48 protein-coding genes and 2 tRNA genes (2 of these 50 running past the window's edge) are annotated in these 57,261 nt (G+C 65.7%); 18 read left to right on the top strand and 32 right to left on the bottom strand.

Translation table 11 applies throughout. The features are described 5' to 3' along the window. Both WHH00_RS06290 and WHH00_RS06285 read right to left on the bottom strand, forming a co-directional pair. Positions 1 to 328: the 5' portion of a CpaE family protein gene (locus tag WHH00_RS06290; RefSeq protein ID WP_406637412.1), read on the bottom strand. The gene continues 980 nt to the left of window position 1, outside the view; the window shows 328 of its 1,308 coding nt (coding positions 1-328); the start codon lies at positions 326 to 328; its stop codon lies off the left edge, out of view. Continuing rightward, positions 325 to 969 carry a hypothetical protein gene (locus WHH00_RS06285; RefSeq protein WP_406637411.1) on the bottom strand — a complete coding sequence of 215 codons (645 nt, stop codon included), beginning with the start codon at positions 967 to 969 and terminating at the stop codon, positions 325 to 327. Before WHH00_RS06285 ends, WHH00_RS06290 begins: the two co-directional genes overlap by 4 nt. A 148-nt stretch (positions 970 to 1,117) precedes the next feature. Between WHH00_RS06285 and WHH00_RS06280 the strand changes: the two genes are divergently transcribed. Beyond that, a complete protein-coding gene (locus tag WHH00_RS06280) occupies positions 1,118 to 1,333 on the top strand; it encodes a helix-turn-helix domain-containing protein (protein WP_231455677.1) in 216 nt (71 codons plus the stop codon). A gap of 34 nt (positions 1,334 to 1,367) precedes the next feature. Here WHH00_RS06280 and WHH00_RS06275 read toward each other — a convergent pair whose 3' ends face one another. Next, positions 1,368 to 1,940, bottom strand: coding sequence for a hypothetical protein (locus WHH00_RS06275; protein WP_406637409.1), 573 nt, complete (start codon positions 1,938 to 1,940; stop codon positions 1,368 to 1,370). A 109-nt stretch (positions 1,941 to 2,049) separates the two neighbouring features. Here WHH00_RS06275 and WHH00_RS06270 point away from each other — a divergent pair, with 109 nt between their 5' ends. Both WHH00_RS06270 and WHH00_RS06265 read left to right on the top strand, forming a co-directional pair. Next, positions 2,050 to 2,982 (top strand): LysM peptidoglycan-binding domain-containing protein, encoded by a 933-nt coding sequence (locus WHH00_RS06270; RefSeq protein ID WP_406637407.1) that lies wholly within the window; start codon positions 2,050 to 2,052, stop codon positions 2,980 to 2,982. Between the two features lie 188 nt (positions 2,983 to 3,170). Continuing rightward, positions 3,171 to 3,518, top strand: a complete 348-nt coding sequence (locus tag WHH00_RS06265; RefSeq protein ID WP_406637405.1) for an Rv3235 family protein — start codon at positions 3,171 to 3,173, stop codon at positions 3,516 to 3,518. An 89-nt stretch (positions 3,519 to 3,607) separates the two neighbouring features. Here the strand turns inward: WHH00_RS06265 and secA are convergent, their stop codons facing one another. The 7 genes from secA to mtrA form a co-directional block, all read right to left on the bottom strand. After that, the gene (gene secA, locus WHH00_RS06260; RefSeq protein ID WP_406637403.1) at positions 3,608 to 6,346 is read right to left on the bottom strand and encodes a preprotein translocase subunit SecA; all 2,739 of its coding nucleotides are present in this window, start codon (positions 6,344 to 6,346) and stop codon (positions 3,608 to 3,610) included. A gap of 46 nt (positions 6,347 to 6,392) precedes the next feature. Continuing rightward, a complete protein-coding gene (locus WHH00_RS06255) occupies positions 6,393 to 7,658 on the bottom strand; it encodes a winged helix-turn-helix domain-containing protein (protein ID WP_406637401.1) in 1,266 nt (421 codons plus the stop codon). A 32-nt stretch (positions 7,659 to 7,690) separates the two neighbouring features. Continuing rightward, positions 7,691 to 8,416: a ribosome hibernation-promoting factor, HPF/YfiA family gene (gene hpf, locus WHH00_RS06250; RefSeq protein ID WP_231455689.1), complete on the bottom strand. Its 726-nt coding sequence runs from the start codon at positions 8,414 to 8,416 to the stop codon at positions 7,691 to 7,693. Between the two features lie 144 nt (positions 8,417 to 8,560). Continuing rightward, entirely contained in the window at positions 8,561 to 9,484 is a 924-nt protein-coding gene (locus tag WHH00_RS06245; protein ID WP_406637399.1) for a ComF family protein, read from the bottom strand. A gap of 105 nt (positions 9,485 to 9,589) precedes the next feature. Next, on the bottom strand, positions 9,590 to 11,308 hold the full coding sequence (locus WHH00_RS06240; protein WP_406637397.1) for an LpqB family beta-propeller domain-containing protein: 1,719 nt from the start codon (positions 11,306 to 11,308) through the stop codon (positions 9,590 to 9,592). Then, positions 11,305 to 13,218: an MtrAB system histidine kinase MtrB gene (gene mtrB / locus WHH00_RS06235; RefSeq protein WP_406637395.1), complete on the bottom strand. Its 1,914-nt coding sequence runs from the start codon at positions 13,216 to 13,218 to the stop codon at positions 11,305 to 11,307. The genes WHH00_RS06240 and mtrB overlap by 4 nt, the downstream gene beginning before the upstream one ends. Beyond that, positions 13,190 to 13,864, bottom strand: coding sequence for an MtrAB system response regulator MtrA (mtrA, locus tag WHH00_RS06230; protein ID WP_350001790.1), 675 nt, complete (start codon positions 13,862 to 13,864; stop codon positions 13,190 to 13,192). The genes mtrB and mtrA overlap by 29 nt, the downstream gene beginning before the upstream one ends. A gap of 520 nt (positions 13,865 to 14,384) precedes the next feature. Between mtrA and WHH00_RS06225 the strand changes: the two genes are divergently transcribed. The 6 genes from WHH00_RS06225 to WHH00_RS06200 are packed head-to-tail and all read left to right on the top strand — an operon-like array spanning position 14,385 to position 20,349. Then, positions 14,385 to 15,452, top strand: a complete 1,068-nt coding sequence (locus WHH00_RS06225) for a hypothetical protein (RefSeq protein ID WP_406637392.1) — start codon at positions 14,385 to 14,387, stop codon at positions 15,450 to 15,452. Continuing rightward, positions 15,442 to 16,119, top strand: a complete 678-nt coding sequence (locus WHH00_RS06220; protein WP_406637391.1) for a DUF4129 domain-containing protein — start codon at positions 15,442 to 15,444, stop codon at positions 16,117 to 16,119. Before WHH00_RS06225 ends, WHH00_RS06220 begins: the two co-directional genes overlap by 11 nt. Beyond that, positions 16,116 to 17,306, top strand: a complete 1,191-nt coding sequence (locus WHH00_RS06215; protein WP_406637389.1) for a DUF4350 domain-containing protein — start codon at positions 16,116 to 16,118, stop codon at positions 17,304 to 17,306. The genes WHH00_RS06220 and WHH00_RS06215 overlap by 4 nt, the downstream gene beginning before the upstream one ends. Next, the gene (locus WHH00_RS06210) at positions 17,303 to 18,298 is read left to right on the top strand and encodes an AAA family ATPase (RefSeq protein ID WP_406637387.1); all 996 of its coding nucleotides are present in this window, start codon (positions 17,303 to 17,305) and stop codon (positions 18,296 to 18,298) included. The genes WHH00_RS06215 and WHH00_RS06210 overlap by 4 nt, the downstream gene beginning before the upstream one ends. Further along, on the top strand, positions 18,298 to 19,590 hold the full coding sequence (locus tag WHH00_RS06205; protein WP_406637385.1) for a DUF58 domain-containing protein: 1,293 nt from the start codon (positions 18,298 to 18,300) through the stop codon (positions 19,588 to 19,590). Before WHH00_RS06210 ends, WHH00_RS06205 begins: the two co-directional genes overlap by 1 nt. 45 nt (positions 19,591 to 19,635) lie before the next feature. Continuing rightward, entirely contained in the window at positions 19,636 to 20,349 is a 714-nt protein-coding gene (locus tag WHH00_RS06200; RefSeq protein ID WP_231455702.1) for a DUF4166 domain-containing protein, read from the top strand. 24 nt (positions 20,350 to 20,373) lie between these two features. On the opposite strand, the gene WHH00_RS06195 is transcribed toward WHH00_RS06200, so the two are convergent. The 9 genes from WHH00_RS06195 to WHH00_RS06155 all read right to left on the bottom strand — a co-directional run bounded on the left by WHH00_RS06195 (position 20,374) and on the right by WHH00_RS06155 (position 31,051). Beyond that, on the bottom strand, positions 20,374 to 21,441 hold the full coding sequence (locus tag WHH00_RS06195; protein ID WP_406638513.1) for a hypothetical protein: 1,068 nt from the start codon (positions 21,439 to 21,441) through the stop codon (positions 20,374 to 20,376). Between the two features lie 2 nt (positions 21,442 to 21,443). Further along, complete coding sequence (locus tag WHH00_RS06190) at positions 21,444 to 21,851, bottom strand: chorismate mutase (RefSeq protein WP_231455704.1); 408 nt, start codon at positions 21,849 to 21,851, stop codon at positions 21,444 to 21,446. A 105-nt stretch (positions 21,852 to 21,956) separates the two neighbouring features. After that, complete coding sequence (locus WHH00_RS06185) at positions 21,957 to 23,681, bottom strand: ABC transporter ATP-binding protein (RefSeq protein ID WP_406637382.1); 1,725 nt, start codon at positions 23,679 to 23,681, stop codon at positions 21,957 to 21,959. Beyond that, positions 23,678 to 24,691 (bottom strand): ABC transporter permease, encoded by a 1,014-nt coding sequence (locus tag WHH00_RS06180; protein ID WP_406637380.1) that lies wholly within the window; start codon positions 24,689 to 24,691, stop codon positions 23,678 to 23,680. The genes WHH00_RS06185 and WHH00_RS06180 overlap by 4 nt, the downstream gene beginning before the upstream one ends. Positions 24,692 to 24,693: 2 nt before the next feature. Then, positions 24,694 to 25,785, bottom strand: coding sequence for an ABC transporter permease (locus WHH00_RS06175; RefSeq protein WP_190609954.1), 1,092 nt, complete (start codon positions 25,783 to 25,785; stop codon positions 24,694 to 24,696). A 142-nt stretch (positions 25,786 to 25,927) separates the two neighbouring features. Then, the gene (locus tag WHH00_RS06170) at positions 25,928 to 27,562 is read right to left on the bottom strand and encodes an ABC transporter substrate-binding protein (RefSeq protein ID WP_406637378.1); all 1,635 of its coding nucleotides are present in this window, start codon (positions 27,560 to 27,562) and stop codon (positions 25,928 to 25,930) included. A gap of 237 nt (positions 27,563 to 27,799) precedes the next feature. Next, positions 27,800 to 28,936: a tRNA 2-thiouridine(34) synthase MnmA gene (gene mnmA, locus WHH00_RS06165; protein ID WP_406637376.1), complete on the bottom strand. Its 1,137-nt coding sequence runs from the start codon at positions 28,934 to 28,936 to the stop codon at positions 27,800 to 27,802. Positions 28,937 to 29,075: 139 nt separating this feature from the next. Continuing rightward, positions 29,076 to 30,305, bottom strand: a complete 1,230-nt coding sequence (locus tag WHH00_RS06160) for a cysteine desulfurase family protein (protein ID WP_406637374.1) — start codon at positions 30,303 to 30,305, stop codon at positions 29,076 to 29,078. Between the two features lie 47 nt (positions 30,306 to 30,352). Continuing rightward, positions 30,353 to 31,051, bottom strand: coding sequence for a hypothetical protein (locus tag WHH00_RS06155; protein ID WP_406637373.1), 699 nt, complete (start codon positions 31,049 to 31,051; stop codon positions 30,353 to 30,355). Positions 31,052 to 31,250: 199 nt separating this feature from the next. On the opposite strand from WHH00_RS06155, the gene WHH00_RS06150 reads away from it, so the two are divergent. The 4 genes from WHH00_RS06150 to WHH00_RS06135 all read left to right on the top strand — a co-directional run bounded on the left by WHH00_RS06150 (position 31,251) and on the right by WHH00_RS06135 (position 34,393). Next, a complete protein-coding gene (locus WHH00_RS06150; protein ID WP_406637371.1) occupies positions 31,251 to 32,201 on the top strand; it encodes a J domain-containing protein in 951 nt (316 codons plus the stop codon). Positions 32,202 to 32,223: 22 nt separating this feature from the next. Next, complete coding sequence (locus WHH00_RS06145) at positions 32,224 to 32,691, top strand: tRNA (cytidine(34)-2'-O)-methyltransferase (RefSeq protein ID WP_406637369.1); 468 nt, start codon at positions 32,224 to 32,226, stop codon at positions 32,689 to 32,691. Between the two features lie 195 nt (positions 32,692 to 32,886). Beyond that, positions 32,887 to 33,495 (top strand): sigma-70 family RNA polymerase sigma factor, encoded by a 609-nt coding sequence (locus WHH00_RS06140; RefSeq protein WP_400514053.1) that lies wholly within the window; start codon positions 32,887 to 32,889, stop codon positions 33,493 to 33,495. A 1-nt stretch (position 33,496) separates the two neighbouring features. Continuing rightward, on the top strand, positions 33,497 to 34,393 hold the full coding sequence (locus WHH00_RS06135; protein WP_406637367.1) for an anti-sigma factor domain-containing protein: 897 nt from the start codon (positions 33,497 to 33,499) through the stop codon (positions 34,391 to 34,393). Positions 34,394 to 34,469: 76 nt separating this feature from the next. Here the strand turns inward: WHH00_RS06135 and WHH00_RS06130 are convergent, their stop codons facing one another. The 4 genes from WHH00_RS06130 to WHH00_RS06115 all read right to left on the bottom strand — a co-directional run bounded on the left by WHH00_RS06130 (position 34,470) and on the right by WHH00_RS06115 (position 38,902). Next, positions 34,470 to 35,249: a PIG-L deacetylase family protein gene (locus WHH00_RS06130; protein WP_406637364.1), complete on the bottom strand. Its 780-nt coding sequence runs from the start codon at positions 35,247 to 35,249 to the stop codon at positions 34,470 to 34,472. A 4-nt stretch (positions 35,250 to 35,253) separates the two neighbouring features. Further along, positions 35,254 to 36,201, bottom strand: a complete 948-nt coding sequence (locus WHH00_RS06125; protein WP_406637362.1) for an electron transfer flavoprotein subunit alpha/FixB family protein — start codon at positions 36,199 to 36,201, stop codon at positions 35,254 to 35,256. Between the two features lie 14 nt (positions 36,202 to 36,215). Then, entirely contained in the window at positions 36,216 to 37,016 is an 801-nt protein-coding gene (locus WHH00_RS06120; RefSeq protein ID WP_406638511.1) for an electron transfer flavoprotein subunit beta/FixA family protein, read from the bottom strand. 236 nt (positions 37,017 to 37,252) lie between these two features. After that, positions 37,253 to 38,902, bottom strand: a complete 1,650-nt coding sequence (locus tag WHH00_RS06115) for a trypsin-like peptidase domain-containing protein (RefSeq protein WP_406637360.1) — start codon at positions 38,900 to 38,902, stop codon at positions 37,253 to 37,255. A gap of 286 nt (positions 38,903 to 39,188) precedes the next feature. Between WHH00_RS06115 and WHH00_RS06110 the strand changes: the two genes are divergently transcribed. From WHH00_RS06110 to WHH00_RS06100, 3 genes are all read left to right on the top strand, one after another. Then, on the top strand, positions 39,189 to 41,237 hold the full coding sequence (locus WHH00_RS06110; protein ID WP_406637358.1) for a TPM domain-containing protein: 2,049 nt from the start codon (positions 39,189 to 39,191) through the stop codon (positions 41,235 to 41,237). Between the two features lie 110 nt (positions 41,238 to 41,347). Continuing rightward, complete coding sequence (locus WHH00_RS06105) at positions 41,348 to 42,139, top strand: PspA/IM30 family protein (protein WP_231457986.1); 792 nt, start codon at positions 41,348 to 41,350, stop codon at positions 42,137 to 42,139. Positions 42,140 to 42,240: 101 nt separating this feature from the next. Beyond that, the gene (locus WHH00_RS06100; protein ID WP_406637356.1) at positions 42,241 to 43,674 is read left to right on the top strand and encodes a cryptochrome/photolyase family protein; all 1,434 of its coding nucleotides are present in this window, start codon (positions 42,241 to 42,243) and stop codon (positions 43,672 to 43,674) included. A 38-nt stretch (positions 43,675 to 43,712) separates the two neighbouring features. Here the strand turns inward: WHH00_RS06100 and WHH00_RS06095 are convergent, their stop codons facing one another. The 5 genes from WHH00_RS06095 to WHH00_RS06075 form a co-directional block, all read right to left on the bottom strand. Beyond that, the gene (locus tag WHH00_RS06095) at positions 43,713 to 44,645 is read right to left on the bottom strand and encodes a cytochrome b/b6 domain-containing protein (RefSeq protein ID WP_406637354.1); all 933 of its coding nucleotides are present in this window, start codon (positions 44,643 to 44,645) and stop codon (positions 43,713 to 43,715) included. A 142-nt stretch (positions 44,646 to 44,787) separates the two neighbouring features. Then, positions 44,788 to 44,861, bottom strand: a tRNA-Met gene (locus tag WHH00_RS06090). Positions 44,862 to 44,995: 134 nt separating this feature from the next. Continuing rightward, positions 44,996 to 45,069 (bottom strand) — tRNA-Met (locus tag WHH00_RS06085). 121 nt (positions 45,070 to 45,190) lie between these two features. Then, complete coding sequence (locus WHH00_RS06080; RefSeq protein ID WP_406638509.1) at positions 45,191 to 48,175, bottom strand: UPF0182 family protein; 2,985 nt, start codon at positions 48,173 to 48,175, stop codon at positions 45,191 to 45,193. A gap of 167 nt (positions 48,176 to 48,342) precedes the next feature. Continuing rightward, positions 48,343 to 49,497, bottom strand: a complete 1,155-nt coding sequence (locus WHH00_RS06075) for a PDZ domain-containing protein (RefSeq protein ID WP_406638507.1) — start codon at positions 49,495 to 49,497, stop codon at positions 48,343 to 48,345. A 195-nt stretch (positions 49,498 to 49,692) separates the two neighbouring features. Here WHH00_RS06075 and WHH00_RS06070 point away from each other — a divergent pair, with 195 nt between their 5' ends. Then, complete coding sequence (locus WHH00_RS06070) at positions 49,693 to 51,171, top strand: zinc-dependent metalloprotease (RefSeq protein WP_406637352.1); 1,479 nt, start codon at positions 49,693 to 49,695, stop codon at positions 51,169 to 51,171. Positions 51,172 to 51,207: 36 nt separating this feature from the next. Here the strand turns inward: WHH00_RS06070 and WHH00_RS06065 are convergent, their stop codons facing one another. From WHH00_RS06065 to nudC, 3 genes are read right to left on the bottom strand one after another with little or no spacing between them, the layout of a single operon-like run. After that, entirely contained in the window at positions 51,208 to 51,762 is a 555-nt protein-coding gene (locus tag WHH00_RS06065) for a M48 family metallopeptidase (RefSeq protein WP_406637350.1), read from the bottom strand. Positions 51,763 to 51,806: 44 nt separating this feature from the next. Then, positions 51,807 to 53,942, bottom strand: a complete 2,136-nt coding sequence (locus tag WHH00_RS06060; protein WP_406637348.1) for an ATP-dependent DNA helicase UvrD2 — start codon at positions 53,940 to 53,942, stop codon at positions 51,807 to 51,809. 57 nt (positions 53,943 to 53,999) lie between these two features. Next, positions 54,000 to 55,022, bottom strand: coding sequence for an NAD(+) diphosphatase (gene nudC / locus WHH00_RS06055; RefSeq protein WP_406637346.1), 1,023 nt, complete (start codon positions 55,020 to 55,022; stop codon positions 54,000 to 54,002). Positions 55,023 to 55,161: 139 nt separating this feature from the next. Here nudC and WHH00_RS06050 point away from each other — a divergent pair, with 139 nt between their 5' ends. Then, positions 55,162 to 56,457 (top strand): macrolide 2'-phosphotransferase, encoded by a 1,296-nt coding sequence (locus WHH00_RS06050; protein ID WP_406637344.1) that lies wholly within the window; start codon positions 55,162 to 55,164, stop codon positions 56,455 to 56,457. A 43-nt stretch (positions 56,458 to 56,500) separates the two neighbouring features. On the opposite strand, the gene WHH00_RS06045 is transcribed toward WHH00_RS06050, so the two are convergent. Beyond that, positions 56,501 to 57,261, bottom strand: partial view of an ATP-dependent helicase gene (locus tag WHH00_RS06045; RefSeq protein WP_406638505.1) — the final stretch only. It continues 2,884 nt past the right edge of the window; the window shows 761 of its 3,645 coding nt (coding positions 2,885-3,645); its start codon lies beyond the right edge, outside the window; its stop codon occupies positions 56,501 to 56,503.

The following is a 57,261-nucleotide window of genomic DNA, read 5'->3' as shown; positions in this document are numbered from 1 at the left end:
CGGCAATCCTGTCCGACAATGCAGCGGACTCCACCCCGGTCAGGGCCGACGCTACCCCTATCGTCCGGAGCCTGGCAGCTTCATCAGCGTTGTCTGTCAGGGCAACAATAGCCACCCCCACCGCTGAAAGCCGGTCCACCAGCGAGGAGGTCAGCCCTTCGGACCCTTCCGCCACGACGGCGGCCCGCGCCAGTCCGCTTTGGCATGCGGCGAGGAGTTCGGGAAGTTCCGCACACCTCCGGACCACCGTTACCGGCCCGTGCAGCCGCTCCAACCCACCGACCAGATCCTCCCGGCTCTGGCCGACGGTGACCACGGGAATGCTCATTTGGTGCCGCCACCCGGGTTCCAGACCACCGAGATCTTTGCTCCGTTGGCTTGGGCTCCCAGCAAGGCAGGCATGTGGCTGTCCTCCACCAGCACCATCAGGACGGTTTTCTTCGATGACCCCAACGCCGTGGAGCCGGCCGCCACCTCGGCGATCTCAGCGCCGGGAAGAAGGAGCTTCGGCTCACTGAACCCATTGCGTGCATCCGGCTGCCCAACCCAGACGTCCACCCTGGCTCCGGCTACGACCTGTGCCGGGAGCGTCTCCTCAATGGTGATAGCCACCGGCTTTCGGTCAAGTTCGTCCGCCGCGCCAAGGCTGGCCCGAGGAACCAGCTGGTTCTCTCCAATGCGCTGAAGTGCCACGACGCCTTCAGGGAGCCCGGACTCTGCCGTGATGTACTGGCTCTCGGTATCCCCCAGGCGCACCCTCGCACGGACCACGTTGTCCTGGGTCAGCCTCTCCCCTACAGCGATACCATCCCGCGCCGCGAACACTTCTGTTGTCCGGTCCGCGCTGCCGACAAGGAAAACGACTCCCGCCACCGAGACCAGGACCAGGAGGATACCCACCAGGAGCCGGGGATCCTTCCAGGATGGCCGCTTCAGCCGTGCCGCTGTGGCAGATACTTCAGGCACCATTGATTCTTCTCCCCCTATAAGCCGGCCCTGCTCGCCGTATCACCCTCATTGTTACCGCCGGGGCGCCGGAACAGAAGTCATATCTGCCAACAAGGCCAATCTGTGGATAACAGCAGCACTTGAAGCCATTCGATGGCAAAATGGAACTATGCCCAGGTTCCTCACGCTCGCAGATGTTGCCGAACAGCTCCAGATCAATTCTCCGGCCGCTTACGCACTGGTCCGCAGCGGAGAACTGAAAGCCATCCAGGTTGGCGGCCGGGGGCAGTGGCGCGTGGAAGAGAAGATGCTGGAGCAGTACATCGAGGAGCGTTACGCCGAGGCCAGCCGGATGATCCAGGAGTCGAAGGCCAAATCCGTCTGAAATCCGCGCTGGTCACCCCCGGGGGGCCAGGCCGCTAGAATTCTGCGGACCTTCGGGACCTGATGGCTCCCAACGCCGCGAAGGGGATGACTGCCACCTGCTTGACCTGGTTGCTGCGTCGCACCTCCCCGGGAGTGAAGACGGCCAGGTCCAGATGATCCTTGCCCACCCTGTCGATGACTCCAACCAGCCTGACAGGGCCGGAACCACACCCCTTCACCGTCACTGACAGTTCCGCGCGGTCCCTTGCCAGGCCCCGCAGGGAGTGGGCAAGTCCAAGACCCTTGCGCACCCGTGACGGCTCTGCCACGGCTGCGCGGCCCAGCCCTTCGTACCACATGACGGCCGTGTATGGCATGAGAACCTGATGCTGCTCCTCGTCCACCAGCAAGGCATCCGCGCCCGCATGGCTCAACGCGCCCCGGACAACATCCCCACAGTCGAGATGGGCCGCAATCCGGCAGCCAACCGCCGCCCGCAGCCGATCCGCAAGTTCTGTGGACACCATCTCAGCCCTGGCGCGTTCATTGATCTCAGAGTCAATCGCCAGCCGCTCTGATTCAGCGAATTGGCTTTCCATGTCATCGAAAAGGGCATCCCAGCGCATTCCGTCAGCGTAGGGCCCTGCGCGAGACACGGTCAATCGGAAGAAACATCTCTCCAGTGTCTGGACAAATCGTGACAGTCGCCCGCAAACTGTGTCTATGCACATCAAAATGCATCAAACCGCATCAAAAGCAATTACCGCCCCTCGGTCCGGAGCCTCCCGACAGTCGGGTGACATCCTGACAGCGCTTGCTCTGCTGCTCCTGGGACTGGCTCTTTGCCTTATCGGTCTGGGCCTTGTGGGTGAGCTGAAGGACGCCTTTGGGCGGCACCAGGAGACCCGCGTCGATGAACTTCTGGGTGTGGGGGCAGCCGCCGCCGGGGCAGGCCTTGTGGCCTGGTGGATCTTGTCGCTGGTATGTGCTGCCGTGACCGCCCTCCTGGACCGGACCGGCCGTACCCGCGCCGCGGCAGCGACCCGAAGACTTTCACCGGCGTTCATGCAGAGACTGGTTCTGGGCGCACTGTCAGTCCACCTTCTGGCCGGGCCCGTAGCGCATGCCGCAGTCACCGTTCCGGGGCCGGAATGGGCTCCCACGCAAGGACAGTTCTCCTCGGCTCCCGCCATCCCCGCCAACGAGAAGCCCGCTAAAGGGGAAACGGGGGCAGCCGCGACAGACCCGGTGAAGGACCAGACCCCGCAGGCCAGCGCCGGGACGGCGGCCACCGTACCGGAGCCGTCCAGTGCACCTCAACAGGTCCCTTCGCGGGAGCCAGCTGGAGCAGTAGAGGCCGCTCCTCCATCTACCTTCAACCCCGGCTGGCGGCCTGCCCCACCCGTCACAGATCCTGGAATGCTCGCAGCTCCGGCCACCCGTGCCGCTGCAGGAGAAGGCGGCCTGCCGGACGAAGGTGTCACCGTCCAGGCCGGAGACACGCTCTGGGACATAGCGGCCCGCCATTTGGGACCCGGCGTTTCCGATCTGGACATCGCACTTCAATGGCCCCGCTGGTACGAGGCCAACCGGGGCGTCATCGGCCAGGATCCTGATGCATTGCTCCCGGGGCAAATTCTTCAGCCACCGCTGGCCGGACGGAAATAGCCCGGCCCGATCAGTCAAACAACGTAAGGGGAAGACCGATGACTGCAGCAAAACCATTACACGCCGTTCGGGAGAGGACTGCTCCCGGAGCAGCAGAACCCGCCCAGCCACCCCATGGGCCGGCTGCAACAGCCCCCGTAGTGCCTTTACGCGACGGAACCTCGGCACCTCTGCGTCCTGTGGATCCCATGGCGGAAGTCCGCGCAATCACCCGCAGCACAGTCCAGGCGGCAATGGAAGTCCTTGCCGGAATCAGGCCGATCCATCAGCTCGCCAGGCGCCTTGACCCCCGCTGCCTTGCCGCACTGCAGCACCGCGCTGCCCTGATCAGGCGGGAAATCACCAGGACCGGCAATCCGGCGCTCGCCCGGCTCCACCGAAATTCCGCGGTCCGCTCCGTCCGTGTCTGCGAAATCTCCGACGGCATCTACGAAGCCAGCGCGGTTGTGGTGGACGACGTGCGCGCACGTGCCGTGGCCGTCCGGCTTGAACGGAGCAAACAGGTGTGGCGGGTGACGGAACTTGTCATCGGCTGAAGGGGACGGAACACGGCAGGGCCGGGAACACTGTTCCCGGCCCTGCCAAAACAACATGAGCCCCAGCGTGGCCGCAGCTCAATCCTCCGTCAGCGGCGCTTCTTCTTCGCCGGACGTTTGGCCGCATCCTGTGCTGCCGCCTTGGCCGGGTTGCCTGACCTGCCCGAGGAGCGTGTCTCCACACGGGTCTGCGTTCCACCGCTTTCGCTGGGGGCGGTGTACTGCAGCTGGGCTGGTTTCTCCGGCGCTTCAAGCCCGGCAGCGTGGACCTGCGGCTGCACGTGCTCGGTGTGCTCGCCGGCGTCGTCCGCGACCACGACGTCCTGTGCGGGGGTGACCTCAACTTCGAGGTTGAACAGGAATCCGACGCTTTCTTCCCGGATGGCTTCCATCATGCCCTGGAAGAGAATGAAGCCTTCACGCTGGTATTCCACCAGCGGGTCACGCTGGGCCATGGCGCGCAGGCCGATTCCTTCCTTGAGGTAGTCCATCTCATAGAGGTGTTCCTGCCACTTTCGGCCAATGACCGAGAGCACCACGCGGCGCTCAAGTTCGCGCATGCTCTCGGAACCAAGGGCCTCCTCCCGCGCCTGGTACACCAGCCGCGCGTCGGACAGCAGTTCCTCCTTCAGGAATTCCACCGTCAGCCTGGACTTGCCGCCGGCTTCCTCGATGATCTCTTCCGGGGTGACGCTCACGGGATACAGGGTCTTGAGGTTGGTCCAGAGCTGGTTGAAGTCCCAGTCGTCGCCGTTGCCTTCTGCCGTTGCAGCGTCAATGAGGGCAGTGACGGTGTCTTCGACGAAGAACTGGACCTTCTCGTGCAGGTCGTCGCCTTCGAGGATCCGCCGCCGGTCACTGTAGATTGCCTCACGCTGGCGGTTGAGGACGTCGTCGTATTTCAGGACGTTCTTGCGCTGTTCGGCGTTGCGGCCCTCAACCTGGCCCTGCGCGGAGGCGATGGCGCGGGACACGAGCTTCGATTCCAGTGCGACGTCGTCCGGCACGGAGCTGTTCATGAGCCGTTCCGCAGCGCCCGAATTGAAGAGCCGCATGAGGTCATCGGTCAGCGACAGGTAGAAGCGGGACTCGCCAGGGTCACCCTGACGGCCGGAGCGTCCGCGGAGCTGATTGTCGATGCGGCGCGATTCGTGGCGCTCTGTTCCAAGGACGTAGAGTCCGCCGAGGTTCAGGACTTCCTCGTGCTCGTCCTTGACCGACTGCTTGGCAGCTTCGAGCGCTGCCGGCCAGGCGGACTCGTACTCCTCGGAGTTCTCCTCCGGATCCAGCCCGCGCTTTGCCAGCTCGGCCACGGCGGTGAATTCAGCGTTGCCGCCAAGCATGATGTCCGTACCGCGGCCGGCCATGTTGGTTGCCACTGTGACGGCGCCCTTGCGCCCGGCCTGGGCGACGATGGCAGCCTCGCGTGCATGGTTCTTCGCGTTGAGGACCTCGTGCCGGATGCCTTCCTTGGCAAGGAGCCGGGAAAGATATTCGCTTTTCTCCACGCTTGTGGTGCCCACCAGGACCGGCTGGCCCTTTTCATGCCGTTCGGCAATGTCCCGGACTACGGCGTCGAACTTTACCGTTTCGTTCTTGAAGACCAGGTCCGGCTGGTCGATGCGCTGCATGTCGCGGTTGGTGGGAATGGCCACCACGCCCAGCTTGTAGGTGCTCATGAATTCCGCTGCCTCGGTTTCGGCAGTACCGGTCATGCCTGAGAGCTTCTGGTACATGCGGAAGTAGTTCTGCAGCGTCACTGTGGCCAGGGTCTGGTTCTCGGCCTTGATCTCGACGCCTTCCTTGGCCTCGATCGCCTGGTGCATGCCCTCGTTGTAGCGGCGGCCGGCAAGGATGCGGCCGGTGTGCTCATCGACAATCAGGACTTCCCCGTCCAGGATGACGTAGTCCTTGTCCCGCTTGAAAAGTTCCTTGGCCTTGATGGCGTTGTTGAGGAATCCGATGAGGGGTGTGTTGGCGGACTCGTACAGGTTCTGGATACCGAGGTAGTCCTCCACCTTCTCGATGCCGCTCTCCAGCACGCCGACGGTGCGCTTTTTCTCGTCGACCTCGTAGTCCTTGTCAGGCTGGAGCCGGAGGACCACCTTGGCGAATTCGCTGTACCACCGGTTGGTGTCCCCCTGCGCCGGGCCGGAGATGATGAGCGGCGTGCGGGCCTCGTCAATGAGGATGGAGTCCACTTCGTCAACGATGGCGAAGTGGTGCCCGCGCTGGACCAGCTCGTTCTTGTCCCAGGCCATGTTGTCGCGGAGGTAGTCGAACCCGAACTCGTTGTTCGTGCCGTATGTAATGTCAGCCGCGTACTGCTGGCGCCGGACGGTGGGATCCTGGTTGGAAAGGATACAACCGCTGCTCAGGCCGAGGAAACGGTAGACACGTCCCATCAGGTCCGACTGGTATTCAGCGAGGTAGTCGTTCACGGTGATCACGTGGACGCCCTTGCCGGTGAGCGCGTTCAGGTAGGCGGGAGCGGTCGCCACCAGGGTCTTGCCTTCACCGGTCTTCATTTCTGCAATGTTGCCCAGGTGCAAGGCGGCGCCGCCCATCATCTGGACATCGAAGTGGCGCATCCCCAGGGTACGCGAGGAAGCTTCCCGGACGGCGGCAAACGCTTCCGGAAGCAGGTCATCCAGCTTCTCTCCGTCCTGGTGCCGCTCCCTCAGCCGGTCGGTTTCCTCCCGGAGTTCGGCGTCCGTGAAAGTCTTGAACGAATCTTCCAGGGCATTGATGGAGTCGGCATAGTTCCGCAGTTGCCGGAGGGTTTTTTTGTCACCGGTGCGGAGAAGTTTTTCTATAAGTGATGCCACGTGAAGATGCTCCCAGTCTTTGCCGCCGAATTCTGGCGTTTTTAGTCTACGGGAGAGACACCGCCGAGGTGCCCGCTTGTTCCCTCAGAGCGGAGTCCGCTCCAATGACTACAGCGTGGGCGAGGCTGGCTGCAAGGTCGCCAGCGGGGAAAACCTCCACATCAGGCAGGCCCAGCCAGCCAGCCATGAGCCAAAGCTCCGCAGCAAGTTCGGCGGCGGTGTCCGGCGGGGCGCCGGGTTCCGCGAAGGAAGACCTCACCAGCAGCTTCCCTTCTTTCCGGTCAGCCTTGAGGTCCACCCGCGCCACGATGTTTTCCCGGAGGAGGAACGGCAGGACGTAGTAGCCGAAGCGTCTTTTGTGCTCAGGTGTGTAGATTTCGATCCTGTAGTGAAAGCCGAACAGTTCCTCGAGCCGCCGGCGTTCGAAGACCAGTGAATCGAAGGGGCTCAGCAGCGCACGGCCTGTGGCCCGTCGCGGCATTTTCGCGTCGACGTGGCGGAAGACGGCACGGTCCCAGCCGGCCACGGTGACCGGCTCCAGCCTTCCCCGCTCCACAAGATGTCCGACGGCGGCCGCAGCCGCTTTGACAGGCGTGCGGAAGTAGTCCGCGAAGCAGCGTACGGTTCCGATGCCGTGGGCCTGCGCGGCGGCGTCGATCAGGCGGTGCATCGCCTCGGCGGCCGCATCGGCGCCTGTTCCCTGGATGGGAAGCTGCGGCAACACTTTGGAAGCCAGCGTGTACCTGCGCTCGAACTGCTCCGTCCGCGATGCAGCTGACACCAGGCCCTCCTCAAAAAGGTGCTCCAGGACCCTCTTCACGGCATTCCAGTTCCAGCCCCAGTTCGCCGTCTGCGTTTCCTCAACGTGCCCTATCCGGGTGGTCAGCTCGGCAGCGGTCAGGGGGCGGGAACGGGCGAGGGTGTCGAGGATACGCCCGGAGATGTCGGCACGTAGTCCGGGGTCCATGCGGGACGCACCCACCCAGGACCGCTTCTGCCACAAAAGGAGGTCCGCATAGTGTTCCGGCCGGATGTAGCTGGCTTCGTGTGCCCAGTACTCCACCATGCGCCGCGGATGAACGGCGGACATCCGCTGGAGGATCGTGCGGTCGTAATTGCCGAGCCGGGAAAAGAACGGAAGGAAGTGGCTCCGGGCTACAACATTGACGGAATCGATCTGGACGAGCTGGATCCGGGCAAAGGTGCGGCCCACCGTCCGTGATGTCACGGGGCCGGCGGGCCGTCCTTTATCGAGTCCCTGAGCTGCCAAAGCGATCCGCCGTGCCTGGTCCAGGCTCAGCGTTGCCGGCACATCAGTCCTCTCTGTTGATGGTTTTCACCAACCTAGGCGTTGGCCGGGGTGTCGTCCGAACGGTAGGCAAGGACTTTTTCCTCCACCACGGTGTCACCGGGTTCGCATTCGTGGTCCAGGGTGATCACCCCGTAGGTCCAGCCGCGGCGGCGGTAGACGACGGATGGCGTGTTAGTGGCCTTATCCACGAAAAGGTAGAAATCGTGGCCAACGAGTTCCATGTTGTCCACGGCATCGTCGAGGGAAAGGGAAGCGGCGGGGAAGACTTTCCGCCGGATCAGGACCGGGGAATTGCCGGCCGGGATGTCGTTTTCGACATCGTAGGGAGACTTGTCGTCGGGGGCAGCCGCAGCCTCGTTCCGGTGGCTTGCCTCGACGTAGAGGGGCTCGTTCGGGCTGGCCGGTTCGAGGGAGGCGGTGGCTTCGCGGACAGCTTTGGGTGTGTGCCGTCCATGGTGGACCTTCTTGCGGTCCTTGGCGCGCCGGAGGCGTTCAAGCAGCTTGTTATAGGCGAGATCGAATGCTGCGAACTTGTCAGCGGCGCTGGCCTCAGCGCGGATCACGGGCCCCCTGCCCAGGACTGTCACCTCAACGGTCAGCTGATCGCCGGTCTGCCGGGCATTGGTCTCCTTGGAGACTTTCGCATCGACCCGCTGGACCTTGTCCCCAAGCGATTCGATTTTCGAGATCTTTTCCCCGGCGTATTCGCGGAACCGGTCTGAAACTGTCAGATTTCGTCCGCTGATCATAAACTCCATGGTGCCCTCCAAATGACTTCGGTGACACGACGGCGGCGCTTCCCTGGGCCGATCTGCCTGACAGTCGAGCCCCTCTCCGAGCCGCCATCGAAAGGTACATTCTGTTCTTGGTACCCACCACCGACGTTAGTTCATAGGCACCCGTTATTCATCCTTTCCCGGTTTATTTTTTTCTAAGTCATGGCGGGTTCCGCGGGTCTGTGCGGTCGCTGCGGCGTAGCCATCGGCGTCCGGCGGGCGTGTCGCCGCGAGGACGACGGCGCCCGCCACCTGCGCGCCGGCCGCATGAAGGGCCCGGGCTGCTTCAGCCAGCGTGGCTCCGGTGGTCAGGACGTCGTCGACGATGACGCAGGGGTATCCGGCGACCTTGTTCCGGGCCCACCGGCGGACCCGCATGGAACCGCGCACCCGCTTTGCCCGGGCACCACGGCCAAGGCCTTTCTGCCCGCCGGGCAACTGCAGGCCCGGCCCGCGTCCTTTCGTGAGGACATCTGCAATACCCAGCCCGGGCAGCCGTCCTGGCGCGCCGCCGAGGAGCAAATGAACGGGGCTGAACCCCCGGTTCAGGTACGCTCCGGTGCTGGTGGGTACGGGGACCAGGAAGTATTCTCCTGCCCCTTCCGTAGCGGCACGGACCGCGCCGCCCAACGCGCGTCCAAGGCTTCCCTTGAGCTGGTGCTGGCCATGCCTTTTGAAGGAGAGCAGCGCCTGGGCAAGTTCTTCCCGGTATACGCCGGCGGCAACCACAGGAAGCAGCACCGTCCCCGCCACGTCCATAAGCGCCGGGGCAGCGCTCTCCGCTCGGAACGGGGCCGCGGTGAGCCGCCGGATGTGGCGGTCGCACCGGATGCAGAGCGCCCGGTCTTCCGCGCCGCAGCACACGCAGTCCACAGGAACTGCCAGGGAAAGCAGGTCAGCCGACGCGCCCGCGAGCTGGTCCAGCACGCGCAGGACCCTGCTGCCGTGGTCCGCACGGTGCCTGGCGCTGTATCCGGGCGGCGGGGTCAGGTCAGGGTCCAGCTGCAACAATGTCCGGGCGCTGTCACGCAGTCCTGTTCTGGTGGCCATTCCTTGACTGTCCACCCGGGCGGCGGCCCCGGGACAGCACCCACCTGCCTTATGTGGACAGAGCCCGGTCCCGCCGGGCCCCGCGCCGCTTCCCGGACATGGTGGTCAGCCGGGAAAGGATGGATCCGTAGGCCCCTTGATCTGCGGAGACCAGCCGTTGCCCAGGCGCTGGAAGATGCCCTCAGCGGACTGGGCATAAATGTCCTCAGGCCCATTCCCGGCGCTCATGGCGACGAGGCCCGGCCACGGCGCCAGCTGCTGCGGCTGCCCGGAGGCGAGTGACAGCAACACCGGCGTCACGTTTGATGCCGCCGACCCCTTCATGACCGCGATTGTTGTGTCGGAGACCCACGCGCCCTGGTCGGGCTCGCTGCCGGTTGCCAAAGTAACGGGTGGTGTCAGCTCACGGGGCGTCCCGTCGCCGCCGCGGATTATGCCGGTCACCTGCACGCGGGTCTTTCCGTTCTGCTCCGAAATCACCAGGGCACGGACCCCTTCCCTGGAGATCCTGAACTCCTTGACTGTCCGCCCGGCCAGCCAGGCCGGAGTCAGGGTAACGGCGGGCACGGTGGCGCCCTCGGCAATACCTTCCGGGCGGTAAGCCACCACTTCGGTGCCCCCCGTTGCTCCCGGCCCAGCCGACCAGACCCATTCATTAAGCCCGAAGGATGGCCGGGTCAGGGTGCTTCTCGTGGTGAGCGCCCTGGCCGGTTGGCCGGGACTGATGCTGTACAGGGTGGTGCGGCTGTCATTGAGGAAGGCCGCAGTCTGGGACACCGGAGATTCCGCGGGAAGCCTGGGATTGAGGGAGGAGACGGGCTGCATGTCGGGCAGCGGCGAAACCCTGTTGTTTTCGTACCGCACCAGCTCATTGCCGCTGATGGCTATCTGGCGGGAGGGCACGTTCTTGTCCTGCACCGGCGGAAGCACTGATCCGTCGTCTTCCACCCGCACGAGGTCCTGGTTTGCGCGCAGTTCGACGTTGACGACGTCGGGCTGGCTGCGGAAAGTCAACGTCAGCTGCATCTGCATCCGCAGCCTGTCCTCAGGCGACGTTTCCATCAGCTCTTTTGCCGTGAGATCCACCTGCGCCGCGCCGGAAACGACCGGGACCGACTCACGGGCCAGCTTGATGCCGGAAGGAAAGGCGCTTGCGACGGCGCCGCGCAAGTAGGGTGCCGGGCCCGCCAGCAGTGCACTGGTCATCGCTTTGACGGTCTTGTTCTTAATGAACCATCGGACGTCCGGGACGGCGAACGTAAAGGAGGGATCGTAGAAATAAATTGGGTAGGCACCGTAGATGACCTTAAAGGTTTCCTCCGCGATGGCAGTGCCGTCCGGAATGGCGGAGATCCTCCATTCGCCTTCCACCTGCGTGACGGTCACCGGGATGTTTTCAATCGTTCCCTCCGGCGACTGAAGGGCAATGCCGTCTGCGTCCACCGTGTAGGCGACGTCCAGCTCGTAGTTGTAGACGTTCTCGGTGGCGGTTGCCACCACCCGCGCCTCCCGGTACACGAGGGCGCGCTGGTCCGGCTTCCAGGACACGGAGGAGGCCTGTGTCAGGTACTGGCGGGCCACGGCGTAATCGTCTTCGTAGCCGCTTCCGGCCCGGTAGAAGTAATCGATGATGGTCTCCGGCGAAGCGCCCGGCTGCGGCGCCGCCGGCAGGAATACCGGCGCGCTGAGGTTGCCCGCGCTGCCCTCACTGCTTTTGCCCACCGGCCCGGACGTGGGAATCCTGGCGCAGCCCGCCATCAGGACGAGCAGGAGGACCAGCAGGGAAGCAGACAGTTTCGCCTGTCGGCCGGCACAGCCTGTCATGTTCTCTCCTCCTGGGCAGGTCCCGTTCCGGCCGGGGCGCCTGATCCCAGGACCAGCATGTTGCTGTTCCCCGGTTCTCCCGGCATAACGATGTCCTCCGGCTCGAGCTGGACCGGCGATTTGTCGATTTCTTCCCCCTGGCGCAGGGGCAGCGTCAGCCGGAAGTTGGCACCGCTGCCTTTCTTCCCCCATGCCTGGAGCCAGCCGTTGTGCAGCTTGGTGTCCTCCATGGCGATGGACAGGCCCAGGCCGCTTCCGCCGGTAGTGCGGGCACGTGCGGGGTCGGCCCGCCAGAAACGGTCGAAGACGCGCGCCGCTTCTGCGGGCGCCATTCCGATCCCATGGTCCCGGACGGCAATTCCGACGGCGGTCTGGCTGGCTCCGACGGTGACAGTGACCGGCTTCCCTTCGCCGTGCTCCACCGCATTAAGGATCAGGTTCCGCATGATCCTGTCGATACGCCGGGCGTCCATCTCCACGATGACGGCACCCTGCGGCGCCCTGAGGACGATCTCCGAACCGTATTCCGCAGCTACCGGGGCCGCGCCCTCGATGGCATGTGTGATCACCTGCAGGATGTCCTCCGCTTCGGCGTCGAGCACTGCCACGCCGGCATCGAAGCGGGAGATTTCGAGCAGGTCCGACAAGAGTGACTGGAAGCGTTCAACCTGGTTGTAAAGCAGCTCGGCGGAGCGCTTATTAATGGGATCGAAGTCGTGGCGTGCGTCGTACAGGACTTCCGCCGCCATCCTCACCGTGGTCAACGGTGTGCGCAGTTCGTGGGAAACGTCGGAAACGAATCTCTGCTGCATCTGCGACAGGGTTGCCAGCTGGGTGATCTGCTCCTGGAGGCTGGCTGCCATGTGGTTGAAGGATGCACCCAGGCGCGCAACTTCGTCTTCGCCCCGGACCACCATCCGTTCCTGCAGCTGGCCGGCGGCGAGTTTCTCCGACACCATGGCGGCATGGCTGACCGGGCTAACCACGTTGCGGGTGACGTACCAGGCGACGGCGCCGACCAGCAGGACAAGCACCGCACCGCCGGCCCACAGGACGCTCTGGATCTCATCCAGGGTCTGCTGTGCGGAGTTCAGGTCATAGATGAGGTAGAGCTCATAGACGGTGCCGTTAAAGGTCACCTTGTTCCCCACTGCAATGCCGGGGCGGTCTTCGGTGCCCACCGGAATGACGGTGGAGGCCCAGTACTGGTCCTTACCCGACTCCTGCACGGCCTTCCGCAGTTCAGGCGGGATGACGCTCACAGTCAGCTGGTCAGAGGCCCGGGATTCGACCCAGCGGTTCCTGGGCTTTGTCTGCTCCGGCATGGCCTCAAAAACGTACCTGCGCTGGATGACCGAGCCGCGCCCTTCCACCGCGTTCAGGGTGTCGTACACCAGGGTGATGACACTGGCCTGGTCGGTGACCTGCGCGCCGTCGAACGTGTCCTGAACCTGCTTGACGTGGTAGCTGGTCTCCGACTCAGCCTGCGCCAGACGCTCCTGGAAGAGGTTGTTGGCGATCTGGTTGGACAGGTAGGCCCCCACAACCGCGAAGGAGGTGACGACAAGGAGGAGCGTGGTGAGGACTGTCCGGAACTGCAGTGACCGGCGCCACCGCCGGTGAAGGGACCGGCCGATGAACCGCAGCGCCGGCAGGAATCGCCGGAATCCGGTCCTGACCAGCCGTGCGACCCGCAGGCTGACGATCAGGGCACGCCGCTGCCACAGGTGGGAGCGGAACGTCAGGCGCCGGAGGCGGGCAGTGACGGCGTCGGTGTGTTCGGGCCCGGGAGGCAGACCCGCCCAGCCGTCATGCCCGGAAGCGGAACTCCCAGCGGGAGCGGGCGCGCCCGTATCCGGTGCACCGTCCTGCGCCGCGGGTTCAGGCCCCTGCTTTGTAGCCGACACCACGCACCGTCAATACGACTTCCGGAGCTTCCGGATCCTGTTCGATCTTGGACCGGAGGCGCTGGACATGGACGTTCACGAGGCGTGTGTCGGCAGCATGGCGGTAGCCCCAGACCTGCTCGAGCAGCAGTTCGCGGGTGAACACCTGCCATGGTTTCCGGGCCAGGGCCACCAGGAGGTCGAATTCCAGGGGCGTCAGCGAAATCCGGTCGTTGCCCCGGCTCACGGTGTGCCCGGCAACGTCGATGGTGATGTCGGCAATGCGCAGGGTTTCCGGAGCCTTCTGGTCGCCGGGGCGGAGCCGGGCGCGGACGCGTGCCACCAGTTCCGCAGGCTTGAAAGGCTTGGGCACGTAGTCGTCTGCACCGGATTCAAGTCCCCGGACGACGTCGGACGTGTCCGATTTGGCGGTGAGCATAACGATGGGCACATCCGACTCTCCCCGGATCTGCCGGCAGACCTCGATGCCGTCCACGCCCGGAAGCATGAGGTCCAGCAAAACAAGGTCCGGCCGCGATGACCGGAAAACGTCGAGCGCCTGGGCGCCGTCCGCGCAAAAGACCGGCTCGAAGCCGTCGTTGCGAAGGACAATTCCAATCATTTCGGCCAGCGCTTCATCATCATCTACCACCAGAATGCGTGCCTTCATAGTTATATATTCCCTTATCAGGATGGCTTTGTCCTGTTCAGCGCCTTCCGGCATGGCGGGCGCTAGGATGCCCGACGCCGGAACTATAGGCTGGTGCCACGCCGGACGTTTCGAGCGCCACGCGGGAGTTGCGGAGCCGCGCCAGGCCGACGGCGGACTGGATGGGGGAAGGAACATGGTGTCACCAAAGGATTCGGACGCGGAGGAGCCCGGGGACCCTGGCCTGCCTGCATGGCGGCAGACTCCGGAGCAGCACCCGCCTTCGGGAGGGCAGCAACCCGAGCAGCAACCCTGGGGTCCACCGCCGGATAGGCAGCAATCCTGGGGCGCGCCAGCGGATCAGCACCCTTGGGGGCCGCCGCCAAATCAGCAGCACCCCTGGGGTCCGCCGCCAAATCAGCAGCAGCCGTGGGGCCAGCCCGGTCCGGCATACCCGGGCCCGCCGCGGGCGCAACCTCCCAACGCCGGCTATCCCGCCGGCTATCCCCATGGGGGCTCCCCCTACGGCCAGCCACGATATGTGGCTCCGCCCAAGCCGGGCATCGTCCCCCTGCGCCCCCTGATGTTCGGCGAGATCATGGACGGTTCCTTCCAAACGATCAGGCGGAATGCAAAGGCCATGCTGGGTGCTTCCCTCCTGGCCCAGTCCCTTGCCGCCATCCTGACGGCTGTCCTTACGGCTGCCACAGCCACATCGATGGGTTCCATCGAGGCCTGGGCGGAAAGCGCCAGCCCCTCCGACCTCACATCGCTCGGCCTGGGCTTCGTTGCTGCCATCATGCTGGTTGCTGTCCTGACCATCTTCCTGGCCTCAGTCCTGCAGGGCGCCATGGTGGTGCCGGTGGCGCGGTCCATCCTGAACCGTCCCACCGGTTTCCGCCAGATGTGGGCCCTGGCCAGGCCGCGGGTGGGAGCACTGATGCGGCTGGCGGCACTGCTGATGGTTGGCGGCCTGCTCGCCGTTCTCGTCCCGGCAGCGGCAACCGTCGCACTGATAGCCAGCATGGAGGGGATAGGCATCCTGCTGCTCATCCCCATGTTCCTCGGCTTTGTTGCCCTGTTCGTTTGGATCTACATCAAACTCATGGTGGCCCCGGCCGCCGTCGTCATTGAAGAACTGGGCGCGCTGGCCGCCCTGCGCAGGTCCTGGGAACTGACCCGGGCCAACTGGTGGCGGATCCTTGGAATCACCCTGGTGGTGGGCATCATGGTGGGCGTCATCAGCCAGGTGGTCATGATCCCGGTAAGCCTTGTGCCTCCGCTGATGGCAGGCTTCCTGTCACCCCACGGGGGTGCCGGGCAGGACGTAGCCATCGCCGTCGCCGTCGGCATCATCACCGCGGTCCTCGGCGCACTTGCAGGAGCGTTGGGTTATGCCTTCCAGACGTCCGTCATGGCGCTGATCTACATGGACCTCCGGATGCGGAAGGACGGACTCGATATCTCGCTGCTCCGCATGATGGAGTCCGGCGCGGATCCGGACGGCATCCCCGGCCGCGGCCAGGGAGCCGCCCGGCCCGGAGGGTACGCCGGTGGCTGGAACCCCGGCACCGGTCCTGCGGCGGGGGCATGGCCGGATGGCCGCTGAACCGCCGGTGCTGCCCGGCGCGGAGGAAGCCCGCCGCTGGGCAGCAGAGGAGCTTTCACAACCTGAATACCGCGACGCCGCCCCGCCCTGGGTGGAGACGCTTTGGGAGGACTTCCTGGAGTGGCTTTCGTCCCTGGACGGGTCCCCGGATCCGGCCAGCACGGTGCCAAGCCCCGTCATTGGACTCGTGATCGCCGTGATCATCGCTGCCGCAGTGATCATCGCCAAGCCCCGGCTGAACCCCAAGGCGCGAAAGGCCAGGGAGGTGTTTGAGCCCGAGGGCGTGCTGGCGGCCGGCGACTACCGGCGGCGCGCTGAAACTTCCGCGGAGGCTGGAAGGTGGGCAGACGCCGCCGTGGACCGTTTCCGGGCCCTGGTCCGCTCTGCCGAAGACCGCACCATCCTGGACCCCCAGCCGGGGCGGACGGCCGATGAGGTAGCGCGGGACCTGGCGCTTCCCTTCAGCACCGAAGCACAGCGCCTGGGCCGGGCGGCGGGGACCTTCGATGCAATCCGCTATGGAAACAGGGCGGCGGACGAGGGAGACTACCGGGCGATGGCCGGCCTGGACGACGCGCTCGAAGCCCTCAAGCCCGTCCGCAGCACGGACCATCAGGACGGAAGCCACGAGGACCTCGGAGTATCGCATCCGGCGGCCCTGCCATGACGGGGACCACGCCGGCTTCCACACTTCATGAAACCCCCGCGGAGCGGGCTCCCCTCCGCAGGACAGGGTGGCTCCGGCGGCACCGTGCAATTGCGGCTTTCAGCGCCGTGGTGGCTGCCGCGCTGGGACTGGTGCTCTGGGCGCAGCTCAGTCCGAAAGGCGACGCCGTTCCATTGTCGGTCCATAACGCCGGCCCCGAGGGCGCCCGCGCCCTCACGCAGATCTTGGGAAGGCACGGCGTTGCGGTCCAGGATGCAGGAAGCTACGAAGCAGCCATGGCAGCGCTGGAGGCGGGTTCCTCCCCCACCCTGCTGCTCTACGACAGGAACGGCTTCCTGGACGGGCCCCGGCTCCTCAACCTGGCGGCGTCCGCGCAGAGGATGGTGGTGGTGTCCCCCAGGCTGCAGACCCTCGACGCCCTCGATGCCGGCATCCGCCAGGCGGGGGTTGTGCCGGACGCCTCTCCGGTGCTGGAGCCCGGGTGCAGTCTGCCTGACCCACAGGCCGCAGGTGCGGTTTCCGGGGAGTCGGGCTTCCTGTACGACGGCGGGACGTCCTGCTACCGGCCGGACGGTTCCGGCGCCGGACTCGTTGCCGCCAGCAGCGACGGACGGCTCATCGTCGTCGGCAGCACCGCCGTCTTCAGTAACGGAGAGCTGGACAGGCTTGGGCATGCCGCGCTGGCCATCCGGACCCTCGGCCCGTCCCCGGACCTTGTCTGGTACATCCCAACCTTTGAAGACCTGGAAACCCGGGGCAGCCCCGAAAGCCTCGACGAACTGGCCCCCGACTGGGTGCGATTCCTTGGCCCCTGGCTCGTCCTGGTTGCCCTCGCGGCAATAGCCTGGCGTGGCAGGCGCCTTGGCCCGCTGGTGTTTGAGCCCTTGCCGGTTGTGGTCAAGGCAGCGGAGACGGCAGAGGGCCGGGCGAGGCTCTATCAAGACTCCCGCGCCGTGGACCAGGCCCGGGACAACCTCCGGGCCGGTACGCTGGTGCGGCTTTCCGGGCATCTGCGCACCGGGCCAGGCGCCACTGCCGGCCAGGTCATCGAAGCAGCCGCGCAACACCTCGGCAGGCCGGCCCGGGATATCCAGGAACTCGTTAACGAACGTCCCGGCACCGAAGCGAGGCTTGTGGCCTGGTCACGGGAGCTGGACACCCTAGAGAAAGAAGTTAAGAGCCGATGAGCGAGCAAGGCAGCAGCCCCCGGGTGCTGGACCACATGGACCACGATTCCGCCCGGCAGGCCCTTTTGGACGTGCGGCATGAGGTAGCCAAGGCCGTGGTGGGGCAGGACGCCACCGTCACGGGGCTGCTGATTGCGCTCCTCTCCCAGGGGCACGTGCTGCTGGAGGGCGTCCCGGGTGTCGCAAAAACCCTGCTGGTTCGTGCGTTGTCTGCAGCCCTGAGCCTGGACACGAAGCGCGTGCAGTTCACGCCGGACCTCATGCCCGGTGACGTCACGGGATCCCTGGTCTACGACTCGCGCACCTCAGAGTTCACGTTCCGTGAAGGGCCGGTGTTCACCAACATCCTCCTGGCGGACGAGATCAACCGCACGCCGCCCAAGACGCAGGCGTCCCTGCTCGAGGCCATGGAGGAACGGCAGGTTTCCGTGGACGGGGTCTCCCGTCCACTGCCCGCACCTTTCCTGGTGGCTGCCACCCAGAACCCGGTGGAGTACGAAGGCACCTATCCCCTGCCCGAAGCACAGCTGGACCGGTTCCTCCTCAAGCTGACCATGCCGCTGCCCGGACGGCAGGATGAAATGGAGGTCATCCGCCGCCATGCTGCCGGCTTTGACCCGCGGGACCTCACAGCTGCCGGAGTCCGCGCAGTAGCGGGCGCGGCAGACCTGGCCAAAGCCCGGCAGGCGGTGGCTTCGGTGGCGGTGGACCCCGAAATCATCGCCTACATCGTGGACCTGGTGCGGGCCACCCGCTCTGCCCCCTCCTTCCTGCTGGGAGTCTCGCCACGAGGGGCCACAGCCCTGCTGAACACGTCCAGGTCCTGGGCCTGGCTGTCAGGCCGGAGCTTTGTGACCCCGGACGACGTCAAGGCTCTCGCCCTCCCCTGCCTGCGCCACCGCGTGGCGCTCCAGCCGGAAGCCCAGATGGACGGGGTCCGGGTGGATGACGTGCTGGGCAGCATCCTGGCTTCCGTTCCCGTGCCCCGCTGATGGCCATCTCCGGCCGTTTCGTGCTGCTGGTGCTGCTGGGCATGGTGCCGGTTCTCCTGCTGCCCGGCTGGGGAACGGTGCTGCTGGTGGCCGGGCTGCTGGCGGCCCTTGCCGCCGTCGACCTTCTGGCAGCGGCACCACTGCGGACGGTCAGCCTCCAACGCACAGAGCCCGGAAACGTCACCCTGCATGCGTCTGCGGATGCTCTACTCACGGTCCGGAACGACGGCGGCCGCCGGCTCCGCGGAGTCCTGCGCGATGCCTGGCAACCCTCGGCCGGAGCGGAGAATGCGGTACAGGACATTGAGGTTCCGGCCGGCGAGCGCAGGCGCGTCACCGTCCGGCTGCGTCCCGTTCGGCGCGGAGACCTGCGGACACCGCACGTCACCCTCCGCTCGTTTGGCCCCCTCCTGCTGGCGGCGCGCCAGCGGACCGTGCAGTGCCCCGGCTCGCTGCGGGTGCTGCCTCCTTTCCATTCACGGCGGCACCTGCCGTCAAAGCTGCGTCAACTGCGCGAGCTCGACGGCAAAGCCGCGGTACAGATCCGGGGCGCGGGCACCGAGTTCGATTCCCTGCGGGACTACGTCCGCGGCGACGATGTCCGGTCGATTGACTGGCGGGCCACGGCACGCCGGTCCGCGGTGGTGGTGCGCACCTGGCGGCCGGAACGCGACCGCCGTGTGGTCATGGTCCTTGATACCTCGAGGACGTCCGCAGCAAGGATCGACGACGAAACCCGCCTGGATACGGGCATGGAAGCGGCGCTCCTGCTGGGCGTCCTCGCGGAGCGTGGCGGGGACCGGGTGGATTTCCTCGCCTTTGACCGCCGGACACGCGCCCGGGCAGGGTCCGCCGGGCAGGGGAACCTCCTAGGACAAATGGTCCAGGCCATGGCACCGCTTGAGGCCGACCTCATCGAGATGGACTGGCCGGCCGTCCCGGCGCAGGTCCGCGCCGTGTCCGCGCACCGGTCACTCGTTGTGCTGCTCACGTCGCTGGATGGCGGCGCACCCGAGGAAGGCCTGCTTCCCGTTGCGGCCCAGCTGGCCCGGCAGCATGTGGTGGTGGTTGCGGCGGTCCGGGACCCGCAGCTGGGAACCATGCTCGGGGAACGCGCCGACGCCACCGGTGTCTTCCGGGCCGCCGCGGCAGAGCGGGCGCTCCTGCAGCGCGCGGCGATCAGCGCAGAGCTCCGGCAGCATGGCGTGTCAGTGGTGGATGCCGAACCCCACCAGCTGCCGCCACGGCTGGCGGACATGTACATCAGGCTCAAGGCTGCCGGTACATTGTGAGGTCACAGCACCTTGTTCCAGCCACATTCCCAGCAGGAGGTTCCCATGAACATTCCCATCTACCAGCAGGCCCTCGGCGCGGACTTTTCGCGCCTGCAGCCCGAGCTGCAGGACTACTTTTCCCTGGTGCCCGGCTCGGGCCGTTACGGCGTGGGTGAAGGAACGTTCGACGTCGTGGGCTGCCGGCAGGAGTGGCTGCGGCCTTTGCTGCGGCTCACCAGCGGGGAGGAAGCGTTCTTTCCCGAGTACGGCGAAAACATTCCGTTCCGCATCGAAAACCACGCCCACCAGGACCCCTTTGGCCGCTCCAGCCTTACGGCCCGCCGTGAGATCCGGTTCCCGGGGCGCACCCGCATCTTCCAGGACACCACAAGCGCCACCCGCCGGGACGGAGCGCCCCAGCTGGTGGATTACGTGGGCCGGTACCGGCGGCTGGTCACCGACCTGAACCTGAGCGTCACGGCAGAGGGCCGGCTGCGGGGCGTATCGGAAGCATCACGGCTCCTTCTGGGTCCCCTCCGTATTCCGCTTCCTGCCGCCCTGGACGCCAAGGCCTACGCCGAACAGTGGTGGGACCCGGCAGAAGGGCCCGCCGGGAAACACCGGATCCAGGTGAAGGTCATCCAGCCGCAGATCGGGCTGGTCCTGGTCTACGCCGGCAGCTTCGACTACCGGCTGCGGCCCTACACCGGCGGCAGTTCAGCGCACAGCTTCCTGCCGCGCTACGCGCAGCCGGACCGCTGGGAGAACCGGGTCTGATGCCGTTGGCGGCAACCCCGCCAGTTAGCCCTGGGCGAGCTGGTTAAGCGCGTCTGCAAGCTGGGTGAGTCTGCCCAGCGCGGCCGTGGCCTGCGATGGCGAGCAGCCGGCAAGCCCGGCCGAGGGTGTGACCCGGATGGAAGCCAGGGTGTCTGCCGGTAGCCCCAGCTGCCGCCAGGGCCGCCACACTGCCTCCACTGATTCAGCGACCTTTGGCAGTGGCCCGCCGGCCGCCTCCAGCGCGCCGAGCCAGAGGCTTGTGCCTGATTCCACCGCTCCGGCCAGCTGCTCCCACTGCCGCGAGGTCAAGGCCTTCAGTGGAACAGCGATGCCGTCCGCCCCGGCAGCCAGGATCTGCTCGAACGGCGCCTCCACCTCGGGGACAGAAATTACTGCTTCGACGGCACCCGCGGCCCGCAGGGCGTCAAGGACCACCCGCCATGATTCGCGTGCTTCGGAAGCCGGCACCGCCCGGAGCGTACGGTAGCCGCTGGAGGTGGGAATGGTGCCGGCCAGCACCGCGGCGATGTCCGGCTCATCCACCTGGACTACCAGGCGCGCGCCCGGCACGGCGGCCGTCACCCGGGAGAGGTATGCCCCTACCCCGGCGGCAAGCGAGGCTGCAAGATCCCGTCGGGCACCGTAGTCGAGGAGGGCCCGCTCGCCGTTGTGCAGATGGAGCCCCGCCGCCAGGCTCAGCGGGCCTACCAGTTGGACCTTGATCTCCATGGCCGGGTTCTCCTCGGCACCGGCTACTTCTGCAAGGACGTTGATGTCCGTGGCCAGGGCTGACGCGGCGCGGCGGAAGTCCTTGCCGGGACGGTCAACCAGCCGCCACCCATAGGGCTGGACGTCTACGGCCAGCTCCGCAAGGAGGGAGGCCGTACGCCCCAGGGCATCGGAACCAACTCCGCGGTCCGGCAGTTCGGCGAGGAACGGCAGGTGCGGGCTGCCGAGTTCACCCCGGATGATCCTTGCCGCCTCGACGGGGTCTTCGCCCGGCCACGGTCCCAGCGCGGTGGCCGTTACTTCACGGGGCGGCGCCGGCGCGGGCGACGGAGTGCCGGTGCGGGATTCGTGCCTTTCGACCATACTCACGCGAGGGCTGATGCCTGCGGGTGCTGGCCCGAGGCAGCCTCATGGTCTTCGGCGATGGCCTCGTGGTGCCTGATGACCTCGCCAATGATGAAGTTGAGGAACTTCTCGGCAAAGGCCGGGTCCAGGTGGGCGTCCTCGGCAAGGCGGCGAAGTCTCGCGATCTGCGCGGCCTCACGGCCGGGATCCCCGGCGGGCAGCCGGTGGGCGGCCTTGAGGAAGCCCACCTTCTGGGTGGCCTTGAAGCGCTCCGCCAGCAGGTAAACCAGGGTGGCATCAATGTTGTCGATGCTCGAACGGATGGAGAGCAGTTCAGCCATCACCGACTGGTCCACCTGGTCCGCCAGCGAACTGGCTGAGGGGTCGTAGTCATCGGAGTCAGGGGTGTGAAGGTTGTGCTGCGTCATGGTTCAAGTCTATGGGCAGGCACCGGAATCATCCGGGTGTTAAGCGCCGGTGCCGGTATCCGGCACCGGCGCTTCAGGCCTCGGCGTGGGCCTGCGGTTTAGCGTTCAGATGCCAAGCAGCGCGCGGTGCGCTTCCCTCCGCTTCGCCTGTTCATCCGGATCGGGCACCGGCAGGGACGCGATGAGCCGCCGCGTGTAATCGTGCTGCGGGTTTCCCATCACCTGGCTGCCGATCCCCTGCTCCACCAGCCGGCCTTTGTACAGGACGCCCACCCACGAGGACAGCGTGTCCACCACCGCGAGGTCGTGGCTGATGAACAGGCAGGCGAAACCAAACTCCTGCTGGATGTCCCTGAACAGTTCCAGGACCTTGGCCTGCACCGAAACGTCCAAAGCCGACGTTGGCTCATCGGCTATCAGCAGCCGCGGATTCAGGCTGAGTGCCCGTGCCAGCGACGCCCGCTGCCGCTGGCCGCCGGACAGTTCGTGCGGGTACCGTCCTGCGTACGACGCCGGCAGCTGGACTGATTCTAGGAGCTCGCCCACGCGTTTGCGCGCCTGCGCCGGGCTTGGCTTTGTGTGGATGACCATGGGTTCTGCGATGCAGTCCCCGATGGTCAGTTGGGGGTTGAAGGAGGCCGCAGGGTCCTGGAACACAAAACCGATGTCCTTGCGGAGCGGCTTGAAGGTGCGTTCCTTGAGGTTCAGCATCTCGTACCCGAGCACCTTCAGGCTGCCGCCGGTTGTCCTGTTCAGGCCGGCGATGGCGCGCCCAATGGTGGTCTTCCCGGAACCCGACTCCCCCACCAGGCCGAACACTTCGCCCCTGGACAGCGTGAAGCTGACCCTGTCCACTGCTTTGAACGCCGGCGTGCCCAGCCTGCCCGGGTACTCGATGGACAGGTTGTTGGCCTCCACCAGGACCTCCTCCTCCTGGTGGGCCCGGCTGCTGAGCCCCTCGGAGGCGGAGTTCCGCCCGAGGTGGGGAACCGCAGCCAGGAGGGCCCGGGTGTAGTCCTGCCGCGGTTCTGCGAACAGGGTCCTCGCCGGGGCTTCCTCCACCACGTCCCCCTGGTACATCACCACCACGCGGTCAGCCAGGTCAGCCACCACCCCCATGTTGTGCGTGATGAGCACAATGGACGTACCGTACTTGTCCCGCAGGTCCCGGAGCAGTTCCAGGATTTCCGCCTGGACCGTAACGTCCAGGGCGGTGGTGGGCTCGTCGGCGACAATCAGCCCGGGGTTCAGGGCCAGCGCCGCGGCGATAACCACCCGCTGCTTTTGGCCGCCGGAGAACTGGTGCGGGTAATAGTTGACCCGGTGTTCCGGATCGGGGATGCCCACCTTGCGCAGTGCCTCGATGGCCCGGGATTTGGCTTCCCTGGCCGAGACCCGCTTCCCGTCGCTTCCTGTGTGGGCCCGGATGCCTTCGGCAATCTGCCAGCCCACGGTGAACACCGGGTTCAGCGCGGTGGACGGTTCCTGGAACACCATGGCAACGTCCCGGCCGCGGATCTGGCGCAGCCGTGCCGCGCTGACGCTGATGACGTCGGCCCCGTTGATCACCACCGCCCCTGAACTGCTGGCCGTTTCCGGGAGGAGGCCCAGGATGGTCTTGGCGGTGACAGTCTTGCCGGACCCGGACTCCCCCACGATCGCCAGCACCTCCCCCTTCCTGACCTCCAGGCTGACGTCCTTGACTGCCAGGACAGGACCGCCGTCAGTGGCGAACGTGACCCGGAGGTGGTCGATGTCCAGAACGGGACGGCCGTCGCCGGGCTCCCCGTTGGAGTTCCACCCGGACAGCGGATCGATGTTGACGGTCATAGTCCACCCATTTCTGTTGCATTGGCGGCGGTGGCCACCGGGGCCGGCGAACTGCCGCCCGTGCTCTTGCGGCCGCGGAGGCGCGGATCGTTCAGGTCGTTGATGCTCTCGCCCACCAGGGTCAGTCCCACCACGGTCAGCACGATGGCCAGGCCGGGGAACAGGCCCGTCCACCAGATCCCGGACGTGGTGTCGGCGAGCGCCTTGTTGAGGTCGAAACCCCACTCCGCTGCCGAACTGGGTTCGATGCCGAAGCCCAGGAACCCGAGGCCGGCCAGGGTGAGGATGGCTTCGGAGGCGTTCAGGGTGAAGATCAGCGGCAGGGTGCGGGTGGCGTTGCGGTAGATATGGCGGGTCATGATGCGGATGTTGGACGCGCCCACCACTTTTGCGGACTCGACGAACGGCTCAGCCTTCAACCGGACGGTCTCTGCCCTGATGACCCGGAAATACTGCGGGATGAAGACCAGCGTGATGGCAGTGCCGGCAGCGAAGATGCCGCCGATGAGGCTGGATTGTCCGCCGCTGATGACGATGGCCATGACAATGGCCACCAGCAGCGAGGGAAAGGCGTACACGGCATCGGCGATGACCACCAGGATCCGGTCAAGCCACCCGCCGAGGTAGCCGCTGACCAGGCCAAGGACGACGCCGATGACGATTGACATGGCCACGGCGACGACGATCACCAGGATCGCCGTCTGCGCTCCCCAAATGACCCGCGACAGGACGTCGTAGCCGCCCACTGTCGTCCCCAGGAGGTGTTTGCCTCCAGGGGCCTGCTGCGTGGGGAAGTTGCCATCGGCGTCGGAAAGCTGGGAGAAACCGTAGGGTGCCAGCAGCGGTGCGAAAAGCGCCGTCAGGACGAACAGGCCGGTGAGGATCAGTCCGGCCACCAGCATGCCGCGCTGGAGGCCAACGCTTTTGTTGAAGTGCGAGACCACCGGAAGGCGGCGGTACCAGGGGGCCCGCGGGCTTTCCATCGGGACGGGAACGGCCGGGATGCTCATCGTCAGTACCTCACGCGGGGATCGATCAGCGCGGCGATGATGTCCACGATGAAGTTGGTCATGGCCACGATGATGGCCAGCAGCACCACGATGCCCTGGACGGCCACGAAGTCACGGGCCGTGAGGTAGTTGGCGAGCTGGAATCCCAGGCCCTTCCACTCGAAGGTTTTCTCGGTCAGCACCGCCCCGCCGAGCATCACTGCTATTTGCAGGCCCATCACCGTGATGATGGGTATCAGGGCTGGTTTGTAGGCGTGCTTGGTGACCAGGCGGTATTCGCTGACACCCCTGGACCGGCCGGCCTCGATGTAGTCCCTGCCCAGGGTGCCGATGACGTTGGTCCGGACGAGGCGGAGGAAGATGCCGGCTGTCAGCAGGCCCAAGGCCACCGCGGGCAGCACGGCGTGGGCCATGACGTCTCCGAGGGCGGCCATGTTGCCGCTTCGAAGCGCGTCGAGCCAGTAGATTCCGGTGGGCGCTTCCAGGGACGTCAGGGCAAGTTCGCTGGACGTCTTTGCCCGCCCTGCGACCGGCAGCCAGCCGAGCCAGACGGAGAAGGTCAGCTTCAGGAGCATGCCGGCGAAGAACACGGGGGTTGCGTAGCAAAGAATGGCGAAGACGCGCAGGACGGCGTCCGGCGCCTTGTCCCGGCGGTGGGCCGCCACCATGCCCAGGGGAATGCCGACCAGGAGGGCGACGAGCAGCGCGTTGATGCTCAGCTCAAGGGTGGCCGAACCGTAGGTTGTCAGCATTTCGACGACGGCGCGGTTGTCCGTCAGCGTCCGTCCGAAGTTGCCGGTGGCCAGCTGGCCGAGGTACTCGAAATATTGGACCAGGATGGGCCGGTCGTAGCCGGCGGCCTGGATCCGCTCCTGGAGCTGGTCCGCCGGCAGGCGCCCGCCCATGGCTGCGGTGATGGGGTCACCGGTGATCCTCATCAGGAAGAAGACCATGGTGACCAGTATGAAGATGGTGGGGAAGATCAGCAGGAAACGGACCAGGATGTACTGTCCCAGTCCGCCGCCGGATGATTTTTTGGCGGCCGGGAGCAGGCCGTCCGCGTCAGTTGGTGGCGCGTCGATCAATGTCGTCATGGGTACCTCAGGTTGTCTTTGCGGTGCCCGCGTTGGGCCTGCACCGCTTCCCGACCAGCACGCGGGGCGGGACACGTGCGCCTGGCATCAGGTGCACCGCGTCCCGCCCCGTGTGCGGTCAGAGCCGGATGGTTCGGTGGACCTACTTGGACATCACGCCAAGACGGGTCTTGAACGAGGCATCGAGGGTCTTTTCGACTCCCTGGACATCCGTTCCGGCCACCATGACCTGGGCACCCTGCAGCAGCGGCAGCGTGGAAAGGTCCTTGGCGATGGCTTCCTGGGCCTGGCCCAGGAGTTCGCTCCGCTCCGCCTTGTCCGCGGTGACCAGCTGCTTCTTGACAATGTCCGTCACGGCCGGGTTCTCGTAATGGTTGCCGAGGAAGTTGCCCGGGATGAAGAACGGCGTCAGGTAGTTGTCCGCATCCGAATAGTCCGGGAACCAGCCCAGCTGGTACACGGGGTAAGCGTCGGCCCGGCGTTCCTTGGTGTAGGTGGTCCATTCGGTCGACTTGAGGTCCACGGTGAACAGCCCTGACTTTTCGAGCTGTTCCTTCACCAGCGCGTACTCGTCGGCTGCCGAGGTGCCGTAGCGGTCCGTGTACTGCAGCTTCACGTCGACCACCGAGGTGATGCCGGCGTCGGCCAGGACCTGCTTTGCCTTGTCCAGGCTCGGCTTGCCGCTGCCGTCGCCGTAAAGGCTCTTCAGCGGCTCCGTTGCGCCTTCGAATTCCTTGGGCACGTAGGAGTAGACCGGGGTGTAGGTGTCCTTGAAGACCTGCGAGGCAATCACGTCGCGGTCAACAAGGTGGGCGATGGCCTGGCGTACAGCGAGGGCTTTGGCAGGATCGGCTTCCGGGGTCTTCGCGCCGAACGGCATGGTGTCGAAGTTGAAGACCATGTAACGCAGTTCCCCGCCAGGGCCCTTGTGGACCTTCACCTTGTCGTCGTTCTCGAGGTCTGCGACGTCGGTGGCGGTAAGGATCCGCCCGGCGACGTCGATGTTGCCCTGCTGGACGTCGAGCTTCAGGTTGTTCGGGTCGGCGTAGTGCTTGAGGGTGGCACCGTCGTTGGCCGCTGCGCCCAGCATCCCCTGGTAATCCGGATTGGGCTTGAAGCTGACCAGTTCGTTCTTCTTGTAGCTTTCGATCGTGTACTGGCCGGCGAAGGGCTTGGCCGCGACGATGGCGTCGTCGTCCATGATCTTGTCTGCCGGGAAGACTTCCTCGTCCACGATCGGGCCCGGGTTGGAAGCGAGGACGCCCGGGAACACCTGGTCGTTGCCGGCGGCAAGGGTGAACACCACGGTGTTGGCGTCCGTCGCCTCGATCTTCTCCATGTTGGAGAGCAGTGACGCCGGCCCATTGGGGTCATCGATCGATTTGACCCGGTTGAAGGAGAACACCACGTCGGAGGAATCCAGCGTGTTGCCATTGGCGAATTTCAGGCCGGGCTTGAGCTTCACCGTGTATTCGGTGGGGCTGGTAAAGGAGGCGGACTCGGCGATGTCCGGGGCGGCATCGGCAGTGCCGGGCTTGTAGTTGAGCAGGAAGGGATAAATCTGGTTCATGACCATGAAGGATCCGCCGTCATAGGACCCGGCCGGATCAAGGGTGACCACTTTGTCCGTGGTGCCGTACGTGATGGCACCACCCCCTGCATCGCCGGTCGAGGTCCCGCCGCCTCCGCCTGAGGGGCCCGTGCAGGCCGTCAGTGCGAGGGCGGAAATGCCTGCCAGCGCGATTGCGCCGTGCAGTGCTTTATTGCTCTTCGTCATCTGTGAACTTTCTGTTCGATGAGTGCGCGCCCGCCGACCGCTGATGGGTGCATTTGCTCAGGCGGGAAGCGCGCGGTGCTGATGCCTAGATTCAATCAGAGAGTCAACACTCAGACCGGCCCATTTTGTGAGTTGAGACACAAAATTTACCTGATTGCTCCACAGCCACCGGTAACCCGAGGCATAACCAACAACACCACCCCGGCGGAACCGGGGCGGTGTTGTTGTAATGATGGATTAGAGCTCGGCGCGCTGAAGGGACCGGGCAGCGTCAATCGTCGCCTGGCCCAGCACCCGGCTGCCCTGGTAAAGGACGATCGTCTGGCCGGGAGCCACTCCCCGCAGCGGGGTAGCGAGCCGGACTACCAATTGTCCGGGGGCACCCGGGTCGTCGCCGGCCGTTTCCATGCGGGCGCTCGCAGGCACGGGGTCGCCGTGGGCCCGGACCTGGGCGTGGCAGTCAAATTCCTCGCCAGTCCCTATCTCGGTGATTGGCAGTCCTGCCCAGGAGACCTTGATGCCACGGATCTCGTCGATCGCCAGCAACGCCTCGGGGCCCACCACCACTTTGTTTTCCTTGGGCCGGATCTCAAGGACGAACCGGGGCTTGCCGTCGGCTGCGGGTGTGCCCAGCTTCAAACCGCGGCGCTGGCCCACGGTGAAGGCGTTGGCGCCCGGGTGCTCCCCGACCTTCGTGCCGGTTTCGTCCACGATGTCCCCGGTGGACATGTCGATTTTTTCGGCGAGCCATCCCGCGGTGTCACCGTCAGGGATGAAGCAGATATCGTGGCTGTCCGGCTTGTTGGCCACCGAGAGGCCGCGGCGCTCGGCTTCCGCACGCACTTCAGCCTTGGAGGGCGTGTCGGCCAGCGGGAACATGGAGTGCTTGAGCTGCTCATGCGTCAGGACGCCCAGGACGTAGCTCTGGTCCTTGGCCCAGTCCGCGGCACGGTGGAGCTCGCGGTTACCGTCGGCATCCTCGATGACCTTGGCGTAGTGTCCGGTGCACACAGCGTCAAACCCCAGGGCGATGGCCTTTTCCAGGAGTGCGGCGAACTTGATCCGCTCGTTGCAGCGCATGCAGGGGTTGGGCGTGCGTCCGGCCGCATATTCATCGATGAAGTCCTGGACGACGTCTTCCTTGAACCGCTCGGAGAAATCCCAGACGTAGTACGGGATGCCCAGGACGTCGCACGCGCGCCAGGCATCGCGGGAGTCCTCGATGGTGCAACAGCCGCGGCTTCCGGTGCGCAGCGTGCCGGGCATGCGTGAGAGCGCCAGATGGACGCCGACGACGTCATGCCCCGCCTCGACGGCGCGGGCGGCGGCAACGGCGGAGTCGACTCCGCCGCTCATGGCTGCTAGAACTCGCATGGTGGCTTTCTGTTGGGGAAGGTCCGGCTCTGGCCGGTGCTGGCGGACGCGCTGGGTAACAGGAAGGCAGGCTCCCGAAAACGATCCTTGCCTATCTATTCTACGGCCACTGCCCCACGTTCTTTAAGGCGGGGCTCCTTCAGCCGCCGCTGGAGGCCCGGCGGGCCAGGGTTCCTGCCGTCTGGATGCTGGACTCATGCCCGGCCATCCCCGCCTGGCGGGCCCGTGCGTAGGCATCAGGCAGTGCGGCCAGGAGGGCGTCGACGTCGCCCTCCACGGAGGCATGGCCCAGGGTGAAGCGCTGCGCGCCGCGGGCGGTCTCCTCGTCCAGGCCCATGGCCAGCAGGACGTGGGAAGGCCGGGGCACACCCGCTGTGCAGGCCGAACCGGTGGACGACTCCACGCCTGCCAAGTCCAGGAGGAACAGCAGGGAATCCCCCTCGCACCCGGGGAAGGTGAAGTGCGCATTGCCGGGGAGCCGGCCGTTCCCGGCAGCACCACGCAGGACTGCTTCCGGAATCCGTTCCAGGACACCGTCAACCAGCTTGTCGCGCAGGCCCGCGATGCGTTCGGACTCGGCGCCCAGGGTGGCTGCAGCCTTCCCCGCGGCAGCTGCGAAGGCTGCGATGGATGCGGTGTCCAGGGTGCCCGAGCGGACGTCTCGTTCCTGGCCTCCGCCGTGCTGGACGGGGGTCAGTTTCACTGCCCGCCCCAGCAGGAGTGCGCCCACCCCCACCGGTCCGCCAATCTTGTGGCCGGAGATGGACATGGCGTCCAGGCCTGAGGCTTTGAAATCCACGGGGAGCGAGCCGAACGCCTGGACCGCGTCCGAGTGCACGGGGACGCCAGCGGCGTGCGCCAGCTCCACGATCCTGGTGATCGGCTGGACAGTGCCCACCTCGTTGTTGGCCCACATGACTGTGACCAAGGCAATGGTGTCCGGCTCACGGGACAGTTCCGCTTCAAGGACAGCGAGGTCCACCACTCCGTCGCTGTCCACCGGCAGCCACACGACCTCCGCGCCTTCGTGCCGTTCCAGCCATTCCACCGTGTCCAGGACCGCGTGGTGTTCGACGGCGGAGCAGAGGATGCGGCGCCGTGCGGGCATGCCGGCCACACGGGACCAGTACAGCCCCTTTACGGCCAGGTTGTCCGACTCCGTACCACCCGAGGTGAAAATGACTTCCGATGGATGGGCCCCGGCGGCGGCAGCAACAGCCTCCCGGGCATCCTCCACGGCACGGCGGGCCCGCCGGCCGGAACCGTGCAGCGATGACGGGTTGCCGGTGCGGGCCAGTTCACGGGTCAGCGCGGCCAGCGCCTCAGGTGCAAGGGGGGTGGTTGCTGCATGATCGAGGTAAACGGGCACGCCACAATTCTACCGGCCCGCCCTCCCGGGCTGATGCCGTCCTGCTGCTAGGCGGATGGCGGGATCAGAGGCAGGAAACGGGCGACGTCGGCCCTCGCCCCTGCGAGCGCGGCAGCGTCGGGGCACGAAAGGGAGATATAGACGGACGAACCGGCTGTGCCGAACACCCGGGCCAGCACTGCAGTTGCCCTTCCTGCCGGCTGGGCTGCCTGCTCCAGGGCCAGGACCTCAACAGTCCTGCCGGGCCCTTCCGGGTCCTCGCCCCACCGCAGGGTCTCGGCCTTCAGGTAGCCGGGCAGGATGGACGGGTCCAGATACTCAAAAAGTGCAACGGTGGATTCCTTGTCATCACCCCGGACCAGGGCGGCCTGGTTGGTGCGCACCTTGGCCGCCACAAGGCAACCGTCCCCCTTCACGTACCGGGCTTCGCCGGCCACGTTGCCGCCGGCGGCCTTCCATCCCGGCGCCTCCTTCAGCCCGTCCGCGATGCCTATGGGCTTGCCGGGGGCCAGGCTGCCGCCGGCGGCAAAGGGAAGATCCTGCGCGGCCACCGCAGCAGCGTCATGGCCAGGGGTAATGGTGGGCGTTGCCATCACCGGCGTACTGGCGGCAGGTTGCGGAGCCGCAGGGTCCCGCACGTCCACGCTGCAGCCGCCGGCCAGCACAGCTCCAAGGGCGGCTGCCAGCACCGGCACCACCCGTCGCCTGGCCCCGCCGGCCAATCCCGCCGTCGTCGGCATATCCATCCCTGCCCCAATACGTTCCGCCGCGGCCAGGACAGCCGCGCATCCACGAGTCTAAATGCACCTGCCCGGGGGCCGCACCAGGTCCGTGGCCCTCGGGGGAACCTTGCGGGGCTGGAGCGTCGTTGTTCAAGACAGGCCGTTAAACTGTGCGGACCGGGCTACCTGCGAAGACTGGCCATACCAACAGAAGGATGAGGGCTTGACCGAGAGCAGCAGCTCCTATTACCAGGTACTTCGCGTGGCGGTAACTGCCACGGAGAAGGAGATCAAGGTGGCCTACCGCAGGGCTGCAAGGACCGCGCATCCCGATCACGGCGGAGACGCCGCCGCGTTCCGGCAGGTGACCCGTGCCTACGAGACCCTCATCGACCCCACCCGCAGGAAAGCCTACGACCGCTCCTACGCAGCCGGCACGCTCCGCAACGAGGACTCGGACGGGGAAGCGCATTTCGACGCGCCTCCGGCCGGCAGCCGCGCGTCGGCCACCGTGCACAGGCAAGGCAACGCCCGGAACACCGCGGGAGACCCACCTGTGTACGTCCCGCCGTATGATGACTCCCCCGCCGGCGGGGTCCCGCTGGTTCCCCTTTCGGTCGCCAGCCAGCAGGTGCACGGCATGCCCCGCAAACGCGGTATTTTCGGGGCCGAGGCCCGCATCCAGCGGGAGATGCGCACCGTCCAGCTCCTGACCCGCCAGGTCCTGCCGGCCATCCCTGCCGCACGCCTGGTCAACGGCCTCCAGTCCCCAGCCGACAACAGCCACATCGACCACGCAGTCCTGTCCGGGTACCGGCTCGCACTGATCGGCTCCATGCTCCTGCCTAAGGGCGCCTATGCCTGGGACGGGCGCACGTTGAACCACGGAGGCCGCGCCATCGCCCCGCCGCAGCTCACGCACGTTGTCCGGGCCATGCAGGACATCTTCCCGGAGCTGAACGTCACGGGCTGGACCGTGGTGCTCAACCCTGGCGGCAACCTCCACGAGCCCGTCATAGACAACCACCGCCGTTCAGCCGGCGCCCTCGAGGCGGTCCAGGTTGTCAACGCGGCGGGGATGGTGCGTGGGCTGAAGGAATTCCTTGCTGCCGGGCCCGCGCCCAATACGGTCAATGTTCCGGTGCTGGCCAGGCTGCTGCGCGGCATGCACTGACAACGGTGGCTAGGATGGAACGGTGTTCCGCATCCTTTTCCACGCCCCCGAAATCCCCGGCAATACCGGCAATGCCATCAGGCTCGCGGCCATCACGGGTGCCGAACTGCACCTCGTGGAACCGCTGGGGTTCGACTTCTCGGATGCAAAGCTCCGCCGTGCCGGGCTGGATTACCACGACCTCGCCGTCGTTACAGTGCACGCCGGCATCGAGGAGGCGTGGCAGCACCTGCGACCGGAGCGGGTCTACGCCTTCACCTCCGACGGTGCCGCCAGCTATACCGATATCTCCTACCAGCCGGGCGACGTCCTCATGTTTGGCCGGGAGTCCGTGGGACTGCCGCCGGAACTGAAGTCGGATCCGCATGTGACCGCCACGGTGCGGCTGCCCATGCTTCCGGCCCTGCGCTCCCTGAACCTTGCCAACGCCGCCTCCATCGCCGTCTACGAGGCCTGGCGCCAGCAGGGCTTTGCCGGCGCCAAAATCTGACACCGCAGGGGCCGGCAACTTCTTTGCGCATCCGGCCCATCCATCCTGGCGGCTGCTCCGAATCACTCCTGACAACATTTCCAGGCGTTCGAGGAGCTGCAGGTGACATTGCTGGAGTCAAGATCCAGGACCTCACGCAGCAGCCACGGCGCTACTGCTGAGGATTCACGGCCGGGAGACTTATGCTTGGTAGTGATGGAAACCCCCAACGCGCCACATTCCGAGGCCCACGCCGCGGTGACAGACCCCCCGGCCGACCTCAGCCACCGGCTTTCAGTCCTGCTGGAAGGCATAGGCCGGGGTGACCAGGCGGCCTTCGCCGAGTTCTACCAGCTCACGTCCCGCCGCGTCTTTGGCATGGCCCGCAGGGTTTTGATCGATCCCGAACTCAGCGAGGACACTACGCAGGAGGTCTTCCTCCAGGTATGGCAGAACGCCTCCAAGTTCGATCCCAAAGCCGGGAGCCCGCTTTCCTGGCTGATGACGATCTCGCATCGCCGGGCCGTGGACAGGGTCCGGTCCTCGCAGTCCTCCACGGATCGCGAGGCCAAGTACGGCGCCAGCACCCAGGACATCGACCACGACTCCGTGGCGGACCAGGTGGGAAGCAGGCTGGAGGCGGAGGCTGTGGTGCGGTGTTTGGAGACACTGACCGAAACACAGCAGGAGTCCGTGCGCCTGGCGTACTACGGCGGCCTCACCTACCGGGAAGTTGCCGAACGCCTGAACGCCGCAGTTCCAACCATAAAATCCCGCATCCGCGATGGATTGATCCGACTGAAGACCTGTCTGGGGGTGAGTTGAGATGACTGAAACCAACAATGGCCGCAATGGCCGTTCCGGTTCCTTTGGCGACACCGTTGCCATGGACCTGGCTTCGGGCCGCGCTGTGGACCTGGCCGAGCTCTATGCACTGGATGCTGTGACCGATGGGGAACGCCAGGCAATCGAACAGTACATGTCTGCCGCCCCGGCGGCGGAACGGACCGAATTCTTCGACCGGGTGCGCCAGGCGAGGGAAACCCTGGCACGGACCTTCCGCGTCGAGGATCAGCCGCCTGCTGATCTTTTCGACCGTATCGTTGCCCAGCTGCCCGTCCAGGGCAGCTGCCCGGACGCCGGCAACCCGGCTCCTCCTGCCCCAGGACAAAGTGCAGCAGGTCAGTCCGCACCGGGACAGCCGGCAGCAGGGCAAGCGCCTTTTGCCGGCGGCGACGAACTTGCCAGGGCCCGGCAGCGGCGCGAAGAACGGCGCCGTCCTGGAGGCACACGCCGTTGGCTCGCCGGCGTCGCGGCTGCCGCCGCCATAGCCTTGGGCGGTGTAGGCGTGGGGTCCTACCTGGCTGACCAGAATGACCCAATGAACCAGGTGGTGCGTGCCGGAGACCTGCGCGAAGCCTCGGTGGACGTAGCGGGCGGCGGTACCGCGACCCTCCTGATTTCCTCGTCGGAGGATGCCGCCGTCGTCAAAATGAACGGCGTTCCCGCCCCGCCGGAGGGAAAGGTTTACCAGATGTGGCTGATCCCCAAGGACGGCTCGGCGCCGGTGTCCCAAGGCCTGATGGATGAGGAAGCTCTGTCCAAGCCCGCAGTGGTGGAGGGGATTTCCTCCGCAGCAGCGCTCGGCATAACGGTGGAGCCGGCGGGCGGATCCCAGTCCCCAACCCTGCCCACGGTTGCCGCCGCCCCGCTGGGGGCCTGAGGCACCAGCCAGGACGCCAAAAGCGCCCCGTTCCATTCCGTCAAGGGAAGGAGCGGGGCGCTTTTGCCTGTACTTGTCAGAAGCCGGCGATGGTTCCGGGCCCGTTGACCGCCACCACGTGGAAGGCCTCAGCACTGCGCCCGTCCGCAAGCCCCGCCCTGGCAGCGTTCACCCTCATGCCCTGCCGGACTGTTGCCTCCATGGCTTCCACATCAGGGTGCTGGCTGACGTGGACATGGATCGCCCCCAGCTTGGACTCCACGTGGTCGGTGACATCCACAAAGTGGTTCTCCCGCTCCTCGGGCCCGGCATAGAGCCACAGCCACGGGAGCTTGTAGGCCTCCAGCCCTGCCTCTGCCAGTTCCGGGTAGGCGAAGGGGTTTTCCACGGCCGGGTACACGGCGCGGGTTACGGCCTCCCCCACCGCGAGATGGTCCGGGTGGCTTTTCTGGATGCGCTTCCAGTTCCGTTCCGGGTGCATGGAAAGCACGACGTCGGGACGGATTTCCCGGATCAGCTTCACCACGCCCTTCATCACCTCGTGCGAGGGTTCAAGGAACCCGTCCCGCTGGTGGAGGTAGTGGATATCGGTGACCCCGACCAGCTCCGCGGCGCGGCGCTGCTCAGCGTCGCGGAGGGCGATGATGCCGGGCCGGTGCGCCGGATCGAAGCCGCCGGCGTCGCCGTCGGTCATGATGCAGTAGCTGACCTGAACGCCGGCGGCCGTCCAGGCAGCGATGGTGCCGGCAGCCCCGAAATCAATGTCATCCGGGTGCGCCGCAAAACAGAGCACCCGCCCAACCCGGTGTACGTCCGGGTTGAACGGGCTCTGTGCCTGCTGGGGAAAGGCATTCAAAGAGTCAGCCTTTTCGCTTCTTGATCTCCGCGGTGGCCTGCGGGAGGACGTCGAAGAGGTCACCCACGATGCCGAAGTCCGCGATCTCGAACACCGGAGATTCGGCATCCTTGTTCACGGCAACAATGACCTTTGCCGTCTGCATGCCGGCTTTCTGCTGGATGGCTCCTGAAATACCCGCCGAAATGTAAAGCTGCGGGGACACGGTTTTTCCGGTCTGCCCCACCTGCGCGTCATGGCTGATCCAGCCGGCGTCGGTGGCCGCACGGGAGGCGCCAACTGCGGCTCCGAGCGCGTCGGCCAATTCCTCCACCGGCCCGAAGTCGCCGTCCAGGCCGCGTCCGCCGGCTACGACGATGCGGGCATCGGTAAGGTCGGGCCGGCCGCTGGCAACCTTCTGCTCCCGGGCCGTTATCCGGGCCGCGGCGCTGACGGCGGGCACCTCGACGGTGACGGTCTCCAGCGCAGACGGGCCCGCAGCGGGTTCGGGAACCACATTGTTCGCCTTGACGGTCAGCACGCTGACCGCCGTGCCAGCCTTGCAGGCGGTGTTGTAGGAACCGGCCAGGACTGACTTGTGCGCGGTGCCGTCCGCATCCACGGCAACGACGTCGGTGATGACTCCAGCGCTGAGGCGGATTCCCGCCCTGGCTGCGATCTCCTTGCCTTCCGGCGAGTTGTCCAGCAGGACTATCGAGGCCCCGGCCTGTTCAGCGGAAGCGGCCACGTAGGCCGCCTTGGGTGCCACAAGGAAATCATCGAGGTCATCGGCAGAGGGGAGCAGCACCGTGCTGACGCCGTACTCCGCAAAGCTGGCCGCGACGTCGTCGTGCAGCTTTCCGTTGAGGGCAACCGCGGTTTCCCCGAGCGACCGTCCCAGCGTGAGCAGCTCAAGGCTGCTCTTCTTCAGCGACGTGCCGGGGTTGTCAATGAATACAAGTACTTTTGCCATGTCTGTGGTCCCTCTTAGAGCAGCTTCTGGGCGGCCAGGAAGTCAACGAGCTTGATGCCGGCGTCGCCTTCGTCGGTGATGATGGTGCCGGCGGTCCGGGGCGGACGCTCCTCGGCGCTGAGCACGCTGGTCCAGGAACCTGTGTGTCCAACCTGCGACGGGTCCAGCCCGATGTCGGCCAGGGAGAGGGTGGTGATGCTCTTGCGCTTGGCAGCGATAATCCCCTTGAAGTTGGGGTAGCGCGGCTCGTTGATCTGGTCTGTCACCGAGACGAGAGCGGGGAGGGGGGCTTCGACTGTCTCGGAGGACGTGTCGGCGTCGCGGCGCGCGGTGAGGCGGCCGCCGTCGACCTCCAGCGAGGACGCGAAGGTGACCTGCGGGAGTCCCAGGCGCTCCGCGAGCTGCGCGGGAACCAGCGAGGTTTCCCCGTCGGTTGAGGCCATGCCGGTGAGGACCAGGTCCACGGGCGCGCCAGCGCCCAGGTGCCTGATGGCCGCAGCCAGCGCCAGCGACGTGGCCGCGGCGTCCGAACCTGCAAGGGCACCATCAGTGAGGTGCACACCTTCGGTTGCACCGATCTGCAGTGCCTTCTTGATGGCGTTCACTGCACCCGAGGGGCCCATGCTCAGGGCGATGACCTGGTTTCCTGCCTTGGCTCCGCCGCGGGCTTCGGCCAGCTGCAGCGCTGCCTCCAGGGCGTATTCGTCAAGCTCGGACAGGATGCTCTCGTCGCGGTCAGTCGTGTAGCCCTCACCGGTGAGGTGGCGGTCAAACTGGGCGTCCGGTACATGCTTGACCAGGACGATGATCTTCAATGTATCTTCCACTGTGTTTACAGCAGCCTTCCATGCTTGTGGACAGCCAGCCGGGTGAGGTCATGGCCGCGGAATGCCCGGCATGCGGGTAGCTCCTAGCTAACCATATAGGCGCACTCCGGCGCCCTCTTCCGTTAACGCCTGTGTCAGCGCTCCCCCGGCTGCCGTTCACGGCGGATGCACAACGACGGCGGCGCCCGCCACGTGGGGGGCGCCGCCGTCTGTCCTTGCCTGTGCTAGCTGGCTGCGGCACCCAGGGTGACGTCGAACGTCTGTTCCTTGCCGTTCCGAAGGACGGTGATCTTGACGCTGGACCCGGCGGGCTGTTCCCGGACCGCCGCGGTCAGCTGTTCAGGTTCACCAATGGCGAGATCGTTGAATTTGGTGATTACGTCGCCCACCTTGATCCCTGCCTTGCCGGCTGCGGAATCGGCCTCCACGGTGGCAACGTCCGCGCCGACCGAGAACCCTGATGCGGCGCTGGAGGCAGTTTTCTTCTTCACGCTCACACCCAGCTGGCCGTGCGAGGCCTTGCCGGTGTCAATTATTTCCTGCGCCACCCGCTTGGCATGGTTGATGGGGATGCTGAAGCCGACTCCGATGTTTCCGCTGGTTGAGGACGCGCTGGATCCCGCGGATGCGATGGCCACGTTGACGCCGATAACCTCGCCGCTGCTGTTAACCAGGGCACCGCCGGAATTTCCCGGGTTGATGGCGGCGTCAGTCTGGATGACATTGATGGAGATCTCGCCCTGGTCCGCCGTCTGCTGGCTCTGGCCCCCGCCCGGAGGCGCGAACTGGAATCCGCCTTCGTCATCGCCCTCGGCGTTGTCCCCTTCTTCGGGCGCGGCCGCGGAGGCGACACTGATGGTCCTGTTCAGCGTTGAAACGATGCCGTCGGTCACCGTGCCGGTGAGGCCCAGCGGCGAGCCGATGGCGATGGCGGTGTCCCCCACGTTGAGCTTTCCGGAGTCCCCCAGGGTGGCGGGGGTGAGGCCTGAGGCGTTATCCACCTTGATCACCGCGAGATCAGATAGTGGGTCCGTGCCCACGAGTTTGGCGGTGAGCACCTTGCCGTCACTGGTCCGGACTTCAAGGGCAGCGTCGGCCGTCTGGCCGTCCAGGGTGACAACATGGGTGTTGGTGAGGACATGGCCCTCGTCGTCCAGGATGATCCCTGAGCCCGTGCCGCCGGCGCCGCCGCTTGAGGCACTGATGGTCACCACGCTGGGCGACGCCTTCAGGGCAGCTGCCGTAATGGCGTTGACGTTGTCCTTGTTGTTGACGATGACTGTGCCGGGCTGGCTGTTGCTGCTCACGGCAGCACCGGAACCGGCGTTGCCGGACAGTTCCGCGGAACCAACAGTGGCCACTCCCCCTCCCACCAGCCCGGCCGCCAGAATGCTGGCTACGAGGGTACCCACGCCGAACGTCGCTTTGCGCCGCGGGGCATCCTTGGGATTCGGGGCGAAGGAGTTGCCGCTGTGGGCGCTGCCGGCGCCGAGGTTGGTTGCTCCGTGGTCCTGGCCCGCGTACTGGCGGTCCTGGCTGGCGTAGCCGTAACCGGGGTGGGGCGCCTGGAACTGGCCGGGCCCCTGGGCCGCGGAGGGGTCCTGGCCAGCGGTGTGCTGCCCGCCGTAAAAGGGCTGCCGCTGGGGGTAGACGGGACGCTGGGTTCCGGGAAGTTCCTGGGTAGGGTTGCCGCCCTGCTGTTCAAGCCGCTCAGTGGGGTACTGGCGGGAGCCAGACTCGCTCACGCCGGGATCGCCTGCGGGCCGCTCTCCGGCAGCAGGCTCCTGCGTGTGTTCGGCGTGCTGCCCCCAGGGATCCTGCCGGTCCTGGCCGGTGTTCCTCGGGGCGGGACCCGGCGTCTGGTTCTCAGTCATGGGACTTCCTTTCATCCTCGTCTGCATTAACTATGGACTCCCTGGCTGGAACAAGCTCGGATGTTTGCTGAGAGCTTCCTGAAGGGGCGTCCCGCTCCGGACTGGCGTGCAGTTGGCGTTTCGCTGCTGGCATATTCGGGCCGATGGACTGGCTGTGGGGTGCACCATAGAATCAAGATGAATTGCCACAGCGACCTGCGGCTTCACACCAAGCGTGGGGGCGCTGCTGGATTCTGAGACGACTGATTCGTCCCGAATCGGTGTCAGGCGTGCTGAAGGGTTGCACATGCGGTCAAAGTTCAAACGTATATTCGCCGTGATCGGGCTTACCGCCTTCCTGGCGATGCCAGCCGGCGCGGTCTGGGCCGAGGATCCGGTGAGCATTCCCTCCGGCCAGAACATCGTGGATAACGCGGATGTACTCGGAGGCCGCGAGGGCGAAGTCCAAGAAGCCATCCAGAAGTTGCTGAAGGACGACAAATACAATCTCTACGTCGTGACCGTTGACAGGTTCACCAACCCAACGGTGCCAGCAGACTGGGCCGCAGCCGTTGCCACGCGGAAGGGCATGGGCAGGTCCGACGCCATCCTCGCGATAGCCAAGGACGACGGCAAATTCAGCTTTGTACTAAACTCTGCCAGCCCCATCAAGTCGAAGCAGGGGGCAATAAGCCAGAACGCTGTCACGGCCAACTTGGCCGGCGGCAACCCGGATTTCGCCCAGGCAGCAATTGACACGGCAGCGGCGATTGGGGATGCCGCCAGTGGCGGCAGCGGTGACGTACCCTCTGATGCGGGCGCCGGCGCAGCCGTTCTGGTCGGAACGGGCGTTGTCGCAGCTGGTGGTGCCGGCGCGTACCTCTACTTCCGCAACAAGCGCAAGAAGACAGCCGGTCAGGCAGCCAACGCCAGCTATGGCCCGCAGGGCGCTGAGCTCGATCCGCTGGCGTCACTGAGCATCGAGGAACTCCGCCGCAAGGGCGGCTCCCTGCTGATCGAGGCGGACGATGCCATCAAGTCCAGCGAGCAGGAACTCATGTTCGCCCAGGCTCAGTACGGTGATTCCGCCGTCGGCAATTTCACCAAGGCGCTGAACGAAGCCAAGGCCCATCTGAGCGAATCCTTCAAACTGCAGCAGCAGCTGGACGACCACATCCCGGACACCGAAGAGCAGCAGCGGACGTGGCTCGGCGAGATCATCCGCCGGTCCGAAGCCGCGCTGGCGTCCCTCCAGGAGCAGAAGGCGGACTTCGATTCCCTGCGTGAACTTGAGAAGAACGCACCGCAGGCGCTTGCGGCTGTCAACGCCGGTGCGCGCGAAGCTGACTCTAAGATCTCCAGCGCGGAAGAGTCCCTCACCTCACTCCGTTCGAAGTATTCGGAAAGCGCCCTGACCCAGGTTTCCGACAACATCCTGCAGGCCAAGGAACGCTTGGCATTCGTGCAGAACGCCACCGCCACCGCCCAGCAGAAGCTGGCTGAGGGCGAAGGCAGCCTGGCCGCTGTGGCAGTCCGCGCAGCCGAAGAGAGCCTGCACCAGACCAACGTCCTCCTGGATGCCATCGCCAAGGTTTCCTCCAACCTGGATGAAGCCCGGAGCAGCCTTGAAAGTGCAGTCGTGGACACCTCCCAGGACCTCGCGCAGGCACGGGCCATGATCCAGTCGGGCGCCCACCCCGAATTGGCTGGACCGGTAGCCGGAGTTGAAAACGCCCTCGCGCAGGTCAAGGCAGAAATCCAGGGCGGCAAGATCGACCCCATTGCCACGCTGCAGCGCGTTGAGACTGCCCACCAGTCCCTGGACCAGGCCCTCAGTGGCATCAGGGATCAGCAGGAACAATCCCGCCGGGCACAGGCTTCGCTCCAGCAGACCATCATGTCTGCCCAGGCCCAGATCAGCGCGACGTCGGACTACATCACTGCCCGCCGTGGCGGTGTGGGCACAGAGGCACGCACGCGGCTGGCCGAGTCGCAGCGGAACCTTGACTATGCCCTGTCCATTTCACGCACCGATCCTGTGACCGCCCTGACCTACGCACAGCAGGCCCACGCCCTGGCCGCGCAGGCCGCCCAGCTGGCGCAGACGGACGTGGACCACTTTGGCGGCTACGCCAACCAGGGCTACGGCCGCGGCGGGATGTTTGGAGGAGGCGGCGGCGGAGGCCTCGGCGGCGCCATCCTGGGCGGCATCCTCATCAACTCGATCCTCAACGGAGGCGGTGGGGCGGGCTGGGGCGGCGGCCACAGCGACGGCGGAGGGTGGGGCGGCGGCGATATCGGCGGCGGAGACTTTGGCGGTGGCGACTTCGGCGGCGGCGATTCCGGCAGTTTCTGACCACCACAAATAGGCGCCGGTCCGTAATCTGCGCCCGCTACATCAAAGCAACACACAAAACTGTTCACTGATTTCAGTGGTCACCACAGAGCAGGACGAAAGGTAGCAACATGGTTAAGCAGTCCATCTTTGGCCGTATCGCGCAGCTGGCTAAGGCAAACATCAACACTTTGCTGGACAACGCTGAGGATCCCCAGAAGATGCTGGACCAGATGGTCCGCGACTACACGAACAACATCGCTGAGGCCGAGTCCGCCGTGGCACAGACCATCGGCAACCTGCGGATGCTCGAGGATGACTACCGCGAGGACGTCAAGAACGCACAGGACTGGGGCAACAAAGCCCTCGCGGCCTCGCGGAAGGCGGACGAATACCGCGCCAGCGGCGACACGGTTGATGCCGAGAAGTTCGACAACCTTGCCAAGGTGGCCCTCCAGCGCCAGATGTCCGCCGAAAACGAAGCCAAGGGAGCAGAACCCAGCATTGCCTCCCAACGCGAAGTGGTGGACAAGCTCAAGTCCGGCCTGGACCAAATGAAGGGCAAGCTCAACGAGCTGACCAGCAAACGGAACGAACTCGTGGCCCGGTCGAAGACCGCTGCCGCCCAGTCCCAGGTTCACGACGCCATCAAGAGCATCGATTTCATGGATCCCACCAGCGAAGTGGGCCGCTTCGAGGAAAAGATCCGCCGCGAGGAGGCCAAGGTCCGTGGCCAGCAGGAACTCGCCGCCTCGAGCCTGGACGCACAGTTCAACCAGCTTGAGGACCTTGGTGAGCAGGTTGAAATCGAAGCGCGCCTGGCGGCCCTGAAGTCCGGCAACTCCTCAAAGCCGGCCATTGGCGCCTCGGGTTCAGCAGCAACAGCCTCAACGGTGGACGAAGCAGACTTCGACAAACTCTGAGCAGGGGCGGGACGTACCACCTGCCGAAGAAACAAAAGGTAGGGCCGGGGCCATCGATGGCCCCGGCCCTACCTGTCCCTGCCAGTGTGTAGCGTGGTTGCATGGCTTCTTCCACTGAGACTTCCATCGTCTGGCTCCGTGACGATCTTCGGCTTGATGACAATCCGGCTCTTTCCGAGGCTGCAGCGCTCGGCCTGCCCTTGACTGTCGTCTACATCCTCGACGAGGAGTCCGATGGTGTCCGGCCGCTTGGAGGAGCCACGAAGTGGTGGCTGCACCATTCCCTCGCCTCACTCGCCGCTGCCCTGGAAGCCAAAGGCTCCGGCCTGCTCCTCCGCCGCGGGCCGGCCGAGGAGATCATCAGGGAACTCGTTGCGGAAACCAACGCCCGCCACCTGTTCTGGAACCGCCGCTACGGCCAGCCTGAGCGCACGGTGGACGCTGCTCTCAAGGCGTGGGCCACTGAGAACGGTTTACAGGCTTCGAGCTACCAGGCGAACCTCCTGTTTGAGCCATGGACGGTCCAGACAGGCGCGGGCGGGCCGTACAAGGTGTTCACGCCGTTTTGGCGGGCCTGCCTGGCCGGCGCTGATATCCGCGACCCGCTCCAGGTTCCGGGAACGCTGCCGGCGCCTCCGAAGCGAACCCGGACTGCACAGGCGGACGACACACTTGATGGCTGGGGCCTCCTGCCCTCCGCCCCCGACTGGAGTGCCGGACTTGCCGCCGTCTGGGAACCGGGCGAGGACGGTGCAAGGAACCGGCTCGAGGATTTCCTGGACGGGCCGGCGGAGGAATACGGAACAGGCCGTAATATCCCTGGCGTGGAAGGTACCAGCCGGCTTTCACCCCATCTGCGGTTCGGCGAAGTCAGTCCTTTCCGCGTGTGGCGGCAGATCCGCCGCCGCTATCCGAACAAAGTGCCTGCCGACGTCGGCATCTTCCGCGCGGAGCTTGGCTGGCGGGAATTCTGCTGGCATCTTCTGTACACCAACCCGGACCTTGCCACCCGCAACTACCGTCCCGACTTTGACCGGTTCGAGTGGGAGAAGCCCGGCAAGGATGAGCTGGACGCCTGGCAACAGGGCCGGACCGGGTATCCCTTCGTCGATGCAGGCATGCGCCAGCTGTGGCAGACCGGCTGGATGCATAACCGGGTGCGGATGGCCGCGGCGTCTTTCCTTGTCAAGAACCTCCTGACGGACTGGCGCGTCGGGGAAGCCTGGTTCTGGGACACCCTGGTGGACGCGGACGCGGCCAGCAATCCTGCCAACTGGCAGTGGGTTGCCGGCTCAGGAGCAGACGCCTCACCGTACTACCGAATCTTCAACCCCGTCACGCAAAGCAAGAAATTCGACGCCGCGGGCAACTACCTGCGCCGCTTCATACCTGAGCTGGCGGACCTCGACGGTAAAGCCATCCACGAGCCCTGGAAGGCGGGCGTTGAACTGGACGGGTATCCCCGGCCCCTGGTGGACCTGCCCGAGTCCAGGGAGCGGGCCCTCGAGGCCTACCAGAAGCTCAGGGACAGCTGACCCGTCCCGGCTGGCAGGCCGCGGGCGGCCGGCTCCTGTCAGCGGCTGACTTTGCCCATCAGGGAGGCGATGGGCCGCAGGAACAGCGGGCGTGCCAGGAACCAGGCGGCCACCATCACCACAACCGAGGCGAGGAAGATCCAGAAGCCGAACCAGCCGTCGTCGTCTCGCACACCGTACATATGGTTGAGGTTGCGCAGGGCTCCAGTAGCCAGCACGAGGAAGACGTGCACGGCGATGAAAGCCACGAAGTAGATCATCACGGGGAAGTGGACGGCGCGCGCCCACTCGATGGGGAAGGCCCTGTTCAGGCCCGCAGCCTTCTTGGGCCACGCACCGGACATGCGCAGGCCCGTGACAAACGCCAGCGGAGCGGCAATGAAGACAGTACCGAAGTAGGAGAGCAACTGCAGGGCGTTGTAGTTGACCCAGCCGTTCTCGGTGGGCCAGTCCAGGGATGCGTACTGCAGGGCCGCGGACAGTGCATTGGGAATGACGTCCCAGCTCGTGGGAACAATCCGCATCCACTGGCCGGTGGCGAAAAGCAGGACCGCGAAGACCAGGCCGTTAAGGATCCACAGGACATCCAGCGTCAGGTGGAACCACAGCTCGAGGCTGATCTTGGTTGGCGGGTTCTTCGTCTTGATCAGGCCCTTGTTGTTCCGTGTCCAGTGTCCGCTGGGGCGGGTGGTGGTCCGCACCTGCCACCCTGTGCGGATGATCAGCAGCAGGAAGAACGCGTTCAGGAAGTGCTGCCAGGCGAGCCAGGCAGGAAAGCCTACCGGAGCGTTGTCCGGAAGCTCTGAGTGTCCCGGGTAGTCCGCCACGAAGGAAGCCACGGCAGGCAGCCCCATCAGCCACTTGGCAACCAGCACCACCAGGACCAGCCCTCCGAGGACGGCAGGCACCGCCCAGTAGAGTCGCGACCGCTTACCCGCCGCGGTACGGGGCTTCTTCGTGGGTGTGGACATCGAACAACATTCCTCTCGAGAATGACTGGCCAAGTGCTCACGTCGTGTGAGGCTCTGCGAAAGAGAATACTAGGAACTGCACGTATCCACGGAAAAAAGAAGACCCCGTCCGGCTGGTAGGCCGGTCGGGGTCTTCACATAGTTGCGGGGACAGGATTTGAACCTGTGACCTCTGGGTTATGAGCCCAGCGAGCTACCGAACTGCTCCACCCCGCGTCGCTGAAACAACACTACCCTAGTTTTCCGGCTTCGTTTTCCACTCCGGGATTTTCCCGTCGGATACCGCGATGGCGCCGGGCTTAAACGAAAACATCCGGACACTATTTCCAGTGTCCGGATGTTTCCTTCAGTTGCGGGGACAGGATTTGAACCTGTGACCTCTGGGTTATGAGCCCAGCGAGCTACCGAACTGCTCCACCCCGCGTCGCAAGAACTACTTTACCGGTACGTGAACACCAGGCCAAATTGGGAAGGCGTGATCTCCGTCTCGCCCACGGAAACGGCACCTGCCCCAAAGGAGCAGGTGCCGTTTACCTCCGCCGTAATCAGCTGGTGGCTGAGGGTGACGGGCTTGCTTCAGGGGCTCCGGTGGCTGCCGGCGCGGGGGTTGCCTCCGGCGCAGCCACCGGGATCTTGGCTTCCGCAGCCACAGCCTTCTGGAGGGCCGCCGCAATCTTCTTCTGCGCCTCGCCGTAGGCCGCGAAGTCCCCTGCGGCAAGGGCAGACTGTCCGGCCTGGATCGCCGCATTCGCTTCGTCCAGTGCGGCTTTCAGTTCAGCCTTGGCGTCCGCACCCGCAGGCGTTCCCGGCGCAGCCGGGTCTGCAGGGGTCTGGCCGTTGTTGTCCGAATCGCCTGCGGCAGCTCCGGAGTCCCCTCCGAAGAGCTGCTTCAGTGCCTCATCGAGGGTGGGAGCGAAGCCCACCTTGTCGCCGAAGGCCACAAGGACACGCTGCAGCGTGGGGTAGGACGTCTCGCCGGTGGACTTGAGGTACACAGGCTGGACGTACAGGATGCCGCCGCCCACCGGAAGCGTCAGCAGGTTGCCGTTGAGCACTTCAGAGGCACCCTGGCGCAGCAGGTTAAGTGCCTGGGACACCGTGGGATCGGAGTTGAACTTGTTTTGCGCCTGGCCGGGGCCCGGCACCTGGATCTCCGGCGGAATCTGCAGCAGCCTCAGCTTGCCGTAGCTCTCCGCCTTAACGCCTGCTTCGTTACCCGCATCCGAGTCAGCAGCCAGGAAGCCGTAGAGGACGTTTCGGGCGTTTCCGTTGACAATCTGCGGAATGAACGACGACGTCAGCTGGAAGGCGGGCTTGTCCTGGTCCGGCATCTGCAGCGACATGTAGAACGGCGGCTGCTTGACGCCGCTGTTGGAATCAACGGTGGGATCCGCCGGCACGCTCCAGACATCCTTGGTCTGGTAGAACGTGGACGGATCGGTTACGTGGTACTCCCCCAGGAGCTGGCGCTGGACCTTGAACAGGTCCTCCGGGTACCGGACGTGACTCATGACATCGCCGGACATCTCCGAGAACGGCTTGAGCGACGTGGGGAACACCTTCTGCCAGGACTTCAGCAGCGGGTCCTGGTCATCCCAGGCGTACAGGGTGACCGAACCGTCGTAGGCATCAACGGTGGCTTTCACGGAGTTCCGGATGTAGTTGACAGTGCTGTTGGGCAAGGCAACTGCTCGGCCGGACGTGGTTTGGGTGTCCGCCGTGGCGTCGGAGAGCCGCTCCTGCTGGGAGTACGGGTAGTACTGGCTGGTGGTGTAACCGTCCACGATCCACTTGACGCGCCCGTCCACCACAGCCGGATAGGCGTTGCCATCCACCGTCAGGTACGGGGCCACTTTTTCCACGCGCTCACGGGGATTGCGGTCGTAGAGGATCTGGGATTCCGGGTTGACGCCGTCCGAAAGCAGCAGGTCAGAGGACTGGAACTTGATGGAGTACAGCACGCGGTTGAAGAACGTTCCCACGTTGGGCCCGCCGTTGCCTTCAAAGGTGTACTGGTTGTCCCCCTCGCCTTCCCGGCCCGAAGGCCTGTCCTGCTCGCGGGCAGGGGCGCCGTCCGGGGCGCCGACGATCGAGTAGTCCGGAGAGGATTCACCGAAGTAGATCCGGGGCTCGTAGGTTGAGTCGTCACCAAGGACACCGGTCGACGGAATACCCGACTGCAGGAATTCCGGCTTGCCGTCCACCGTGAACTTGTTGCCCTTGGCAGCCACAACACCGTAGCCATGGGTGTACACCACGTGCTGGTTGAGCCAGCCCTGCTGGTTGGTGGCCACGTTGGCCGGGTTGAGTTCGCGGACCGCGATGACGGTGTCCTGGATCTTGCCGTCCACCTCGTACCGGTCCACGTTGAGGGCTTCCGGGAACTGGTAGTACGGGCGGTACTGTTCCAGCTGCGAGAACGCATCCGAAATCAGGTTCGGGTCCAGCAAGCGGATGTTTGCCGTGGTCTGGGCGTCCGGGGCGAGGGCCCCGGTGCTGGCTGTGTTGGTGGCGTCATAGCGTTCCACCTGGATCTTGTCCAGGCCGTAGGCCGCCCGTGTGTTATCGATATTGCGCTGGATGTATTCCTTTTCCAGCGTCTCTTCCGAGGGACGGACCTGGAACTGCTGGATCACCCAGGGGTAGACACCGCCGGCCAGGATCGACGTAATGACCAGCATCGCGGTTCCGATGACCGGCAGCCGCCATTTGCCGATGATGGCGGCAACCACGAACAGGATGGCAACGAGCACCGCTGCCACCGCAAGGATGGCCTTTGTGGGGATGACGGCGTTGACATCCGTGTAAAGGGCGCCGGCCCAGCGTCCGCTGTTGCTCTGCACTGCAGTGAAGCGGTCCAGCCAGAAGTTGATGCCAAGGAGCACCAGGAAGGAAGCGCCGGCGACGGCGATATGGATTTGCGCAGCCCGGCTGGTGAAGACACCGCGTTCCATCAGGCGGATGCTGCCGTAGAGGTAATGCGTCAGGATGCCCGCGATCCCGGCAATCACCACAACACTGATCAGGAATCCGGTCACGAAGCCGAGGAACGGGAGCGTCATCAGGTAGAAGCTGATGTCCATGCCGAATTCGGGGTCTTCTTTTCCGAAGGGCTCCTGGTTGAAGAACAGGAGGACCTTCTGCCACTGGCTGGCGGCTGCACTGCCGGCGAAGAGCCCGAAGAGGACGGGAAGGCCGATCATCACCACGCGGCGGACGGGTTCCAGCTGCGCCTGGTACCGGTTCAGGTTGTCCCTGATTTCCGAGTCGGGGGCGTACACCGGCCGGGCGTTGTACGCGATGCGGATGGCAAAAAACACCGCCAGGAACATGATGGCGAACCCGGCGGCGAAAATACCGATCCGGACCAGGTTCTCAGTGATGAACACCTCGATGAAGCCCAACTGCCGGTACCAGAGGACGTCGGTCCAGACGTTGGCGAAGAAGATGAAGCCCACTACCACCAGGGCAACAACGATCAAGGTGGGCGTCAACGCCCCGCGTCGTGAAGGGGGCCTGCCTGTGGACATGGTGCTGGCGGGACGGGACAAACTGGGTACCTCATAGCTGGTCGTCAGATAAATCAGAGCGTGCGTGCGGGCGACGTCCGGCACCGGTCAAACGGCCGGTTTGGTCCGTCATATTTGCCACGAGTGGCGGTAAAGCTTAGTTCCTGTCGAGTCTAGTTGCGCCCAGTCTAGTTGCCCGGGCACGCCGGGAGGCCGGACGTGTCCTGACCGTTACCCGCACGTTCGACGGCGTCGCGCGCCTCCGCCAGGGTCTCCACCCGGACTACCTGCAGGCCATCGGGGATGCGCCCTGCTACCTCCTGGCAGTTTGCGGCGGGCGCGAGGAACAGCGTCGCTCCCCCGGCCCGCGCCCCTTGGAGTTTCTGTTCGATGCCGCCGATGGGTCCCACAAGGCCGTCCGGGGAGATCGTGCCGGTGCCCGCAATATGCTTGCCGCCGGTCAGATCCCCTGGCGTGACGGTGTCGATGATGCCAAGGGAAAACATCAGCCCTGCGCTGGGGCCGCCGACTTTCTCAAGCGAGATCTCGACATCGAACGGGAAGGTGAACAGGTATTTGAGCATCACTCCGAGGATGAAGCGGCCCTCGCCGTTGTCCTTGGGGGTGATGGTTTCCGTGACCGGCTGCCCGTCACGCTCCACCACCACGGAGGCCGGCGCGCCGTTTCCCGCAGCCAGCTCTTCCTGGACGACGGCCAGTGCGGTGATGTCCTTGCCGTTGATGGTTTTCAGGATGTCGCCGGGCTGGATCTTTCCGGCGGAGGCGGAATTTTCGGACAGGTCGGCTGCCTGAAGCTGCTGCCCAAAGGGTATATCGAGCTCCTTCAGGGCAGAGGCGACGGCGTTCTCCTGCGAAGTGGTCATGGCCACGGAACTCTGTTCCTCGGCCTCTTCCTTGGTGGTTCCCGTGGGATAGAGCAGTTCCACGGGATGGACTGCCTTGGACGGGTCGATCCACGCCGAGAACGCATCAAGGATGCTGACTGGCCCGTTGGGTCCGCCGTCCACATAGACGGTTGTCAGGTCGAGGTTTCCCTTGGCCGGGTACGTTTCCCGGCCGCTGATGCTGATGACCGGACTTCCCTGGCTTTCACCCAAAGTGTTGTACGTAGGTCCGGGCGACTCCACGACGTACGGCACGGGAAGGGTGCCCACAGCGATTCCCAGGCCGAGCGCCGACATTCCCGCGAGCAGCATCGCCGACACTTTCCTGTCCCGGGGAGCGCGTTCCGCAGCGGACGCACCGCCCGCCGTGCCGTCGTCGGCCTTTTCTTCATGGCCAGGTGTGGGGGGCGGGGGCGTTTCGCCTGTTTCCGCAGTCATATTGCGGGTGTAAAGCTCGGGAGCGTGGTCCTCTGAGGGGTGGCCGCCGCGGGTTGTAGTCACCCAACCAAGACTACGCGGTGCCGGTGGATGCCAGCTCTTTGCCTAGAGCGAACGGCAACGCCGTCCGGCAGACAGCCGACCATGGCCGGGGTACCGTGAAGGTTGACAGCCACACCGACGATCGGCGGGATCATGACCTCCAATCCACTCAATCCGTCCAACGGCGACGACACCCCCAAGGACCCGTTGACCGAGATGCTGCAGAACCTGATGGGCGGCAAGGGGATGGAGAATTTCGACCCCGCCGAGCTGGCCAAGGCTGCGGGGCTTCCGAACGACCCCAACCTGCTGGCCCAGATGTTCTCCCAGGTGCAGGCAATGATGAGCGCCCCGTCCGAGGGCCCCGTCAACTGGCAGCTTGCCCATGACAACGCCCGCCGCGTAGCCGCGAGCGGAAGCGACCCGTCGGTGACGTCCCTGCAGTCACGCGAGGTTGATGAGGCACTGCGCCTGGCGGAACTTTGGCTGGACCCCGTCACGGATCTTCCCGCCACCGGCCTGATCGGCCGGGCCTGGTCCCGGGCGGAATGGGTTGAGGCGACGCTGGGCACCTGGAAACGGCTCACCGAGCCGGTGGCCAACAGCATCGCCAATGCCCTGTCCTCCGCCATGACGGAGCAGATGCCCGAGGAAATGAAGTCCATGATGGGCGGGGCGTCCTCGATGCTCCAGAACATGGGCGGCGCGATCTTTGGCATGCAGCTGGGTCAGGCGATCGGTGCCCTGTCCGCTGATGTAGTCAGTTCCACCGACATCGGCGTGCCCCTCGCGGACCTTGAGATGGCACTGCTGCCGGCCAACGTCGCGGCGTTCGGGGAGGGCCTGTCCCTGCCCGAGAACGACATCCGGCTTTTCCTTGCGGTGCGGGAAGCAGCCCATGCACGGCTGTTTGTCCAGGTCCCCTGGCTCCGAGGGCATCTGCTGGGCGCAATTGAGGCCTACGCCCGCGGCATCCACATTGACACCTCACGCATTGAGGAGCTCGCGCGGGACCTTGACCCCAGCAACCCGGAAGGCATCCAGGAAGCCCTGTCGCAGGGCGTCTTCATGCCGCAGCGGACACCCGCCCAGGAACAGGCCCTTGAAAAACTTGAGACCGCCCTGGCCCTGGTGGAGGGCTGGGTGGACGAACTCACCGCAGCGGCCACCGAGAACGTGCTGCCGTCCGCGGGGGCGCTGCGCGAGACAGTGCGGCGGCGCAGGGCAACCGGCGGCCCGGCGGAGCACGCTTTCGCCTCCCTGGTCGGCCTGGAACTGCGGCCCCGCAGGCTCCGGGATGCTGCCACGTTGTGGGCCACCCTCAAGGAAGAGCGCGGCATCGACGGCCGGGACGCCATCTGGCACCACCCGGACCTGCTGCCGACTGCCGAGGACCTGGACGATCCCAAGGGCTTCAGCGCCCGCCGCAAGCTGGCTGAGGCCAGCGACAGCGAAGTGGACGACGCCCTGCAGAAGCTCCTCAGTGGCGGCTTCGACTCCGCACCTGAGGCGGAAGACGGCGATGGTGCCGGCGGACAGGACAGCGCTGCCGACACTGCAAAGGACGACTTCGGGCGTCCGGACGAAGGCGAGGACGACGAGGGCGGCCAGGAGGGCCGGCCGAAAGGCTAGGACGCCGCCCCGGCGGTGGCTGTTTCCAGGACGGATTCAGTCGGCGTCGGGGTCGGCCAGGCCGCGTCCGGTGGCAAAGGAAACCCCCTCAAGGAACGCCTTGGCCCGCTGCGTCTCCGGATACGCCTCGAGCAGCTGCCAGAAGGCAGCGTTGTGCGCAGCCACCAGCAGGTGGGCAAGCTCATGGAGCAGGACGTAGTCGATCACCCATTGGGGCATGGGACGCAGCTTGTCCGAAAGCCTGATGGTTCCCTCTGCCGGAGTGGCAGAGCCCCATCGCGAGTTCTGGTTGCTGACCCAGCGCACCGACGTCGGCACGGCGCGTCCTCCCAGGTATTTAGCAGACAGGTGCGCCGCATGTTCGGCGAGGGCAGCGTCCGTGGCCTGTCGCCTCCTGCCCGCTGCCGCCCGCCGCTCCCCCTGGCGCTGGAGTTTGGCCACCATCTTGTGCACCCACTCAGCTTCCTGGGCAGCAGTGAACCGGGCGGGTATTGCGACCACCGCGGTCCCGTTCTCCCAAAAAGCGGCTACGGTGCGGGTGCGCCGGGACGAACGCCGCACCACTACAGGCGCACCGTCTTCCGTGGTCATCGAAGAAGCATCTCTTTCCGCTTTCTTCGCGGAGCGGCCGGCCGTCACAGCGAGGTGCTTTCCGTCAGGACACGCAGGACGTCTTCCCCATACCGTTCCAGCTTTGAGGGGCCCACCCCGGCGAGACGGGCGAGCTCTTCGAGCGACGCGGGCCGAGCTTCGGCAATCGCCGTCAAGGTTGCGTCGGTAAACACCACGAACGCAGGCACCTCTGCGGAGAGGGCAACTTCCCGGCGCCAGTTCCGGAGGGCATCGAACGTCTGTTCCTCGTAGCCCGGCGGGCAGGAGTTACACCGGCCCACTTTGCGTTCCGCCCCGGTGCCGAGCATGCTTCCGCAGACCCTGCACATGGCGGGAGCCGCGGCTTTCCTGCGGGTCACCGTCACCTTCCCCCGGGTGCTTGAACTGGCCACGGAGTCGGGACGCAGCCCGTCAAGGAACCGTGAGGGCTTGCGGTTGGCGCGGCCGCCCGGGGTCCGGGCCGTGGACCACGACAGCGACAGGTGTTCACGGGCGCGGGTGATTCCCACGTACAGGAGCCGGCGTTCCTCGTCCACCGATTCCGGGGAGTCGGCAAAGGAAATGGGCATCAGCCCTTCACTGAGGCCCACCAGGAACACCGCATCCCATTCCAGGCCTTTGGCGGCGTGGAGGGAGGCAAGGGTTACCCCCTGGACGGTGGGGGCGTGCTGCGCCAGGGAACGTTCCTGGAGTTCGTTGACGAAGTCGGCCAGGCTGAACTGTGCGCCTCGTACCTGGACCAGTTCATCTGCAAGGGCAACCAGCGCGGCAAGGGACTCCCAGCGCTCGCGGAGGGCGCCGCCGCTGTGCGGAGCCGAATCCGTGTAGCCGAGCGAGGAGACGATGTCCCGGACCAGCTGCCCGAGCGGTTGCGGGGAGTCCGTTTCCGTCACAGCCCGGGTTGCTGCGCGCAGCTGCAGGATGGCGTCGCGCACCTCTTTGCGGGCGAAGAACCGCTCGCCGCCGCGCAACTGGTACCCGATGCCGGCGGCGGCCAAGGCCTGCTCATATGCCTCGGACTGGCCGTTGGTGCGGAACAGGACAGCTACCTCGCTGGCGGGCGTGCCGGCGTCGAGCAGTGCCTTAATCTTCTGGGCAACAGTGGCGGCCTCGGCCTCGTCATCCGCGCACTCCGTAAACTGTGGTGCCGGTCCTGCCGGCCGCTGGGCCACGAGCTGAAGGGGTGCCGCCCAAGCGGCGTCGGCCACCGGGCCGCCGCTGCGCCTGCCCGCCAGAAGGTCGTTCGCGAGCTTGACCACCTGCGGCGTGGAGCGGTAGTCCCGGATGAGTTTGACCACGTTGGCCTTCGGATAGCGGGCTTTGAACTCCAGCAGGTGTTTTGGGGACGCCCCTGTAAACGAATAGATGGTCTGGCTGGCATCGCCCACCACGCAGAGCTCGTCGCGGCCGCCCAGCCACAGTTCAAGGAGACGCTGCTGCAGGGGGGAAACGTCCTGGTACTCATCCACCACGAAGTGGCGGTACTGCTCACGGACGGTGGCAGCGACTTTCTCGTCCTCCTGGAGAATTCCCACCGTGATCAGCAGGACGTCCTCGAAGTCAATGACGTTGCGGTCCGTCTTCACGTCCTCGTAGGACTGGAAGACCCGGGCCACGGCGGTGAGGTCGAAGCCACCCGGGGCACCTCGGTCCTGCGCGTTTTCCAGGTAGTTTGCCGGCGTCAGCATGGACACCTTGGCCCACTCGATTTCCGAGGCGAGGTCGCGGATGGAGGCCCTGTCGGTGCTGAGCCGTAGCCGCCGGGCAGCCTCGGCCAGCATCTGCGCTTTGTGGTCCAGGAGGTTGGGCAGGGTCCCGCCGACAGCCTGCGGCCAGAAAAACTGAAGCTGGCGCAGTGCCGCGGCGTGGAACGTTCGCGCCTGGACGTTGCCTGCTCCAAGGTCACGCAGCCGGCTCCGCATTTCGGCAGCAGCGCGGGCCGTAAAAGTCACGGCCAGAAGCCGCTGCGGCGAGTAGACGCCGGAATGGACGCCGTAGGCGATGCGGTGGGTGATGGCTCGGGTCTTGCCCGTCCCTGCCCCGGCCAGGACGCACAGCGGGCCGTTCAGGGTGCTGGCCACCTCCCGCTGCTCTGCGTCCAGGCCTCCCAGTATGCGGTCCTCAAGCGATGCTGCTCCGTCAAAATCTTCTGTAGTCACTTCTGCTGCTCTTTGTCTCGACTACCGCGTGCTGGAGTCTGGTGGATTCGTATTAGGTCAGTCCCCGGGCCGGTCCTGGATGCGTCCGCCATACCAGTGCTCTATCAGCGAGCGGGCAATGGAAAGCCGGCTGGAAATGGTGATATCACCGGCCAGCACAGCCTCCTGGAGTTCCTCGCGGCTGAACCAGCGCGCCCTGGTGACCTCAACGCCGTCGGGCCTTGCCTCGGCGTCTTCGGTAACGGCGGTAAATCCAAGCATAAGGGAGGCTGGGAACGGCCACGACTGCGATCCGAGGTACTGGCAGGCAGTCACCCTGACTCCCACCTCCTCAAAAATCTCGCGGACTACTGCCTGCTCGAGGGACTCCCCGGGCTCCACGAAGCCGGCCAGCGTGGAATAGTTCCTGGCGTCCTGCGGACCGCCGCCGCCCAGCAGCAGCCGGCCGTCAGGGCCCACCACGGTGACAATGATGGCCGGGTCAGTCCGCGGGTAGTGTTCCGAGGAGTCCGCGGGGCAACGGCGTACCCAACCGCCTGCCTCCACGTTGGTGGGGGTACCGCAGCGCGGGCAGTGCGTGTGCCCGGCGTGCCAGTTGGTGATGGCGCTGGCCTCAACGAAAAGTGCGGTGTGCGTTGCGCCCAGGCCGCCAGCAACCTCACGAAAGCCGGCCCAGCGGGCATCGGACGGGATCCCTGCAGTGCCCGGAGTTACTTGCTCCGTCAGGACATACAGCAGGAGGCCGGTTCCAGCCGGCAGATCCGAATCCGGAAGCGCGGAGCCCAGGTAAATGACGAGTTCGGGCGCCGACCCGGCTGCAGTGAGCTCCTGGAGCAGCGGCTGCGCGGCAACCAGGCACAGGCCATCGCCCTGCACCAGGCCCTGCCGCCCGGAGAGGACAACCGCAAGCGTTTCGGGACTGGCCAGTTGTTCATCCACGATTCCGGGGGCCGTCCGGACGGCCGACCCGCGGTCCACCAGCGCCGGCCTGACAGGGAGCAGTGTGTCCATGAGATGGTTCGCGGGCAGCGTTGCAGGCTGCCCCTGGTAGACCGGTGTAACAGACTCGGCGTGGCTCATAGGTCAACCGTACTGATTGGGGCTGACAATTGACATTTGCAGCCTGGCCACGCTGGCAGCACCCCCTGATTTTCAGGTATCTCAAGACTCGCCGCCGCCGGACCGGCCTCACAGTCCGCGGGCAATCTACCGTTGAAAGGTGAGAAGAAAAGCGATTGAACTGGCAGCCGTTGCAACCGCGGCCGTTCCCGGCCTGACCCCGACGGCAGTCAGCTCTGCCCCGGACGACCCCGCGGACTTCGACTCAGCGCTGCTCCTTGACTCGGAGGGAAAGCGCTGGCGGGTCAGGTCGCCGCGCCATGCCGAGGCCAGCGCCCGGCTCGAAACAGAATTCCTCGTCCTGCGCGCCTTCGCCCCGGCTATCCGCGCCGAGTTGCCCTTCCTGATGCCTACGGTTGCCGGCAGCGTGCGCCTGGGGAGCCTGAGCACGTTCGTCTACTCGCACCTGGGCGGGATCACCCGCAGCGTCGAGGAAATGACGGCCGGGCCGGATTCCCTGGCCCGGGAAATTGGTGCGGCACTGGCAGCCATTCACGATCTTCCCCGCGCGATCGTCAGCAACGCCGACCTCCCCAGCTACACCCCGAACGAATTCCGGCAGCGCAGGCTGAACGAGCTGGACCAGGCGGCCACCACGGGGAAAATTCCTCCGGCCCTGCTGCTGCGCTGGGAGCACGCCCTTGAGGATGTCTCCTTGTGGCGCTTCAATCCCTCCGTGGTGCATGGGGACCTCCATGAGGACAACCTTCTCGTGGAAGGCCCAAGGGTCACCGCCGTGACTGGCTGGACGGACCTCCGCATCGGCGACCCCGCGGACGACTTCGCGTGGCTTGTCGCATCCAACGAGCAGGACTTTGTGGACGCCGTCCTGGACGCGTACACCACCGCCCGCCGCGACAAGCCCGACAAGCACCTGCTCCGGCGGGCAGCGCTGTCGGCTGAATTCGCCCTGGCCCAGTACCTGGTCAAGGGCATCGCAGCCGGTGACGCCACCATGGTTGCCGAGGCAGAGGAGATGCTGGCCACCCTGGCCAGCGACATTGCAGAACACGGCGGCCAGCCCATCAGCGTGGAACCCCTTCCGTCCGCGGCGGCTGCCGCGGTTACCGGCGCGGCCGCGCCCGCCGCGCCGTCTTCCGGAGCACAGGCCGCAGGGTCCGGAGCCGGCCCTGGCATGCGGGCGGCCGACGGCGGTGCACCCGTCCCGGTGCCTCCGGTCACCGTCCTTCCGGTTCCGGCAGTCCAGCCGGCTGTGCACGTGACACCACTACCCGCAGACCCGGCACCTGCACCGGCACCTGCCGGTGGTGAAGGCGGTGCCGGCGCCGGAAGCGGCACCGGCGAGGGCACGAAGACTAACTCCCCGGACGTACCGGGCGGTCCGGATGACACGTCGACGGCGGCCCTCACCATTGTTGACGTCCACAAGAACTAGACCGCGGTGCACTTAGGCCAAGGGGACGCCCGCGGGGCGCCTTTCAGGCAGTGAAAGCAGCAGCGACCATCCCCTCCAGCTGACCCGCGGATGCGAGGTCGTGGGGCCGCACAATCTCGTTGTCCGCCACGTAGAAGAACGCAGCCCTGACATCCTCCAGGGGCACGTTTTTCAGACGCGACCACGCCAGGCGGTACACGGCAAGCTGCACGGCCCGGGACCGCAGCTGGGCCCCTGATGGCCGCCGTCCGGTCTTCCAGTCCACCAGGTCCCAGCGGCCATCCGCGTCCTGGAAGACGGCGTCAATCCGTCCACGGACCACCACGTCTCCTACCCGCGTCTCCACCGGCACCTCCACAAAGGCCGGCGAACGGTGGGCCCACGGGGAGGACCGGAAAGTGGCTACCATCGCATCCAGGTCATACGCCTCATCGATGTGGTCATCCGAGCCCGGCGCCTCGCCGAGGTCGAGCATGCCTGCGCTTCCGAAGTACTCTTCCACCCAGGCGTGGAAAGCCGTTCCCTTCCGTGCCGACATGCCCGGCTCGCGCGGTACGGGCCTGCGGAGCTGCCAGAGCACCGCCCCTGGGTCTTCCCCCAGGTCCACCAGGGTGGACGCGGAGATATGGGTGGGGAGGTGGACCTCCTGCACGGACGACTTCCTTGCCCGGCGTTCCAGCAGCAGCGCCGCTTCCCGCGCCCAGCCGGCGGCCGGGCCGGCCAACGGCGGATCCGTGGCCATCAAGGTGTCTTGGCCTGGCACAGCACCCGCCGGCACTCCGGCGCCCCGCAGGGGCAGCACAC

It is taken from the genome of Pseudarthrobacter quantipunctorum, assembly GCF_045291495.1.
In the GTDB taxonomy this organism is placed as follows: Bacteria; Actinomycetota; Actinomycetes; order Actinomycetales; family Micrococcaceae; genus Arthrobacter; species Arthrobacter quantipunctorum.
This window is presented reverse-complemented; position numbering and strand designations above follow the sequence as displayed.

What these genes read in the sequence shown, in the direction of transcription:
- WHH00_RS06175 (WP_190609954.1), bottom strand. Translation starts at nt 25,785, where the DNA reads ATGACGACATTGATCGACGCGCCACCAACTGACGCGGACGGCCTGCTC.
- WHH00_RS06205 (WP_406637385.1), top strand. Translation starts at nt 18,298, where the DNA reads ATGGCCATCTCCGGCCGTTTCGTGCTGCTGGTGCTGCTGGGCATGGTG.
- WHH00_RS06065 (WP_406637350.1), bottom strand. Translation starts at nt 51,762, where the DNA reads ATGACCACGGAAGACGGTGCGCCTGTAGTGGTGCGGCGTTCGTCCCGG.
- WHH00_RS06265 (WP_406637405.1), top strand. Translation starts at nt 3,171, where the DNA reads ATGGCGGAAGTCCGCGCAATCACCCGCAGCACAGTCCAGGCGGCAATG.
- WHH00_RS06170 (WP_406637378.1), bottom strand. Translation starts at nt 27,562, where the DNA reads ATGACGAAGAGCAATAAAGCACTGCACGGCGCAATCGCGCTGGCAGGC.
- hpf (WP_231455689.1), bottom strand. Translation starts at nt 8,416, where the DNA reads ATGGAGTTTATGATCAGCGGACGAAATCTGACAGTTTCAGACCGGTTC.
- WHH00_RS06110 (WP_406637358.1), top strand. Translation starts at nt 39,189, where the DNA reads ATGCGGTCAAAGTTCAAACGTATATTCGCCGTGATCGGGCTTACCGCC.
- WHH00_RS06285 (WP_406637411.1), bottom strand. Translation starts at nt 969, where the DNA reads ATGGTGCCTGAAGTATCTGCCACAGCGGCACGGCTGAAGCGGCCATCC.
- WHH00_RS06080 (WP_406638509.1), bottom strand. Translation starts at nt 48,175, where the DNA reads ATGTCCACAGGCAGGCCCCCTTCACGACGCGGGGCGTTGACGCCCACC.
- WHH00_RS06190 (WP_231455704.1), bottom strand. Translation starts at nt 21,851, where the DNA reads ATGACGCAGCACAACCTTCACACCCCTGACTCCGATGACTACGACCCC.
- WHH00_RS06100 (WP_406637356.1), top strand. Translation starts at nt 42,241, where the DNA reads ATGGCTTCTTCCACTGAGACTTCCATCGTCTGGCTCCGTGACGATCTT.
- WHH00_RS06215 (WP_406637389.1), top strand. Translation starts at nt 16,116, where the DNA reads ATGACGGGGACCACGCCGGCTTCCACACTTCATGAAACCCCCGCGGAG.
- WHH00_RS06195 (WP_406638513.1), bottom strand. Translation starts at nt 21,441, where the DNA reads ATGGTCGAAAGGCACGAATCCCGCACCGGCACTCCGTCGCCCGCGCCG.
- mnmA (WP_406637376.1), bottom strand. Translation starts at nt 28,936, where the DNA reads ATGCGAGTTCTAGCAGCCATGAGCGGCGGAGTCGACTCCGCCGTTGCC.
- nudC (WP_406637346.1), bottom strand. Translation starts at nt 55,022, where the DNA reads ATGAGCCACGCCGAGTCTGTTACACCGGTCTACCAGGGGCAGCCTGCA.
- WHH00_RS06155 (WP_406637373.1), bottom strand. Translation starts at nt 31,051, where the DNA reads ATGGATATGCCGACGACGGCGGGATTGGCCGGCGGGGCCAGGCGACGG.
- WHH00_RS06245 (WP_406637399.1), bottom strand. Translation starts at nt 9,484, where the DNA reads ATGGCCACCAGAACAGGACTGCGTGACAGCGCCCGGACATTGTTGCAG.
- WHH00_RS06275 (WP_406637409.1), bottom strand. Translation starts at nt 1,940, where the DNA reads ATGCGCTGGGATGCCCTTTTCGATGACATGGAAAGCCAATTCGCTGAA.
- WHH00_RS06115 (WP_406637360.1), bottom strand. Translation starts at nt 38,902, where the DNA reads ATGACTGAGAACCAGACGCCGGGTCCCGCCCCGAGGAACACCGGCCAG.
- WHH00_RS06270 (WP_406637407.1), top strand. Translation starts at nt 2,050, where the DNA reads ATGCATCAAACCGCATCAAAAGCAATTACCGCCCCTCGGTCCGGAGCC.
- WHH00_RS06105 (WP_231457986.1), top strand. Translation starts at nt 41,348, where the DNA reads ATGGTTAAGCAGTCCATCTTTGGCCGTATCGCGCAGCTGGCTAAGGCA.
- WHH00_RS06180 (WP_406637380.1), bottom strand. Translation starts at nt 24,691, where the DNA reads ATGAGCATCCCGGCCGTTCCCGTCCCGATGGAAAGCCCGCGGGCCCCC.
- WHH00_RS06200 (WP_231455702.1), top strand. Translation starts at nt 19,636, where the DNA reads ATGAACATTCCCATCTACCAGCAGGCCCTCGGCGCGGACTTTTCGCGC.
- WHH00_RS06125 (WP_406637362.1), bottom strand. Translation starts at nt 36,201, where the DNA reads ATGGCAAAAGTACTTGTATTCATTGACAACCCCGGCACGTCGCTGAAG.
- mtrA (WP_350001790.1), bottom strand. Translation starts at nt 13,864, where the DNA reads ATGAAGGCACGCATTCTGGTGGTAGATGATGATGAAGCGCTGGCCGAA.
- WHH00_RS06070 (WP_406637352.1), top strand. Translation starts at nt 49,693, where the DNA reads ATGACCTCCAATCCACTCAATCCGTCCAACGGCGACGACACCCCCAAG.
- WHH00_RS06240 (WP_406637397.1), bottom strand. Translation starts at nt 11,308, where the DNA reads ATGACAGGCTGTGCCGGCCGACAGGCGAAACTGTCTGCTTCCCTGCTG.
- WHH00_RS06210 (WP_406637387.1), top strand. Translation starts at nt 17,303, where the DNA reads ATGAGCGAGCAAGGCAGCAGCCCCCGGGTGCTGGACCACATGGACCAC.
- WHH00_RS06280 (WP_231455677.1), top strand. Translation starts at nt 1,118, where the DNA reads ATGCCCAGGTTCCTCACGCTCGCAGATGTTGCCGAACAGCTCCAGATC.
- WHH00_RS06075 (WP_406638507.1), bottom strand. Translation starts at nt 49,497, where the DNA reads ATGACTGCGGAAACAGGCGAAACGCCCCCGCCCCCCACACCTGGCCAT.
- WHH00_RS06140 (WP_400514053.1), top strand. Translation starts at nt 32,887, where the DNA reads ATGGAAACCCCCAACGCGCCACATTCCGAGGCCCACGCCGCGGTGACA.
- WHH00_RS06185 (WP_406637382.1), bottom strand. Translation starts at nt 23,681, where the DNA reads ATGACCGTCAACATCGATCCGCTGTCCGGGTGGAACTCCAACGGGGAG.
- WHH00_RS06135 (WP_406637367.1), top strand. Translation starts at nt 33,497, where the DNA reads ATGACTGAAACCAACAATGGCCGCAATGGCCGTTCCGGTTCCTTTGGC.
- WHH00_RS06220 (WP_406637391.1), top strand. Translation starts at nt 15,442, where the DNA reads ATGGCCGCTGAACCGCCGGTGCTGCCCGGCGCGGAGGAAGCCCGCCGC.
- WHH00_RS06095 (WP_406637354.1), bottom strand. Translation starts at nt 44,645, where the DNA reads ATGTCCACACCCACGAAGAAGCCCCGTACCGCGGCGGGTAAGCGGTCG.